51 protein-coding genes and 3 pseudogenes (1 of these 54 running past the window's edge) are annotated in these 57,671 nt (G+C 43.4%); 28 read left to right on the forward strand and 26 right to left on the reverse strand.

Annotated elements, in window-relative coordinates; genetic code table 11:
- Window positions 1-122: 122 nt before the first annotated feature.
- The gene (locus ACED53_RS09605) at window positions 123-932 is read right to left on the reverse strand and encodes an SH3 domain-containing protein (RefSeq protein ID WP_017101503.1); all 810 of its coding nucleotides are present in this window, start codon (window positions 930-932) and stop codon (window positions 123-125) included.
- Between the two features lie 341 nt (window positions 933-1,273).
- Between ACED53_RS09605 and ACED53_RS09610 the strand changes: the two are divergent.
- Window positions 1,274-1,531, forward strand: a pseudogene (locus ACED53_RS09610) (carboxypeptidase M32); the annotation flags it as partial.
- A gap of 102 nt (window positions 1,532-1,633) precedes the next feature.
- Here the strand turns inward: ACED53_RS09610 and ACED53_RS09615 are convergent.
- From ACED53_RS09615 to ACED53_RS09625, 3 genes are all read right to left on the reverse strand, one after another.
- Window positions 1,634-2,638, reverse strand: coding sequence for a metal-dependent hydrolase (locus ACED53_RS09615; protein ID WP_017101267.1), 1,005 nt, complete (start codon window positions 2,636-2,638; stop codon window positions 1,634-1,636).
- Between the two features lie 143 nt (window positions 2,639-2,781).
- Window positions 2,782-3,210, reverse strand: a complete 429-nt coding sequence (locus ACED53_RS09620; protein ID WP_017101266.1) for a hypothetical protein — start codon at window positions 3,208-3,210, stop codon at window positions 2,782-2,784.
- Window positions 3,211-3,383: 173 nt separating this feature from the next.
- The gene (locus tag ACED53_RS09625) at window positions 3,384-4,193 is read right to left on the reverse strand and encodes a sulfite exporter TauE/SafE family protein (RefSeq protein ID WP_009846561.1); all 810 of its coding nucleotides are present in this window, start codon (window positions 4,191-4,193) and stop codon (window positions 3,384-3,386) included.
- Window positions 4,194-4,521: 328 nt separating this feature from the next.
- Here ACED53_RS09625 and ACED53_RS09630 point away from each other — a divergent pair, with 328 nt between their 5' ends.
- The gene (locus ACED53_RS09630) at window positions 4,522-5,499 is read left to right on the forward strand and encodes a DUF1852 domain-containing protein (RefSeq protein ID WP_029225523.1); all 978 of its coding nucleotides are present in this window, start codon (window positions 4,522-4,524) and stop codon (window positions 5,497-5,499) included.
- Between the two features lie 46 nt (window positions 5,500-5,545).
- On the forward strand, window positions 5,546-6,574 hold the full coding sequence (locus ACED53_RS09635) for a methionine synthase (protein WP_009846559.1): 1,029 nt from the start codon (window positions 5,546-5,548) through the stop codon (window positions 6,572-6,574).
- A 103-nt stretch (window positions 6,575-6,677) separates the two neighbouring features.
- Here the strand turns inward: ACED53_RS09635 and ACED53_RS09640 are convergent, their stop codons facing one another.
- The 7 genes and pseudogenes from ACED53_RS09640 to ACED53_RS09670 all read right to left on the reverse strand — a co-directional run bounded on the left by ACED53_RS09640 (window position 6,678) and on the right by ACED53_RS09670 (window position 10,528).
- Window positions 6,678-7,160, reverse strand: a complete 483-nt coding sequence (locus tag ACED53_RS09640) for a tetratricopeptide repeat protein (protein ID WP_029225524.1) — start codon at window positions 7,158-7,160, stop codon at window positions 6,678-6,680.
- Window positions 7,158-7,589, reverse strand: a pseudogene (locus tag ACED53_RS09645) (GNAT family N-acetyltransferase); the annotation flags it as partial. The gene ACED53_RS09640 and the pseudogene ACED53_RS09645, both read right to left, overlap by 3 nt.
- A gap of 85 nt (window positions 7,590-7,674) precedes the next feature.
- Window positions 7,675-8,181, reverse strand: a complete 507-nt coding sequence (locus tag ACED53_RS09650) for a GNAT family N-acetyltransferase (RefSeq protein ID WP_017101262.1) — start codon at window positions 8,179-8,181, stop codon at window positions 7,675-7,677.
- A gap of 46 nt (window positions 8,182-8,227) precedes the next feature.
- A complete protein-coding gene (locus ACED53_RS09655) occupies window positions 8,228-8,695 on the reverse strand; it encodes a cold shock domain-containing protein (RefSeq protein WP_012603768.1) in 468 nt (155 codons plus the stop codon).
- Window positions 8,696-8,781: 86 nt separating this feature from the next.
- Window positions 8,782-8,994 (reverse strand): hypothetical protein, encoded by a 213-nt coding sequence (locus tag ACED53_RS09660; protein WP_017099097.1) that lies wholly within the window; start codon window positions 8,992-8,994, stop codon window positions 8,782-8,784.
- 90 nt (window positions 8,995-9,084) lie between these two features.
- Window positions 9,085-9,525, reverse strand: a complete 441-nt coding sequence (locus ACED53_RS09665) for a hypothetical protein (RefSeq protein ID WP_017101261.1) — start codon at window positions 9,523-9,525, stop codon at window positions 9,085-9,087.
- Between the two features lie 295 nt (window positions 9,526-9,820).
- On the reverse strand, window positions 9,821-10,528 hold the full coding sequence (locus ACED53_RS09670) for a KilA-N domain-containing protein (RefSeq protein WP_017082636.1): 708 nt from the start codon (window positions 10,526-10,528) through the stop codon (window positions 9,821-9,823).
- A gap of 518 nt (window positions 10,529-11,046) precedes the next feature.
- Here ACED53_RS09670 and ACED53_RS09675 point away from each other — a divergent pair.
- The 21 genes from ACED53_RS09675 (at window position 11,047) to ACED53_RS09775 (ending at window position 32,274) form a co-directional block, all read left to right on the forward strand.
- Window positions 11,047-12,327: a hypothetical protein gene (locus tag ACED53_RS09675; RefSeq protein WP_016800282.1), complete on the forward strand. Its 1,281-nt coding sequence runs from the start codon at window positions 11,047-11,049 to the stop codon at window positions 12,325-12,327.
- 178 nt (window positions 12,328-12,505) lie between these two features.
- Entirely contained in the window at window positions 12,506-14,080 is a 1,575-nt protein-coding gene (locus ACED53_RS09680) for an EAL domain-containing protein (protein ID WP_017082638.1), read from the forward strand.
- 716 nt (window positions 14,081-14,796) lie between these two features.
- The gene (locus ACED53_RS09685; RefSeq protein WP_016800280.1) at window positions 14,797-15,168 is read left to right on the forward strand and encodes a hypothetical protein; all 372 of its coding nucleotides are present in this window, start codon (window positions 14,797-14,799) and stop codon (window positions 15,166-15,168) included.
- 174 nt (window positions 15,169-15,342) lie between these two features.
- Window positions 15,343-15,645 carry a type IV conjugative transfer system pilin TraA gene (locus ACED53_RS09690; RefSeq protein ID WP_016800279.1) on the forward strand — a complete coding sequence of 101 codons (303 nt, stop codon included), beginning with the start codon at window positions 15,343-15,345 and terminating at the stop codon, window positions 15,643-15,645.
- A 41-nt stretch (window positions 15,646-15,686) separates the two neighbouring features.
- Window positions 15,687-15,992: a type IV conjugative transfer system protein TraL gene (gene traL / locus ACED53_RS09695; RefSeq protein WP_016800278.1), complete on the forward strand. Its 306-nt coding sequence runs from the start codon at window positions 15,687-15,689 to the stop codon at window positions 15,990-15,992.
- Entirely contained in the window at window positions 15,992-16,552 is a 561-nt protein-coding gene (gene traE / locus ACED53_RS09700) for a type IV conjugative transfer system protein TraE (protein ID WP_016800277.1), read from the forward strand. Before traL ends, traE begins: the two co-directional genes overlap by 1 nt.
- The gene (traK, locus tag ACED53_RS09705; RefSeq protein ID WP_016800276.1) at window positions 16,549-17,274 is read left to right on the forward strand and encodes a type-F conjugative transfer system secretin TraK; all 726 of its coding nucleotides are present in this window, start codon (window positions 16,549-16,551) and stop codon (window positions 17,272-17,274) included. Before traE ends, traK begins: the two co-directional genes overlap by 4 nt.
- On the forward strand, window positions 17,271-18,683 hold the full coding sequence (locus tag ACED53_RS09710; protein WP_017061841.1) for a TraB/VirB10 family protein: 1,413 nt from the start codon (window positions 17,271-17,273) through the stop codon (window positions 18,681-18,683). Before traK ends, ACED53_RS09710 begins: the two co-directional genes overlap by 4 nt.
- Window positions 18,684-18,694: 11 nt before the next feature.
- Entirely contained in the window at window positions 18,695-19,075 is a 381-nt protein-coding gene (gene traV, locus ACED53_RS09715) for a type IV conjugative transfer system lipoprotein TraV (RefSeq protein WP_016800273.1), read from the forward strand.
- A 4-nt stretch (window positions 19,076-19,079) separates the two neighbouring features.
- Window positions 19,080-21,623, forward strand: coding sequence for a type IV secretion system protein TraC (gene traC / locus ACED53_RS09720; RefSeq protein ID WP_102579842.1), 2,544 nt, complete (start codon window positions 19,080-19,082; stop codon window positions 21,621-21,623).
- Window positions 21,620-21,967 carry a TrbI F-type domain-containing protein gene (locus ACED53_RS09725; RefSeq protein WP_016800271.1) on the forward strand — a complete coding sequence of 116 codons (348 nt, stop codon included), beginning with the start codon at window positions 21,620-21,622 and terminating at the stop codon, window positions 21,965-21,967. The genes traC and ACED53_RS09725 overlap by 4 nt, the downstream gene beginning before the upstream one ends.
- Before the next feature lie 4 nt (window positions 21,968-21,971).
- Window positions 21,972-22,694 (forward strand): type-F conjugative transfer system protein TraW, encoded by a 723-nt coding sequence (traW, locus tag ACED53_RS09730; protein WP_016800270.1) that lies wholly within the window; start codon window positions 21,972-21,974, stop codon window positions 22,692-22,694.
- 11 nt (window positions 22,695-22,705) lie between these two features.
- Entirely contained in the window at window positions 22,706-23,707 is a 1,002-nt protein-coding gene (gene traU / locus ACED53_RS09735) for a conjugal transfer pilus assembly protein TraU (protein ID WP_220503519.1), read from the forward strand.
- 12 nt (window positions 23,708-23,719) lie between these two features.
- A complete protein-coding gene (trbC, locus tag ACED53_RS09740; RefSeq protein WP_016800267.1) occupies window positions 23,720-24,406 on the forward strand; it encodes a type-F conjugative transfer system pilin assembly protein TrbC in 687 nt (228 codons plus the stop codon).
- Window positions 24,403-26,163, forward strand: coding sequence for a type-F conjugative transfer system mating-pair stabilization protein TraN (gene traN / locus ACED53_RS09745; RefSeq protein WP_017061844.1), 1,761 nt, complete (start codon window positions 24,403-24,405; stop codon window positions 26,161-26,163). Before trbC ends, traN begins: the two co-directional genes overlap by 4 nt.
- A gap of 24 nt (window positions 26,164-26,187) precedes the next feature.
- Complete coding sequence (locus tag ACED53_RS09750; RefSeq protein ID WP_016799995.1) at window positions 26,188-26,391, forward strand: hypothetical protein; 204 nt, start codon at window positions 26,188-26,190, stop codon at window positions 26,389-26,391.
- An 81-nt stretch (window positions 26,392-26,472) separates the two neighbouring features.
- Window positions 26,473-27,213 (forward strand): type-F conjugative transfer system pilin assembly protein TraF, encoded by a 741-nt coding sequence (gene traF, locus ACED53_RS09755; RefSeq protein WP_080582247.1) that lies wholly within the window; start codon window positions 26,473-26,475, stop codon window positions 27,211-27,213.
- Between the two features lie 15 nt (window positions 27,214-27,228).
- Window positions 27,229-27,666 (forward strand): conjugal transfer protein TraF, encoded by a 438-nt coding sequence (traF, locus tag ACED53_RS09760; protein WP_016799993.1) that lies wholly within the window; start codon window positions 27,229-27,231, stop codon window positions 27,664-27,666.
- The gene (locus ACED53_RS09765; RefSeq protein WP_102579843.1) at window positions 27,663-29,024 is read left to right on the forward strand and encodes a conjugal transfer protein TraH; all 1,362 of its coding nucleotides are present in this window, start codon (window positions 27,663-27,665) and stop codon (window positions 29,022-29,024) included. The genes traF (ACED53_RS09760) and ACED53_RS09765 overlap by 4 nt, the downstream gene beginning before the upstream one ends.
- A 12-nt stretch (window positions 29,025-29,036) precedes the next feature.
- Window positions 29,037-31,721, forward strand: a complete 2,685-nt coding sequence (locus ACED53_RS09770) for a conjugal transfer protein TraG N-terminal domain-containing protein (RefSeq protein WP_102579844.1) — start codon at window positions 29,037-29,039, stop codon at window positions 31,719-31,721.
- A 106-nt stretch (window positions 31,722-31,827) separates the two neighbouring features.
- Entirely contained in the window at window positions 31,828-32,274 is a 447-nt protein-coding gene (locus ACED53_RS09775; RefSeq protein ID WP_017102791.1) for a hypothetical protein, read from the forward strand.
- Window positions 32,275-32,426: 152 nt separating this feature from the next.
- On the opposite strand, the gene ACED53_RS09780 is transcribed toward ACED53_RS09775, so the two are convergent.
- The 5 genes from ACED53_RS09780 to ACED53_RS09800 all read right to left on the reverse strand — a co-directional run bounded on the left by ACED53_RS09780 (window position 32,427) and on the right by ACED53_RS09800 (window position 37,962).
- Complete coding sequence (locus tag ACED53_RS09780; protein WP_102420946.1) at window positions 32,427-33,383, reverse strand: NYN domain-containing protein; 957 nt, start codon at window positions 33,381-33,383, stop codon at window positions 32,427-32,429.
- Window positions 33,384-33,591: 208 nt separating this feature from the next.
- Window positions 33,592-34,743, reverse strand: a complete 1,152-nt coding sequence (locus ACED53_RS09785) for an HNH endonuclease (RefSeq protein WP_017102789.1) — start codon at window positions 34,741-34,743, stop codon at window positions 33,592-33,594.
- Window positions 34,743-35,444, reverse strand: a complete 702-nt coding sequence (locus ACED53_RS09790) for a flagellar motor protein MotB (protein ID WP_371708850.1) — start codon at window positions 35,442-35,444, stop codon at window positions 34,743-34,745. The genes ACED53_RS09785 and ACED53_RS09790 overlap by 1 nt, the downstream gene beginning before the upstream one ends.
- The gene (locus ACED53_RS09795; RefSeq protein ID WP_371715245.1) at window positions 35,444-37,147 is read right to left on the reverse strand and encodes a hypothetical protein; all 1,704 of its coding nucleotides are present in this window, start codon (window positions 37,145-37,147) and stop codon (window positions 35,444-35,446) included. Before ACED53_RS09795 ends, ACED53_RS09790 begins: the two co-directional genes overlap by 1 nt.
- Before the next feature lie 599 nt (window positions 37,148-37,746).
- Complete coding sequence (locus tag ACED53_RS09800; protein WP_029236513.1) at window positions 37,747-37,962, reverse strand: hypothetical protein; 216 nt, start codon at window positions 37,960-37,962, stop codon at window positions 37,747-37,749.
- A gap of 425 nt (window positions 37,963-38,387) precedes the next feature.
- Here ACED53_RS09800 and ACED53_RS09805 point away from each other — a divergent pair, with 425 nt between their 5' ends.
- Together ACED53_RS09805 and ACED53_RS09810 are read left to right on the forward strand one after the other, a co-directional pair.
- Window positions 38,388-39,269 (forward strand): FRG domain-containing protein, encoded by an 882-nt coding sequence (locus ACED53_RS09805; RefSeq protein WP_017061853.1) that lies wholly within the window; start codon window positions 38,388-38,390, stop codon window positions 39,267-39,269.
- A 423-nt stretch (window positions 39,270-39,692) separates the two neighbouring features.
- A complete protein-coding gene (locus tag ACED53_RS09810) occupies window positions 39,693-40,403 on the forward strand; it encodes a phospholipase D family protein (RefSeq protein WP_017061854.1) in 711 nt (236 codons plus the stop codon).
- A 65-nt stretch (window positions 40,404-40,468) separates the two neighbouring features.
- Here ACED53_RS09810 and ACED53_RS09815 read toward each other — a convergent pair whose 3' ends face one another.
- A complete protein-coding gene (locus ACED53_RS09815; protein ID WP_133152788.1) occupies window positions 40,469-40,768 on the reverse strand; it encodes a hypothetical protein in 300 nt (99 codons plus the stop codon).
- A gap of 83 nt (window positions 40,769-40,851) precedes the next feature.
- Window positions 40,852-41,083: pseudogene (locus tag ACED53_RS09820) on the reverse strand (regulator).
- Between the two features lie 410 nt (window positions 41,084-41,493).
- On the opposite strand from ACED53_RS09820, the gene traD reads away from it, so the two are divergent.
- Window positions 41,494-43,533, forward strand: coding sequence for a type IV conjugative transfer system coupling protein TraD (gene traD, locus ACED53_RS09825; protein ID WP_017102203.1), 2,040 nt, complete (start codon window positions 41,494-41,496; stop codon window positions 43,531-43,533).
- Between the two features lie 187 nt (window positions 43,534-43,720).
- Window positions 43,721-49,501: a conjugative transfer relaxase/helicase TraI gene (traI, locus tag ACED53_RS09830; RefSeq protein ID WP_102579846.1), complete on the forward strand. Its 5,781-nt coding sequence runs from the start codon at window positions 43,721-43,723 to the stop codon at window positions 49,499-49,501.
- 21 nt (window positions 49,502-49,522) lie between these two features.
- Here traI and ACED53_RS09835 read toward each other — a convergent pair whose 3' ends face one another.
- From ACED53_RS09835 to ACED53_RS09870, 8 genes are all read right to left on the reverse strand, one after another.
- Window positions 49,523-49,882 (reverse strand): hypothetical protein, encoded by a 360-nt coding sequence (locus tag ACED53_RS09835; protein WP_029222784.1) that lies wholly within the window; start codon window positions 49,880-49,882, stop codon window positions 49,523-49,525.
- 668 nt (window positions 49,883-50,550) lie between these two features.
- Window positions 50,551-51,042, reverse strand: a complete 492-nt coding sequence (locus tag ACED53_RS09840; RefSeq protein WP_017101647.1) for a DUF695 domain-containing protein — start codon at window positions 51,040-51,042, stop codon at window positions 50,551-50,553.
- A 309-nt stretch (window positions 51,043-51,351) separates the two neighbouring features.
- Window positions 51,352-52,494 (reverse strand): PIN domain-containing protein, encoded by a 1,143-nt coding sequence (locus ACED53_RS09845; RefSeq protein ID WP_371715246.1) that lies wholly within the window; start codon window positions 52,492-52,494, stop codon window positions 51,352-51,354.
- 147 nt (window positions 52,495-52,641) lie between these two features.
- Window positions 52,642-53,274, reverse strand: coding sequence for a hypothetical protein (locus ACED53_RS09850; protein WP_371715247.1), 633 nt, complete (start codon window positions 53,272-53,274; stop codon window positions 52,642-52,644).
- 153 nt (window positions 53,275-53,427) lie between these two features.
- Window positions 53,428-54,261 carry a hypothetical protein gene (locus ACED53_RS09855; protein ID WP_371715248.1) on the reverse strand — a complete coding sequence of 278 codons (834 nt, stop codon included), beginning with the start codon at window positions 54,259-54,261 and terminating at the stop codon, window positions 53,428-53,430.
- 163 nt (window positions 54,262-54,424) lie between these two features.
- Window positions 54,425-55,168 (reverse strand): hypothetical protein, encoded by a 744-nt coding sequence (locus tag ACED53_RS09860; RefSeq protein WP_371715249.1) that lies wholly within the window; start codon window positions 55,166-55,168, stop codon window positions 54,425-54,427.
- Window positions 55,165-55,992, reverse strand: coding sequence for a hypothetical protein (locus ACED53_RS09865; protein WP_371715250.1), 828 nt, complete (start codon window positions 55,990-55,992; stop codon window positions 55,165-55,167). The genes ACED53_RS09860 and ACED53_RS09865 overlap by 4 nt, the downstream gene beginning before the upstream one ends.
- Before the next feature lie 548 nt (window positions 55,993-56,540).
- Window positions 56,541-57,671: the 3' portion of an MFS transporter gene (locus ACED53_RS09870; protein ID WP_171388279.1), read on the reverse strand. It continues 60 nt past the right edge of the window; only the last 1,131 of its 1,191 coding nucleotides appear in the window; its start codon lies beyond the right edge, outside the window — the gene reads right to left on this strand; the stop codon is at window positions 56,541-56,543.

Raw genomic sequence — 57,671 nt, forward strand, 5'->3', positions numbered from 1 at the left:
CCGCATCTTAACTTTTATTACCAAAATCACTTTGTAAATACGTGGATTCCATATACAGAATGGGGAAGTTTCGAGTTATGTCATGCTAGCTAAGGTGGTTTTTTGTTACTCAATACTCAAGTTTATTTAAAAACATTGCCAGATGATGGCTCATAATAAACTCTTCCAGAAGTGTTACTATGATTACCACAATAGGTAAAATACACTCTTCTTGGCTTGTAGTTAACTGAACGTACCCAACCACCTTGGTGCTCAAAATCCTCCACTGAACAGACTCCTGTGTTTATGAGATCCTTCGATACTTTGATGAACTTTGCCTTGTAAGATATGTAGTCATCAGAACTATCTAACGCAGCTTCTAACCTGTTAGATGACATAACTCTCAATTCAGTTGGTTTATGTTTTGACAGATACTTAGAAGAAACCCACCTCGCTACTTCCCCATCAACACCTTCTATAGTGCCATCATAGTACTTGGAAATTCTTGACCAACCATTAGTCGTCTCAAAGACCTGCACCAATTGTCGTCGATATATTACATTGGTTTTCTTGCCTGTCTTAGCCGGAGACAGTCTAACGTTTAATTCACTTGCGGTTACGTAAAAATCACTAATTGTAATAGTTGTATCAGATGCAGTTACTGTTTTGGATTGAACGGAAGCTTGATTATTACGACTCTTTTTATCCTCGACATAGGTATTATCGTTATCAGACATTCCTATATATCCTAAAAATCCTCCCAAAAAAGCAGCAAATGTTAAGTATGACCATTTATTCTGCTGACTTGGGGTTGGTAACAGTACAATGATTGCTCCAAAAATTGGACTAAGAATAAAGGAAAAAAAGAAAAAACCTATACCAGATCTTCCTTTACGCTTTGCATAAGCACCAACAGCTACAGACAACCCAATCCAAATAATATAACTAAACATATTAACTCACCTGTTGGGAACCGTTTTGGATCGGCCTAAGCACTTTACTTCACTACCTTATATAAACTTTAAGGCAAAGGTTGGATAACGCAAACTTTCACAAAAAAATATTTCTTAGTTTTATCCGAAAAGTTATTTAATTGCGTGACGAGTAGTTTCCTTGCTCAACAATGGAACAGCTTAGTCGATAATGAATTAATGATCTATTTGACAATCCCTGCCAATGGAAAGAACGAGCCTAGATTAGATGAGAAGAAAAACTGAAACTCACAATAGGGCAAAACGAGTTAAACTAGGATCTACCTAATCTAAAGATTTGCAGGTTACATTACACCATAGATCGCGGCGCATTTGGTTATTTCCCATCGTACACACTAGGTGCGATATACGCGGCTCAGTTCATGGCTTCAATGAAGAAAACAGTGGATGTGAACGCTGTGATTGAAAGTGGCGACCTATCACCTATCTTCACTTGGTTAGAATCGAATATTTGGAGTAAAGGCAGCCAGCTTAACACCGATGACTTGGTGAAAGGCGCAACCGGTGAAACCTTGAATGCGCAATACTTCAAAGACCACCTAAGAAGCCGTTACCTTTAATGTTTTATTAAAGAGTTTTCGAACAAAGAAAACTAGGTAATAGACGAATAAAAAAGGCTGAGCAGATTATCTGACTCAGCCTTTTTACTGTTTAAAACTAGCTCATTTATCTCCAGTAAGCATATCGAAGAAGATCTGTCTCGACTCTGGGGTGTTGTCTCGATGAGTTTCGTATTTTACATGTGTATTTGCATCAACTGCTTTTGATAGCTTGATGCTCCAAAGTGCTTTCATTTGATTCGGTACAATTGAGTATCGGACATCGATAATACGCAGCTCGTCCGTTGGGTCCTGAGCAATATAACCATTAGAGAACCAGCGAAAACGTTCAATATCTTTGGCTTGTTGTGAATTAGGGGCAAGCCACGGGAAATCCTGACTCACATTCAGCTTAGCGATCGACTCTCCGGGGTATATATTTACCGATGTACCAACCCGCACTGCGTCTACATGATAATGAGCCTCTGTTTCGTACACCACTTTCCAAACTAAGATATTCGCAAAGCTTGGTTTTGCCTCTAATCGAATCGGCGTATGTTGTCTTTGTTCCGCTAATTGCCACCCAATAGCCTCTGCCCTATCTCTTTGTATCATCCCTAATGTTGGATAAATTAGAGCCCAAGCAAACGCAACACGTGCTAGCCAAGGTGCTCGTTTCAACGTTGCAAACACAAGCAAAACTAAGATGGGCAGCGTATAAACAGGATCGATGATTGATATGGTATTCCAAGCAAAACGCGCATTAGTCAAAGGCCAAAGTAACTGCGTGCCATAAGTGGTACAAGCGTCTAACAGTGCATGAGTGCCATAGCCCAGAGCGCAAAACAGCCAGCTTTGTTTGAAAGAAAGCCCACGCCTTTTTGCAATCAGGTGATGCAGAACCAAGGCACATATCAAACTGCCAATGGGGATAAAGAAGAGTGAATGGGTAAATTGTCGATGAAATTCCAACGCCAACAAAGGGTCACTTTGAGACTTAATCAGTGCATCTAGATCTGGTGCCAATCCAGAAAGCAGCCCTAATACCCCAGCAACAACCAAATGTTGTTTTTTGCTTGCCAATTGTGACAAAGAAGCGCCTAACACGCCCTGCGTTAAAGGATCCATAAATCACTCATTGATAGCATTCCGTTGAATCAAATAAGATACATTTAGCTATAGCAGTGAATTGGGTTAAATAACAATGTTTTATCAAGATAATAATGTTGATAAAACACCCTGACATTAATGGATTCCATGAAGAGTTAGCGTTAAACGTTTTGCTGTGTGGCCTTGCTTAACAGCATTTCCCAATCAGATTTATCAACCTGTCCTTTGTGAACATTCACTTTGTAATAGCCATTTTTAGTCAGTGATTTAACTTGAATATACTGACGAGAAAAGACAGAGTTTTTGATCAATAAGTTCGCTTTAACGTCATGTAGATGTATCTCTTCACCGACTAAAGATAAATGTCTTCGGGTGAACTTGGAGACCAAAGCATAGACAGTGATCATGATTAAGATAGAAGTAACGAAAGGGAAAAACTGGAGCTCAGTCTGATAAAATAAGTTGATAGCTAAAGATGCGATCACGTAACTTATTGTCATTGATAGAGCCACGTTCCAACGTGGGCCGTTGCCCTTAAATGAAATTTCTCGTGCCATCGCTCGCTCCTTTAGATAAGTATTTGACCACATTTGAATATTTATTAAACGCGAACAATCTTGTTATGAACCATGGTGCATTAAAAGGAGTAACTCATGTTATTGGAGGGCTCAGATCGCAATTAGACATTTACATGCATTTTTTCGCACCTAAATGTCTAATGAATAAAGAAACTGAATCAGTTACAGGTTACTGAATTCTTTAATTAACGAGCAACCATACTTGCTGCGATAACCACCAACAGTACTGAGAAGATCTTCTTAATCGTTGGAACAGGTAAATGGTTAGTTGCTTTTGCGCCTAGCGGAGCTGTAAACCAAGATGTGCACACGATGCCTAGCAGCGCAGGCAAATAAACAAAGCCAGCAAAACCTTCTGTTAGAGCAAAGTGGCTGCTGCCCGAGGTGATATAACCGATAGACCCAAATAATGCGATCACAATGCCACAAGCCGACGCACAACCAATGGCCTTTTTCATATCGACAGAGAAGAACGTCAATAGTGGAACCAGCAATGCCCCACCACCAATGCCTATCATGGCTGACAAGCCGCCCGTAATAGTTGTAAGAACCGTTAGTACGCCCTTGTTCGGTAGCTTTCGTTCTTTAGGCGCGTCATTTTTGCTGCTTAAGAACATCTTGATCGCAATAAGAACCACACTTACGGCAAACACAATACGAACAACTTTTTCCGGTAAAAGAGCCGCCATAAAGCCACTAATCAATGCACCCAGAGCAACACCCAACATGATCCAAGGTGCCAAATCCCAAGGCACGTTTCCATTTTTGTGGTGAGCAAGCGCAGAGGAAGTTGAGGTAAACAAAATTGATGCCAAGGAAGTCGCAATCGCTGCAACGACCACTTGGTCAGCAGGTAAAACTTCTAAGTGAAGTAAAATGCTGCTTAACACAGGTACAATGATAAGCCCTCCGCCAATCCCCAAAAGTCCGGCAAGAAAACCAACACCACTGCCTAATAATGCACAGTATAAAATCAACAACAGCAACTCACTCATTTCGTCCATCTCTTAATTAAATTAATTGTCTTAAATAACGCACTATTAATGTGGTTATATTTCCATCAAGCCAATTAATATAACTGACACCACCTAATATTTTCAAACATAATAGATCATGAATATTCCTCATGTTGAATGTGAAGGAATACCATTGTTAATCATTTATCGAACCAAGTATAAAAATACCAAGCGATTAACTTAATACCGTATTAATTTTTCATACAGTATTGCCTTCAACTATTAATCCGGTCACAAGCAAAAATAAAAGCAATTTTAATTCTAAAGACCGAGAAAGTCAGACTACAGATTGGGATATCAGATCAACATGAATACAGAATTTAATTTTACAATTAAGAGCATTAGCCTCGACGAGAACTATCAACCTGCGGACAGCACACGTATCACCACCAACTTCGCTAACTTGGCGCGTGGTGACAGCCGCCAAGCAAACTTGCGCAATGCACTGCAGATGATTGACAACAGTTTCAACGCATTAGCACACTGGGACAACCCAAAGGGCGATCGTTACTCTGTAGAGCTTGAAATCATTTCTGTTGATATGGACATTGAAAGCAACGGCGAAGCATTCCCTTCCATTGAAGTACTGAAAACCAATATTCTAGACCGTAAAACCAACGAGCATATTGAAGGCATTATCGGAAATAACTTCTCTTCTTATGTTCGAGATTATGACTTTAGCGTACGTCTATTGGATCATAATAAAGGCCAAGAGAAATTCAGCATTCCAGAAGATTTTGGGGATTTACACGGCAAGCTTTTTAAATATTTCGTTAACTCTGACGCTTACAAAAAGAACTTTAATAAACCACCTGTTATTTGCTTAAGCGTGTCAGATAATAAAACCTATTACCGAACCGAGAACCAACATCCTGTGTTAGGTTTTGAATACCAACCGAATGAGTCTTCTTTAACTGAACAATACTTTAAGAAGATGGGGTTACAGGTTCGTTACTTCATGCCGCCAAACAGTGTTGCACCTCTAGCTTTCTATTTCTTTGGTGATCTACTGAACGATTACTCAAACCTAGAGCTTATCAGCACCATCAGCACCATGGGTACATTCCAAAAAATCTACCGCCCTGAGATTTACAACGCGAATGCGGTTGCAGGTAACTGCTACCAACCAAACTTGAAAAACTTGGATCACTCGCTAACTCAAATCGTGTATGACCGAGAAGAACGAAGCAAATTAGCTATCGAACAAGGTAAATTCGCAGAAGAGACTTTCATTAAGCCATACCAGTCAGTTCTAGAGAACTGGTCTGCCAACTACGCGCTTTAATCGAGCAATTACGCTCTTAAATCACCAAGGATAGGCAGTATAAATTATGAAAACATTATTACCGACTTCAACAGCAGGCAGCTTACCTAAGCCATCTTGGCTAGCACAGCCAGAGACACTTTGGTCTCCATGGAAACTGGAAGGTGACGAATTAACCGACGGCAAACAAGACGCGCTACGTGTCTCTCTTCAAGACCAGCAACAAGCCGGTATTGATATTGTGAGTGACGGCGAACAGACACGTCAGCACTTTGTAACAACCTTCATTGAACACTTGAATGGCGTGGATTTTGAGAAGCGTGAAACCGTTAAAATTCGCGACCGTTACGATGCGAGTGTACCAACAGTCGTTGGCCCTGTTTCTCGTCAAAAATCGGTTTTTGTCGAAGATGCTAAGTTCTTACGCCAGCAAACGGATCAACCAATTAAGTGGGCTCTACCGGGGCCAATGACCATGATAGATACGCTTTACGACGCGCATTACCAAAGCCGTGAAAAGCTAGCATGGGAGTTCGCAAAAATCCTTAACGAAGAAGCAAAAGAGTTAGAAGCTGCTGGTGTTGATATTATTCAGTTCGATGAGCCTGCGTTTAACGTATTTTTTGATGACGTGAATGATTGGGGTATTGCTTGTTTAGAAAGAGCCATTGAAGGGCTTAAGTGTGAAACTGCAGTCCATATTTGTTATGGCTACGGCATCAAAGCAAATACGGATTGGAAAAAGACACTAGGTACCGAATGGCGCCAATACGAAGAGGTATTTCCTAAGCTTCAGCAGTCGAATATCGATATCATCTCATTAGAGTGTCATAACTCTCATGTGCCGGTTGAATTGCTTGAGCTCGTTCGAGGTAAGAAAGTGATGGTCGGTGCTATCGATGTTGCAACCAATTCAATTGAAACACCAGAAGAAGTTGCCGACACTCTACGAGAAACACTGAAGTATGTTGATGCCGATAAGCTCTACCCGTGCACCAACTGCGGCATGGCTCCCCTTCCTCGTGAAATTGCCTCAGCTAAGCTCAATGCGCTAAGCGCTGGCGCAGAGATCGTTCGTAAAGAACTTTCAGAGTAACGGTTTAAACTCAAACCAAAACTAAAACCGAATTCTTGAAGCCTAAGTATCCTATTGATGCTTAGGCTTTTTTCTCTATTAGTACATAATCTTTATACGCTGCTTACCAGGTTTTATCTAAGTCTTGAGCATATAAAGAGATCGCGCGTTGGTACTCTTTAATCGCCTCGCTATTAGTCGTAGATACCAAAAGCTCAAGTAACAGCGACGTCGCCTCTTTATGGCGACCCAAATTGTACAAACACATTGCGTAGAAAGGTTTCACCTCTATCGAGTCAGGATACTCAGCCCTAGTCTGTTCGAAATAGCCTAAAGCCTCTGCATAAAGACCAAGGCTTCGATAAGTACTCGCCAAACCGAACAGCGCATCAAAACGCTCTACTGAAGAAAGCACGCCAGACAGAGATAGCACATAGTGCTCAATCGCCTGTCGCTCTTTACCTTGATTATCGTAAGACCACGCGATCTGCAAGTGCGCTTTCGCGGCATAATTTTCATCAGTGAGTAGCGTTGCCAACAAGTCACGTGACTCTGGGTACTTCTCTTCTTTTCGCAATTCGATTGCTTGTTTGATAATGGTGTCCATAGTTCTTCCTAAAATCAGTTCCATTTCAACGAGTCCTTTCACTTCAGACAACTGAGTAAAACCTTTTGATTGATAAAGCTTAATAGCGGGATTCTCACTGAACACACGCAACACTAACTGAGCTGATGATTGATTGTTCGCATGTTTAATAACTAAATCGAGACACTTAGAACCAAAGCCTCTACCTTGATATTCAGCTAATATCTGCAAGTCCCTAAGAAACGTTGTATCACTGTTGTAACTGAAGCGGACAACACCAATACGGCTATCCCCTACATAAACTTCATAGTTATCCAGTTCATCCCAGCTGCGTAAAAACTGACTATGACCCCAAGCGATGCCACGAGCTTGGTAGTAACTCGCCATATTCGTTTTAGTGATCGATTCAGCGAACTTAGGATCGGAACCTTTGACTAACCTTACTTCCATATTGTGTCCTTTGTTTCTAAATCAAACATTGAGCAATACGTAATTTAAGTACCAAGAGTATTGCATCGTGTTTAAACCATCCTAATCAATCTGGTTCCTTGGTTAACGCCTTCTCTAACCACATTGAACTGATGTATTGACCGTTTTTCTTCGCATATTCATTGAACACTCCGACTTCTCGAAATCCAAAACGTTTATGAAGTGCTATTGTAGCCTCATTAGGTAAAGCAAAACCTGAGAGTACGCGGTGAACACCATAATCACTAATCGATACAAATAGCTGAGAATAAAGCTTAGAGCCTAAGCCTTTACCTTGAGCTTCTGTCGCAAGATAAATAGTGACCTCTGCGGTATCTTCAAATGCCGACATAACCCGGTATTGCTGAGAACACGCGAAGCCTAATAACGCATCACCTTCTGTCGCGACATAAAGTTGATATTTACTTTGACTAGAAAATTGAGAAAACCACTGCTGGCGATTTTCCAACGACAACTTCTCTTCTTCAAAGCGCGCATTGGTATGTTCAATATAAAAGTTGAAGATATCGGTGATGCCTGCAATATCAGGTAATGTCCCTACTCTGATTTCCATGTAATGTCCTTTTAGCTGTCTATTTTGAATGACTAGTAAACAGGCATCAATAGTGACTGCAGAACTGACTCTCGCAAGGAATACCATCACGATCACCATCTATTTTCACATTGGGACAGTTTGCCAAATAAAACTTTGCTTCATCACAAGATAACATCTCACTGCAGTACATTTTTCCTTGGCAGCTAAAACCCATACTCTCATATGCCGGATTTAACTTTGGCTCTAACAAAAAAAGATAAAAAGCTGCCCCTATAAGACCAACGATAAGTGCAGACAAAATAAGTGATAAAGGATTGGATTTGAGTGGTTCTATACCAACTAACTGAGCACTCGAAGCGCTGAGTTTAGAAGAACTATGTGATAGTTGAAATTCAACGCTATCTCCCACTTTTGGAGAACGATAACCCTTTCGAAATTTGGATATATGAACAAAAATATCGCCCTTTAATTCATCTGAGTTGATGAATCCAAACCCCCTCTCATCAACCCATCGAACAATTTTTCCATTCATAACTATTCCTCTCCAAACCGTCTCTTGGTCTTAGTTCAAATCACTAACAATATTCCGTTACGCTTAATAGGGTTCAAGTTTTCCCATTAAGGACTCTTAACTTTACCCATTTTAGTCAGGATGCCTTTGCCCTTCTCATAAACAAAAGATAAACCAAAGTAGACTGAAACCCACAAGACAAAATCAAGAGCGGCTAACTTGATATCAAGTGGATCTGAAAAGATGTTATAGGTGTGTCCAAACTTTGCTTCAATTGATTTAACTAAAATCACTGTAGCGATAAAAATCACAATCCTCATGGGTTTCCCTATCTATACGTTTAAACTAAATCGTACACATGCGCGTGGATATTGTTTAAGTTATTCCAAGTATATAATGCGTTTATAGCCCTACATGTCGTTGGCTTTTTCTATAAACCAAGTGCCTTTACACGGGCCATTGGTTAAATGCCAACGACCATCAAATCTATTGCTACTGCCACGTGCGGAAAAACGATAATCCCATTGGCGATGTTTAGCATATAAACGTAAGTCGCCGCTTTCCGTAACCCAGCCCTCTAACTGTGTTCCGTTGTAGGTAAGCCTTAGAGTAGCCTTACCCCCACGAATGCTTCCGGTGATGGTTGTGCGTTCACACATATTATTGCTAGTGGTGTTAATACGGCGGCCTAGCCACTCACCGTCGAAATCGGTAGAAGGAACAAATTGGGGACTATCAGGAAGTTTAGGAAACGACTCGGAATTACTGGACCCGAACCACTGGAGTTCACGACCAACAAAGAAGAAGACAACAAAGCCGATTGATATCGCTATCACAAATCCCTTTTTCATGAGCCTCTTCCTAATCCACTGACCTTAAGAAAAGAACCCTAACATAATGAAAAGTAATAACTTACTATCAATTTAATTAATTTTGATATATTCCACAAATTGCATTCAAATGTTGAATATAGAGAAAGCGGCATCGTACGAAGTTCTGCTGTAGAACTTGGAAAAAACGAATGCAATGCATTACAAATCAATAGGTTAATTAAAATAAAATGTATATAAAAACAGTGGTAATTGACGTTTTATCTCCATAAATAACGCTGTTTTACAATGAATGCCGCCATTTTTGCCGCCACTTTTACATAACCCTGTTTATCAACGAATTATGATTTCGGCTTAACGCCATTACATCATCTACCAACTTCTCGAGTTGCTTTTGCTGCATTTGCATTCGGCCTTGGAAGCTTTGGTATTCACTTTCATCCACTAATGCTAGCCCGTGTTCTCTCGCTTGCTGCTTGAGTAACTGCAGTTCTGGGATTTGACTACGCAATTCATTTTCTAAGTCTTGTTTAAGTACTCTTTTTGCCAATGCGTGTTCAAAACCATGCTCTTGTGACCAAGTATTGGTATTGAATACGGCATTGTAGTGCACATGAACATTTTGGCTTGTTACGTTTTTCGCCTTCGCCAATTCAAAGATTAAGTCGTTTAAGGATAGGTCTTGCGGAACAGTTGGAGTAGGAAGTGCTAGAGCTGTGGGCATAGTGTCGAACGCACGAATGACATTTAGGTGGAACTTTGGGCTAATCCACATTGCGTATGAGTAGACCAATTCTTTGCATACCCAAGTCCCCGCATCACTACCGCCACGTTTGGTATTTATAGCAAAGCAGGAATTACTGCTTTGCTCAATTTCATTAACCAGTTCTTGAGTTTGCTGATTCTTGATAAAAATACTTGGACGATGTCGATTGTGTCCACCACTCGCTTTATGCAGATCGTTTAGCGAATACAAATTATCGAGTGTGCGAATGTCTTTAGAAAAGATTGTTAAATTTGGCATGGTTGCCTCCTTGGGGATGATCTTTAAATCACCACACAAAGGGACTAATCTTCGGGTGGTGAGCTGAACAAGGTTAGTCCTACCGCTCCCAAGGTTACGGCCAGCCGAAGCTGCCTCGCCCAGCCCACCATAATGCTGATAGTACGTTTTATAAGTAAAACGACTATGTTCAGGTGTGCTGAAGCTGCACATAAAAAACCAGCAAAAGCTAGCGTCTATGCGCCTTGGGTGTATATTGCGGGGGACTAATCCCGACACTGGATTTTGCCAGTGCCGTTACAGATTAACGATGTGGAAGATCGGTGTCAAACGTTTAATAACGTTGCATATTGTATAGAGCGCGGTTCTTACAATCAGCTTGCCTCACCCATGAACGTAGACAGAATCGAGACAAAAACAACTCCAGAGCACACACGCAGTTCCAGAGTCACACTAAATTATTAACTAATTTAGATTCGTTTTATTTGTAACTATTGTAATTTTAGCCACCCATACAAATACGAATGATAATAATTATCATGAATTGTTTAAAGAAAATAATAGTTTCCTCATTTTTCCTCTCACCAATACATTGTTATTCTACAGAAATTATAGGGGAAGCTTTTCAATCGAATGACTCTTACGAAAATAAGATTAGAGATAAAAAATCGTTAGAGTTAGAAGCCCCTGACTGTACTGGCAACTCCTCTTGGATTGATTACCCTTCCTTACCTCAAGAGCCTACAGAAACGAGTAAATCCGATATTAATTGCAGTTTTATGCAGTTTGCATGGCAATCTTTTGCTTATTATACCAGTGACAAGACACCGGATTTATTCTTGAATATGATGCCGAAAGACAGAATATTTAAAGAGATACCCGATAGTTGGGACAATAAAGGTGATCAAGGATTAGTACAAAGTGAGATCCTTCAAGCCGGCTCTAATTTCCCATTGAACGATCAAGAAGGCAATCCGGTCTTCTATCAACAAAGTGTCAATAAAAAATTCTACAATGACATCGTCAAACACGGATTAAACAATAGCCAATGTGTCGCCGATATTGACAGTGGGAAAACACCGTTTGAAATATCCCCAGGCTCCACTGAAGTAAAAACCTCATGGAAATTAATATCTAATAACGACAACCCTGAAAAATTTTTCACTATTCATAGAGATGTTGAGATCGACGGGGCAGTAAGGAGTAATGTTCTAATGGGCTTGGTCGGGATTCATGTAGTGCGAAAAACAAGGAATCATCCTGAATTCATTTGGACCACATTTGAACACAAGGAAAACGCTCCTGATTGTGCTGATGTTCCTAACCTATCAAATTTTGAAAAATCAGGTAAATGGACATTTTTCAACCCAATGTCCTTTCAGAAAGTGAATACTTACTTCCCTGGTAAACCTACTCAAGTCTGTAGAGAAACACCCTATGGGGTTGGTGTTTTAACGAAAACTGAAGTAGCTAAAGATATAAAAGCGCTTAACGAGGCAATGTCAGATTATTACCAATCACGTAAATCTGTTTGGTCTAACTACTTCCTTGTGGGCACATCTTGGACAGTCTCAAACGAGAGTGATTTAAATAAAGGAGAGGTGCCTCCCTCTTGGAAAAATGAAATAGGGGGTTCGAAGTTATTATCAAACAGTACAATGGAGACCTATGTCCAAAACCCTCAATGGTTTGCTTTAGTGCATCCTAAAGAAGATAGGGGCTGTTTTGCTTGTCATAAATATGACCCTTTAACAAAGAAAGCCTTACATTTAAGCCATATGTTTAATGCGGCCCAAGATTACGGTCAGTGTTTTCTTTAAGGCTTGATTTAGAACCTAAAAATTGAAACTTCCTAACAAAGAGTGATCGGCTTTCCACTTTTATGATCTTACCCTTTCAGATTAAAAGGTTTTATAGAAATTAACATTAATTAAACCGCATAATAACATTTCACAGCTCAACACAATTCGTTGGATTTATAATTATAAAGAGTTAAGTATGCGCTCCAGACACCCTTGGTTAGACCGCTTATTCAGTCCCCACCCTCAATGGGTCTATAAGACTGGTGTTATGTTATTGGCCCTGTTGTTTAGCTTATTGGCTTCATTAGCAACCAGTCTTTATCAAGTTCATAATGAAATTAAGCATGACGTCGACTACCTCGATCAAATCGTTTCTGTTGCGATTAAATATGGGCTTGAAAAACCCATTCTTTCTGAAGCCAGCGTCGCTAGCGGTGAATGCTCCACTGACACTATAGAGCAGTTAGAGAAGCTTTATGTGTCGCATCTACTTATGTCGATACCCATCGTTAATCTTGATAAGCAGAAACCTTATACCTATTGCTCTCCTTTCGGCGTTGAGCAATTTGAACAACGTAATTTTAAGAACTTACTCAGTACACAATTAAAAGGGGAAATGTGGCGTTTAGCGATTTATTCTCTCTCCACAACCCCAAAACATCCCCCCTATTTATACGGTTCGAATGGACAATATGGCTTCCTCTTTCCATTACGCACGGAATACCTTTTTCTTGAAAATGATTTAGACCATCAACGCTCTATTCGTTTATCTTTACCAAAAGAAAATTACACTATCCTTGAAATAGGCAGTTTGCCCAATGCTGATCGCCTGTACTCGAACTCAGTTGCTTCAAACTATCTTCCTCTTACCTTTGAATCCTCCGTCTCTGCCTCACGAGTGCTTTCGAAGTTTAAGCAAAACTTGTGGCCGGTCACCACTTTACTCTTTATGATTTCACTCACCATTCTTTGGTTATGTGTTTCCTATTGGCACGCAAAAAAAGAAATTGCTCTTCAAAAAGCGGTTCGAGACGCCCAGTTTTTCCCCTATTATCAACCCATTGTAGACGCACAAACAGGTAAAATGCTCGGTGTCGAAGCTTTACTCCGATGGATTCCCTCTGATGGCCGCGTCATAGAACCAAGCAAGTTCATCCATTATCTAGAGCAAAGTGGGGATATCATTCCAACAACAGAAAATCTCATTACAACCATTTACCGCGACTTATCGTCTTTGATGAGTCAAAACGCTGAGTTTTATTGCAGTGTCAACATCACTCCTCTGCACCTACAAAATGACGATTTTTACCACTATTTAAAGCGGTTTCAGCACGACTACTCAAAACTGACGCTTGAATTGACAGAACGCCAACCGATTGAAAATTTGGCGTTTGCCAGTCAGCGCCTCGCCTTACTCAAAACATTAGGACTTAAAATAAGCCTTGATGATGCAGGTACCGGTTATGGCGGAAACTCCTATTTGCATTATTTCGATATTGACACTATCAAAATAGACAAAATGTTTACACGCTCCATTGATGAAGGAAAATCCGCTGTTCTCGATGGGTATATTAAAATGGCTAAGCAGTTAGAAATGAATCTAGTAGCGGAAGGGGTTGAAAATAAGCTTGAAGCTAACGGGCTTTTATTAAGAGGCGTCTTTCAACATCAAGGTTACTATTACGCTAAACCTATGTCGATTGAAGATCTCCATCGCTGGGCTTTAGATTATGGTTATACTCACGAGCGGGTTAGTGAGGCGCTCAGCTAAAAACATCACGGAGCTTACCTTAGTCAACAACGAAAAGATGCTCTTACTAATACTCGTGGTTTAGCCTATTTGAGTCCATAAAACGAACACGTCGGGAGTAAAGAAGATAACCACACTCTTTACTCATTTGTGGCCTCACTTACTTAAAGTGGTCCACCAAGGTCCCCTTGTGGGATAACGAACCATTCCCGCCTTACACATCAGAACATGTACGTCAGAAAACCCTTTTGGCCCGTTCTTTCACGATAGGTCGAAAACCAAGTCCCTTGTGCGTTGCTGATGCTTTCAAACATTGTCATCCCCATTGATGTTGATTCATACTGACTACGTTGATATCGCAGTCTTTGAAATCAAAGTCGAAAAACACATTCGTCGGCTTATTATTCCATCTGCATACCAACACCTGCATCACCGTAAGAGTGGCTGCCTTCACTATTGCAAAAAGCGCCGCAGATGGGCGCAGGCCTGCGTAATATGCCTAAAAAGTTCAGGAGCCTTATCTGGGGCGACGTCCAAGGCTGTTTTTCTACTCAATTAAGCATGCTGGTTGAGTGGTTAAACAGAGTTACTTGGGAATACCAGACACCACACCCTTTGGGTGTGCGTATTCTACTACAAGAATACACAAGCCAGTTTGTAGCACGGCTCTTGAGAGAGAGCCCATTGTTTTGTTCTTTTAAAAGAGCAAAACAATGTCCTTAAAAGGAGTTTGAATAATGCAAATTGTATACGGATATTGTCGTGAAGATGAGGCGGGGAGTTTATTGGACCGCTTTGTTGAACAAGGGGATTTTGTCAGCTTCAAAGAACTGGGCTCAGTCGGGCGTGAATACATGGCATTTGCTGCTTTGTTGCCTTTTACTGACCGCCTCCCCTTTCCTTTCTATTGGAAGGGTGTTCATTTCGTTTCGGTTCAAAAACACACTCAATCGGTCCGTCAACTCACGCCACCACCATCAAAAAATGCTCGCAAAAAACATTATCGTAAACTCAAGAACACGATCATGACCCCTCAAAATTGGAAACAACACGTCTGTCGCAATCGCGGTTTGAAGTCTGTAAACGCTTCCTTGTTGCCTTTAATGTAATCGAGAAGAACCATGGGGCTCAACGGCAACACCTTCACTCATGCGGCCCAAAGCCTTCCCCAAAATATGGGGAACTAACAACGTCCATTTTTCAACCCACCAGATGCACGACACCCCTTTTGATAAAAGCGGTGCGATGTCGTGCCTCTTTTATTTACATTTAAAGGTAACCACATGAAAGATAAAACCTCACGCTTCAACCTTCCTCTTACGTATTGGCGTCACTTTTGTACGCTACTGGCCGTCTACTTTGCCTGTGCGTCACCCGCTTACGCCGATGACCTTTTTGCCAGTGGTAAAGATACCGTGACCAACACGGTAGGGACGGGGTCTTCTGGCGAGTTCTACATTCTGGTGGCAGGCCTGATTGGCGGCATCATCGTGGGCATCATGCAAAAGAACTGGGTGGGTGGCATCATCGGCTTTTTCGTTGGCGTGGTGTTCTGGGAAGTTGGTAAAGGGTTTGTAGGCTTATAAACCACATAAGGAGAGCGCGAAACTATTCGCCCTATTTCACTATGGATCATCAAGACAAACAAACCCTCTTCGCTTTTCCAAACTACTTACAAACCGACGTCAAAATAGTCGGATTTCCAATCGATGAAATACTCCCTTCTATCTTGTTGTTTTTGATGTTGTTCAACATCAATCGGTTGGTCGCGGTCGCCGTGTGTATCGGCTTTTTCCTCACCATTCGCAGCTTAAAAGTCCGACACGGCCCCAAATTCATCATTCACTTCATCCACTGGTATGGGGATGACACAGCGAATAAAACCATTTTTAAACGCACGCCCCCAGCCACAAAAAAATATTGGATTTACTGATGCTCAATGAACATAACGGCGAGGCGCTTAAAGCGGCTCGCTTTATCAATTACGTCCTCACCGCGGTGGTGTTGATCACCGCCTTAGGAACCGCTGGGTTGAGTTTTGCTTTATTAAGCCAAAACCAAGCGGAAAAGCGCACCTTCGTGCCACCTCATATCGACCGAGCGTTTACGATCTCAAGCGATGCGGTTGATGAAGCGTATCTTTCTATGATGGCCGATTGGTGGATACACCTAAAATTTAATGTCACGCCCTCTAACGTTAAACGTCAATTCAACTTACTCATTACCTACGTGCCGCCTAAATACTGGAGTGGCTTACAAGACAAGTTGATGCGAGAAGCCGAATTTATCATCGAGAACGACGTCACCAGTTTTTTTGAAGTTGACACGCTGTCTATCAACCTGAATGAAATGAAAATACGGGTCAAAGGCACGCTCAACAAAACCATCGCGGGGCGCACACTTGACCCTGAGCCCGTGACGTATCTACTCCAAGCCGATTACTCAAGTGGCTTGATTGAACTTCACACCATCGCCCAAGAGATACCGTTATGAAAATACGCTTGATTTATGCTTTTTTTGGTTTGTTGTTACCCATCATGAGCCACGCCCATACGATTGACGCAAAGACCTACTATTTTGAGCAAAATGATACCATTGTGTTGCCCTTATCCTCGGTCAACACCAACCGTTTAGTAGTGAAAGACGACAAGATATTAAACCTTCATTGCCCTAGAGGGTTTTGTCTCGCTAAAGCCAATCAACGAGACCAATCGGGCTCTATTACCGTCAAACTCAACATCGCCTTGCCTTTTACCGCGCACGTCACCACAGAGAAAGGTCAAAATTTCTCGCTTTTTATCAACCCTAAAGCCGTCCCTGCGGTGGTGAATGAGTTTATTCCGCTTCGCTCTACTGCAGAGAAAAGTGTCTTTGAAAAAGATCTCGAATACCCTTTGGCCTTGGGGCAACTCACCAAACAAATGATACATTGGCAGCGTTCAAAGACGCCTATCCCAGGGTTTCGTGTCCATCCGATTGACCCCGAAACCCTCCCCAAAGACACGTCGCCACTGGCCATTATTCCGCAGACCCTTTTTGTAGGCCGCCCCTTCTCAGGGCTTATTTATCAAGTTAAAAACCAATCCAATGACACCGTCACTCTGACCGAAGCGCAATTTTACAGTTACGCCAGTCGGAGCGCCTCACTTGACCGTTATACCTTACCCCCAGGTGAATCTACACATCTGTACATCATCACAGGAGGTCGCGAATGAAACGATTGAAACAGTGGCTTTTTAGAGAGTCAGACTTAGAGGATGGAGTGCTCGCCAATGACCAAAGTAAGCAGCGTAACCAAATACTCAGCCTGTTAGCCGTTGCGCTCTTAGTCGCAGTTTTTTTTGCGTTTAAAGCCTTTAAACAACCTCGAACCTCGCTAGATACTGCGAAAGAAGTCGTTGAGTCAGCCCCCAATTTTGGGGAAATCATTACTGATGATTTTACCGACAAAGACAACCGCTCAGCCTTGACCTTACAAGGTCAAGACATTGAAGACGTCAAAGAAAAGATGGAAAACCTCAATCGAGACGTCGATCGTTTGATGACGAGCAACGAAAATACGATTTCGCAAATGAAGAAAGAGAACGAGATCTTACGCGAGGAATTACGCCAACATCAAGAAGCGCAGCGCACCATCGCCTTGCCATCAACCCAATCGCTATCCTCAAAGGAAGCCGGTCACCTCACCGTCATGGGAGAGCCTGCGCCGTTTGGCTCGCGCCCACTTCCTCCCAAACCTTTACCCTCTTACGCCACCAATGATCTGCAAAAAGAGAGCTTTCAATACAGCAAAGCCGATAAGGCCTCGTTTGATGACCAAGGGCAAGCGTTTGACTCGTTTGATTTTTTTTGGACAGCCTCCTCAGAGTCAGCGTACCAACGAACCGTCGACAATTACGTCCCGTCGGGCACCTTTGTGACCGCCAAAATCACCGGTGGCGCCGATGCCAATGCCGGGGCGTTCGGCCAAAGTGATACCGCCCCCATCGTGTTTCAAACCGTGCATGAAGGCGTGTTGCCCAATGGAGAAAAGAGCCACCTCAAAGACTGCACCATCATTGGGAGCGTGTACGGTGACCTTTCTTCCAATCGCGGCGTGGCGCGCACTCACACCCTCAGCTGCATTCGGGACGGTCGAATTTTAGATATCCCCGTTCAAGGCACCGTCTTTAACTTTGGGCGCAATGGCATCCGTGGCACCTCGATTTTACGTAACGGCAAAATCGTCCAAATGGCGGGGATCTCAGGCATCTTAACAGGACTGGGTGAGACCGGGGCGGGCTTGGCCAGCACCACCTCAACCTCAGCGCTTGGCTCAACGTCGAGCCTCAACAGCAAGGATGTGGGATTAAGTTTATTGGGCAATGCCACCTCGGACGTGGGGAGTAAGCTTTCGGATTACTACATTGCCTTAGCCGAGTTATATCACCCCTTCATCGAAATCAATCCAGGGGGCATCGTGAATATCGTCTTTACGAAAGGGTTCCCTCTGGATGATGAGGAAGCGATCAAACGCTATGTTGATCATCAGACAAAAGAGCAAGAGCAAGCAAAACCAGACACCCTTTTAGAAACCATCACACTCAACCCTCTCGCGGCAGAAGTTAACCAACAATTAAATTAAGGTCGGCTTTTATGACTATCAAACTTTTCACAGCGCTGCTTATTAGCCTACTAGCAGGTTGCTCTGCGGGCTTTCAAGATGAATTTAGTTGCCAAAAAATCGGCGGTATACCCGGCTGCGCCAGCATGGATGACATTCGCAACATCTCGACACACCCAACAACACAACAAGTCGCCGAGGCTAACGTCCTGGCTTCCCACCCTTTTGCCTTACTGCCAAGACGCACCCGTGAAGGCCATCCTATTCGAACCCAAGACACGGTTAGGAAGGTGGTGATTTTTCCCTTTACTTCGGATGACACCACCACTTACCTCGACACAATGGATATTTACATTGTGTTAGACGAGTCTACCTGGACAGGTCGCCCTGTTCAGGCTATCAAGAAGGATTAACGCCATGGGCGTCTCAAAAGATTTAAAGGGTTTTTATCAAGAAGCCAAACGTGAATATAACCACCTTCATTCTGAACTGCCTTACCGCACTTTTGATGCGCAGCACAGCCTCTTTCATAACAAAAAGGGCGTAGGATTTGGATTCAAATTGAGCGTCTTAACGGGGGCGAATGACGACATGGTGGAGGCATTTAACCGTCTCATCATGGATTTACCGCCTGGCCATAAATGGGATTACCATTTTTCCATGATGGGCCACAACCACGTGAGTCATTTGATTGAGCAAAATACCGCCTTGAAATCCGCTCGTGCGGGTATTTGCAGTGAATTAGCAAAACAAGAAGCCGATTACGCCAACTTTGCGGCTCACCACGGCTTTTTTCATCGTCAGAAGCATTACTTTGACATCAAAGATTACAGCGCGTGGTTGTTTGTCTCCAGTACGGACGATGTTGATAGTGTGTTGGATTGCAAAGAGGCGCTCACCACGACTTTATCCCAAATTGGACTGGAGCTCACGCCGCTTACCCCCGAAGGCTTAATCAACTACGTCGAAGGCATTCTCAATTTTGACCCCACACAAACCGCCCCTCGCGGATCTGACTACGCACCAGAAGCGTTGATCTACAAACAAGTCCTCTCTCCTGATACCGAGTTTTTAACTCGCCGACATTACACCGACGTTCGCTTTAGTAACCGCCAACATCAAACGGTGACCTCGCGGATCATTTCATTGGGTTTACGCAGTACACCTCGAACTTTCCGCCTTTACGCCTTGCCCGATTGTTTTGCGTCCTTAAAGAGCGTGGCCAAAAATGTGCAATGTCCACACCTCATGACCCTCAATTTTCGCCATCAAGAATCGGGCAGTTTTGCGACCAAAAATGGCGGACGCCTTGGAGAGCTGGAAAAAACACTCAAGTCCCCGATGGCATTTTTCTTCCCTCAAGCGAAGAAAGAGCAGAGCGAACGCGAGCAAATTCGAGATGAAATGTCGGATGGCATCAACAGCATGGCATACATGCACCTGACGCTGACGTTATTTACCAACAAAAAATCCGAGCGACTGCATCGCACTACTGCCATTAACGCCTTTCGCTCTGGCGGGATTGATTTACAAACCGTCTCGATGCTGCAAAGCCAAGCGCTCATGACGACCTTACCGTTCATGATGACCGATGGGTTTTGGGCCGATTGCGACCGTGCTGGACGCATTCAAACCGTAAAAACCGGCAATGTGGCCAACCTCTTGCCTCTTGTGATGGACGTAAAGAATTTCAGTGGCGGCATGATGCTTCCCACCATGCGCCAACAAGCCTTTTGGTTTAATCCGTTTAATTGTGGCTCAGATAACTACAACATCGCCCTGACCGGAGGCTCCGGGGCAGGAAAATCCTTCTTTGTGCAAAAGCTCGCCGAAACCCTCTTTGCCATGAACGGTAAAATCTGGGCGTTAGATAAAGGAAAGAGCTTTAAAAAGCTCACCTTGATGCTTGGCGGCCGCTACATGACGGCTGAGAAGATTTACCTCAATCCATTCACTCATCTGGAACGCATTGCCATGGGGGATGACTATACCGATGAAAAAGGCGAACAGGTCAACCCTCTCAAGGAAACGCTGCACACCATCACCGGACTCTTTGCGACCATGGCCTGCCCCACACACGAAATGGGAGATTTTGAAAAATCGGTCCTCGGTGATTGCATCATTGCGGCTTGGCAGGCACACAAAAGCGAGACGTTGGTTGACCATGTGCAAGAAGCGCTGTTTGCGGCGGCCGAAAAACAAGGCGGTGATCGCCGCCTTTCTGATATCGCCATGCAACTGAATAAATACCGCTCAGAGGGGATCTACGGTGACACCTTCAATAAACCGTCCATGCTGGATCCCAATGTCCACTTTACCACCATTGAACTCGACGGATTTCCCTCGGACATCATGCGACCGGTGATTTTTGCGCTGATGTCGAGCATCACTCAGCAGATGTACCTTTCAGGCTCTCGTTCAACGCCGAAGATGTGCATCATTGAAGAGGCGTGGTCTCTGATGGCTGGCTCTAATGCACAGGCACAAGAATTCATCAATACCGGTTATCGCACCGCCCGAAAATTTGGGGGTTCGTTTTGCACCGTGACGCAAGGGATTGAGGATTTTTACAGCACACCTGAAGCGCTCGCTGCGTTCAATAACTCCGACATTCACATCACTCTGCGTCAAGGCAGTGGATTGGCGAAATTCATCAAAGACAATCCTTCACACTTTTCACCCTATGAGCAATTTGTCATCAAGAGTTTTGAAAAGTCCTCCATCGCCGGTTACAGCTCTGTCATGCTAAAAACCGGTGATGTAACGACCTTTCATCGCTTGTTTGCCGATCCTTTTACTCGTGCGTGCCTTTCGACAGAGCCGCATGAGTTTGAGTACTGTGAAACCTTGATGAACCAAGGCGTCCCACTCATGGATGCGGTCAATCAAACCGCAGAGCATTTTTACGGACCAGAAATTGAGATCTTCAACACCCTCATCTATGGTAAGGAGGCCAAATGAAATCCATCCGTCACACACGTCTTGTCGGTGCCCTGTTTGCCATAGTGTTGATGATGTTCACGCTGATGGCCGTCAAGCTCAACACCGCCCCTCAAATCGTGGTCTTCGATATCGAACAAACGTTAGCGCAATATCAAGACCAACTCATTGAAGCCAACCTCAGCGATCAGGAGCACAGCGCGCAATTGGCGACCTTTGATACGGAACTCAGGCGGCTCTTGAAAGAATACGCGCAAGCGCACCATCTCGTGATTATCGTGCCAGGCGCGCTCATCAGCGGCGCACCGGATAGAACCACCGAGATCCAACATTACGTTATTGAGGCGCTTAAAAAGGAGTCATGATCTTATGATTGTTCACGGGCATTCATTCATCAAACCAACAGCACTCTCAAAGGTGCTCGGTCTCACTTTACTTGCCATCGCCCCCACCGCTCTTAGTCAACAATTTGGGCGTCAAGGCGAACTTTTCCCTATTGCAGAGGTAGACATGTTGCAATGGATTAACAGCAGATTGACACACTTAGAAGCCACGGGAGAAACCGCAAAGATGCAACAGCAGTTTGTGGAGAACGTAGAAAATAACGTGCGAAGACCCCCTCCCGTTAAAGGGTTGACCGCCACCACCGCGCCCAACACCTTTTACATCGACCCATCATTAAAGCTGGCCACCGATATCAAAGATGCACAAGGTAACCTCCTTTATGCTAAAGGCCTCGTCATCAACCCTTTTGATACCGACACTTGGCCAGTCGACATTCCCAAACAATCATTCGATTACTCGTATGTGATTGTCTTTCTTGATGGTGACGACCCAAGCCAGCGCGCTTGGGCTAAACAATACCGCGCAGATAAGCCGATAAAATGGACCCTCACCAACGGCAGTCCAGAAGACGTCGCCACGGAGTTTGACGCCCGAATTTATTTTGACCAACAAGGTCACTACAGCCGTCAATTTCAACTCTCACACATTCCCGCTCTGATTGAACAAGACGGAGCGCGGTGGAAGATCACAGAGATCGATGTGACGCCGTTCACCACCATAAACAAGAGTGCGACGAACACAAAATAAGGAGAAAGACCTTGAGATCCCATGGGTTATTACTGCTTGGTTTGTTCCTATTTCCTTGGCAAACCCAAGCTCAATCCGCCGCTTGTACGGGGCATTTCTTAAATCCATTGTCTGATATTTGTTGGGACTGCCTATTTCCTATGACACTGGGCAGTGTGCCTCTCATTAGCTCGACATACCCTGACACCGCCAACCCAAGCATGCCGATCTCCTATTGTCCTAAACCCCCGCCCATTTTTATGCAAATTGGCTTAAATATTGGGTATTGGGAGCCGTATTCCTTGGTGGACGTGACGCGAGTCCCTTATTGCATGGTCAACATGGGGATGCAGTTGAGTAATGACAATAGCCAACAAATAGGAGGCTCGCAGCACGACTCAAGCAGCAAAACCAGCGGCAATGCTTTTTATCACGTGCATTGGTACAAATATCCGGTGATTTACTGGCTACAACTGATGCAGTCGGCCGCCTGCATGGCCACGGATAATTTCGATGTGGCCTACCTCACCGAGCTTGACCCGTTTTGGGATGATGATGAGATGTCGTTCATTCTTAACCCCGAAGCCATTTTGTTTGGCCACCCCATCACGCAGCTCTCTTGCATCACCGAAGCCATGGCGACCACCACCGGGCGCGTTTTGCCTTTTGATGCGCTTTTTTGGTGTTTAGGCTCACAAGGCAGCGTCTACCCATTAACCGGTAATAGCGCTTACTCTCATACCGGCCCTCAAGTTGGCACACTGATGTTAGAGCGTTTTAATTTTAAAATGCACAGGCAAGGCATTGTGTGGGAAACCCGGGGCGAAGATGGCGCAATCTGTTACCAATGGCCAGAGCCTATCTTGCCGAAAAGTCGCTATCGCTATCAATTGTCGGCACCGATTGGTGATGCCGCTCATTGTTATCCCTATGGCACCACCTCGTCACTTTGGGAGCAAGGTAAAGACAACCCAACCACCGGCGGTAACTTTGGTTTTGTGAACTGGCGAAAACGTAATTGCGTATTTTTATAAGGAAATGAGACGATGTCATTTAGCCCAAGAGCCTCATGGCTGTTACTTATTCTGCTGGTTAGCCCTCTCTCAACAGCCGAGAAGGGTTACTCTCAAGAAGAGCTCAAAGCGCTTGCCAAGCAAGAGCAGACCATTGCAGCGCCAACCAATCACAGTGAACTGACCACCTTTCTTGAACGAGGTCAGCAACATAAGCAAGAAGCGTTGTCGATGAATCAACACCTCGATAACGTGTTGCAAGACTCGCCACTGGCGAGTGTTCTTGGGGTGCCTCAGGAAAATCCAAACAAAAAGGCGCAAGGTGTGATGGTGTTTGTGTCGCTTTCCATGCCAGATAACGCGCTTAGACAGCTACTCAAACAAAGTCAGCAATATCAGGTTCCTCTCGTGATACGTGGGGTACTGCCAGAAGGCATGGTACCGACAGCCTCTCGAATACTGAGTTTGTTAGAAGCGGACGACGAAGAAATGGCCATTGATAGCGGTTTTGCCATCAGTCCACAGTGGTTTCGTCAATTTAACATCACCCACGTCCCCGTGTTTGTGGCCATTGGAGAAGCGTGCAATGAAGCGTCTTGCCCGCAAAGTGATTACGACATGGTTCACGGCAACCTCTCCCTTCCTAACGCATTAACGATTTTAAGCCAAGGCGATGTAGGACACATCGCCAAACAAGTGCTCAATAGGAGTTCCCCTTGAATTCGCCCTTTTCACTACTTTTTGTTTTTCTCTCTTTCAGCGCTGCTCTCTTACTCTCCCTTCATACCCTTGCCGCCCCTCAAGAAAACACATTCTACGACAACGTGGAGTGGGCGAAAAACACCCCGAACGAGGCTTACAATGACTCAGAAATGACGCTTAACCTGTCAGACTTCTGCAGCGACAATAATCCAGGGTGTGAAAGCAAAATCCGACAGCCTGATGAAGCCGGGATGACTGATGCACAAATCACAAACCAATCCACGTCGGAGTTTGGCAACAACGAACACGCTCAAGCGATACAAGAGGGGTTTGACAATAATAGTGCCACCATTAACCCCAATGATGACACGTATCGATTCGCCACCCTTGGCATTGAGAACGCCTATGAAATCAGTCATGGTCAGTCTAATCAGTACGTGGATTGTGACAACGCCACGCAATGCGTCATTGATAACATCGCAAAGCAATGCTACCGACCAACTCACAACCCGGTCCCGTGTGACAAAGTCCCCGTCGCCTCCGTGAGCCTTAGTGAAGTGATCTACCGCTGCCCATCCGGCTGGACAAAGCAAGGGGATAATTGCCAACGCCCTCTCTCACAATGCCGACACGATAATCACAATTACGTGAGGCAAACGGGGGGAACAAGAGGGTTTACAGGGTCAGATACCACGTATTTCTGGGATGGGAAGGTTGTCTCTCCCAACCAAGGCTACACGCTTGGCGATTTAAAACAGACCGACCACATTGTCTGGAAAAGTAACGAATCCTGGTATAAACGCTACCAGATTTGTCGCCCCACCACACAAACGAAAAAAGTCACCTTGAGCTGCTCAAACGGATTCTCCTTATCCGGAGGGAACTGCATCAAGAACAACATTACTTGGCGAACAGAATGCAACCTGATGAACTCATGCAAGATCACTCGCCAGCAATGCATTGAAGGTCGAGCCACCCGCATCATTAATGGCATACCGACCACGCTTGATTGCTGGAAGTATCGGGTTGAGCACCAATGCACTCGACCCAATACGTGCAACGTCCTGCCCGCCGATTGCACCACGACGTCAACCCATTGCAGCCTCCAGCAAAACGGTGTGTGCATTGAGGAGAAAGTCAATAAATCCTGCCCACAGCGGCGCTGCAGTGCCACCCAATTAATCTGTGGAGAAGAGAGCTTTTGTCTGGATGGCGATTGCTTTGAAGCCATGGCGACCACTTCAAACCGCTTTAATGAAAGCACCTCAGCCTTAGCCGCGCTCGCAGAAGCCGCTGACGGTATGGGTAACCCACCGAAGATATTTACAGGCAAAGGCATGAAGTGCACAGACGCCGCTTTTGGTTTTGCCGACTGCTGTAAAGACGGCGGTTGGGGCACGAGTATTGGCATAGCCCAATGCAATGATGAAGAGAAAGCGCTCGGTCAAGCCAAAGAGCAAGGCATTACGATAGCCCTTGGCCGTTATTGCGCAGAAAAGGTCTTAGGCGCGTGTATCCGGGAAAAGAAGACCTACTGCGTCTTTGATAGCAAATTGGCGCGCATCATCCAAGAGCAAGGCTCGAAAGGTCAACTTGGCATCAGTCTGGGAACCGCCAAACACCCCATTTGCGGCGCCCTTACCCCCGAGCAGCTTCAAGACATAGATTTTGAACGCCTCGACTTTTCGGACTTCTACGACGACATGCACGGCAACACCAACCTGCCTTCGGCCACAGAAATCCAAGAGCGATTACACAGCGCTTATCGCCATTAACTTAATCAATGATGAGGACATGATATGGATCCCCTACTCCCTTTACTTGTGGCCACCCTGTCGACAACCGGGTTTGCCATCACCCTTATTCGGCATCTTCTGTTCAAACGAAAACTCCATCAGCTCAAGCAAGAAATGATGAGGCACCAACAACAGCGTGGCATTGATGAAGCACTTTGGACGTTATTTCACACGCGCACCCACAAGATGCTGAGTTTCTGGCAATAATGAGGTCACACCATGAAGGACTTATCCACAAAAACGGTGAACAACTCAATTAACCGATTAACAATCAAATCCCTACCGTTAATGTTGTTGGCTTTATTGGCCTTTCACAGTATCGCCGATGAGCCCCCCAAGGGGTGGCGCTGGTATAACGAGACCAAAGCGCCCAAAGTCCCTCCCAAAGAGGAGGAGAGCCTCCCCCCCAACAGCGTCTCTACCGTGATGAGCGCCACCGAGCAGATGCAATGGTTCCACCGCGCGTTTGATGAAGCGTTAAACGATGCCACCATTAACCCAACCGATGAAGAGAAAAATCTAAAATTGATGAAGCTGAAAAAATTCATCGATGGCAAGACCACGCAAACGGGCATGACCTTCAAAAAGCTCATCAACGAACACCCCGAATACTCGTACACCAAAGACCGCCCCACAGAGCAAGCCGCAAGAGCGACGTACTATCAAGGTATCCAACTCAAAAACGAAGCCACTGTGCGTCAATTGGTACAAGAAGGTTGGGGCCTCTACTTCATCTACGAAGGGCAAGACGCCTTATCTCAAACCCTAGCACCCTCAATCCAAGACTTTGCCCACCGGTACCACATCGAACTGGTCGGGATCAGCAAAGACGGTCAGACCTTTGAGACGATTAATGAAAACCGTATTGATAAGACAGGGCGTGTACAGGTGCGCTACACACCGGCTTTAATGCTGGCCAATATCCACACCAAAGCACTCAAGCCCCTCGCCTACGGCTTCATTTCACAAAAAGACTTGCTCTCTCGCTTTCACAACGTCGCGACCAATTACCAAGACAGCGACTTTTAACTTAAGGACGCCCCGATGAACGCTTTTATCCGCACGTTATTGTTGAGTACGCTGATGACGCTCGCCTCAACCTCCCTCACTCAAGCGCAACCCCCTCATGCGATGACAGGCCAATACGCCTTGGTGTTCTTCCATTTTAGTCAGTGCGCTGAGTGTCACCACTTTGCCCCAACCATGAAGCGGCTAGAGCAAACTACTCAACTACCTGTGTACGATTTCTCCTTTGACGGACAACCCATCCCCGGTTACGCGACGCCTATCCCGACCAACTCTGACATCACCGCTGCGTTTTTTGGGGATCTCAAAAACGCCATTACGCCCGCCACGTTCTTAATCAACGTCAGCAATGGTAAGTACGTGCGTTTGAGTGAAGGCAATGTTCCATACACTGAGCTGCTTAAGAGCTACCAAGCCTTGCGCGCCGATGTGGCCATCATGGAGAGTTTACAATGACGCGACCTACCCTCCTGGCTCTCTTAATGAGTCTTTCATGTTCACTTCATGCCGGCGGCTTGGGCGACGCCATGAACAGCTTTTGGGATGACAGCAGTTTTAACAGCAACATCACGAACCCAAGTGCCTATCAGGGTCAATCCGCCACCTACTATAATGCGGGCAGTTTGTTTGCTCGCACCAACATCAAAAACATTCAACTGGCCGCCATCACCTTGCCTTCTGTCAGCGCAGGGTGCGGTGGCATTGACGCCTTTATGGGCGGCTTTTCTCATATTAACTCTGACCAACTGGTGGCTTTTGGTAAAGCCGTCATTGCCAACGCCGTGCCTTTCGCGGTGGATTTAGCGCTGCAAACTTGGGCGCCGAGCATCAAAGAGAATCGGGACAAACTGCAAGCCATTGCTGATCAGTTCCTCACCACCTCGATGAACTCTTGCCAAGTAGCGCAATCGGCGGTCTCTGGTTTAGCGGCCTTTACCGATGGGGAAGCCAAGCGACATGCCTGCGCCACCCTAGGCACGCAAAGCAACGCTTTCGCTGATTGGTTAGAAGCGCAACACGAATGTCGCAACGTCCGTACCAACCAGAGCACACTGGCTAGCAACACCGATGACGCCACGGCGCACGCAGTGAAAGTGAACTTAAATGTGGTGTGGGATGCGCTCATGAAAAGCGCTTACCTTCAAGACAATCAAGAGGTCGCCGAGTTTATCGTAAGCCTCACTGGCACCGTCATTTACGACGCGCAGGGGACGCCAAGCTACATTCCGGCCATGTTAGTGGGTAACGACACCGCCATTAACGCCCTTTTGACCGGAGGGGATTTGGAGGTGTATCGATGCGACAACACCGAGACCTGCCTTTCGATGAGCCTAAGCGCCATCAGCCTAAATGAAAGCCAAGCCTTTAACGCCAAAGTGCGCCACACCGTCGATACGCTCTATGCCTACTTACAATCTGACCAACCTATCACCGACTCAGAGAAGAGCTTTGTTGAACTCAGTGACATTCCTATCTTAGCAATGCTCATTGATGATGCGCACCTCAACCTACAACCAGAAAGCCATTTATACGCTCAAAATATTGCCGCCGATCTCTTGCATGCCTATCTCAACAACATGCTGATGATCGTCAATCAATCCATGACCAACCTCGCTTCGGTTAACCCAACCGACGTCAATCGCACTCTCGAAGGCATCAACAGTGCAAGGGATTACTTACAAACCATTCGAGACCGTCACAAAACAAAATTGAACGCGTACTTAGCCCTCACTGAGCGCTTAAAACGCAAACGAAAGCTCCTTAGCCAATCGGCAAGTGACGCTACCCTATCGAACCTCACCTTTGGCCATTAAAGGAGATCCCCAATGACCTTAGACTTTTATCTCTATGGCGCAGGCCCTCAATTACAACGAGCCTTGAACGCCGTCGCCACTTTTTTTACCACCAACACCTTTGGCTCGTTAATCGAAATCGCCTTACAACTGGCCTTTATCATCAGTGCCACCCTATTTTTTGTGTCTCGAGACGCGAAACATGTGATGCGTTTTATGTTCATTTACTTGGCTATCCCCACTTTTCTTATCAGCATGAAAGCCACCGTCCATATCAATGACGCGCAAAATCCTATGCGCATTTATTACGTGAATAACGTGCCTTACATCGTCGCAATACCCGGTTGGGCGGCCACCACGTTCATGCACGGCTTAACCGAAGGCATTGAAATCGTCTTTAGCAGTACAGAGGATGAAAGCTACAGCTCCTCAGGCATGGTGTTTGGTTCGAATTTATACACGTTGCTTCGTAGCGCCAACGCCGAAACCATTGATCTGCAACGCTATTGGAAAGACTTTTATCACAACTGCATCGTCGGAGACATTCGAATTAACAAAAAATACACCATGCAAAACATCCTGCAAGCACCGGATTTGCTGGGTTTTCTCGCCACAAAATCGATGTCCCCCATTCGTGGGCTCTATAACCCCCAGGGTCAATACAGAACCTGCCGCGACGCGTTTCCTGAACTCACTCAACAATTTGATGAAGAGGCCAATCAAACCATGAATAAACTGGGCGCGTATATCTTGGGACGAGAGAGCAACATCCAATCAACGTTCTTAAGAAACGCCATCGAGAATAGTCACCAAGATTTAATTGGGGTCAGTAACAACGCGGTCGATATTTTAAAACAGAACATGGTCATCAACATGACGCGATGGAACATCGAAAACACGCACCGAGGTATCGCGGCCAACTACGCCTACACCGCCAACCAAATGCAAACCACCACCATGTGGGCCAACATTGGGCTGCAAGCCAAAGAGTTCATTCCAATGATGCACTCGATAGGAGTGATTTTGTTTGTCTGCTTTGGGGCGATCATTGCCATCATTGCCTTGCTGCCACATATGGCGCTGCCTGTCCTTAAAAACTACGTTGGCAGTTTTTTCTATCTGGCCACTTGGCCTATGATATTCACCATCCTCAACGCTATAATGATGTGGTTCTTAGAAGGGGCGACCCAGGGCGCGACACAAGGGTTACGCGGCATTACCCTCTCGAACATGAGCGGCATTGATTACGTCAACACGCGTTACGCCTCCATTACCGGATACTTGATGATGTCCACCCCCGCGATTGCTTTGGCGTTAACCAAGGGCGCAGCGGCCATGATGAGCAGCTTAAACTACCAACTGGCGGGGATGATAAACCAAACCAATGCCCGTACGTCGGCAGCGGCCTCAAGCGGTGACATCAGCCACGGTAATACGCAAATGCAGACCCACACGTTTAATAACGTCAATGGCAATAAGTTTGATACGTCGACATTGCTGAAACAACACGGCAGTACCACTCAAAGCGAAGACGGTATGCTTTCAACGCAATACGGTGATAGAACGGTGTATGACACTAGCCCTACCGCGTCGAATTTCCAGTGGAATGTCGCCAGCTCTAGTCAATACAGTGAAGCGGTGCAAGACTTGCACACTAGCGCTCAATCCAACCTCTCGACACAACAAACGGCCTTGTCACAAAGCACACAAAGTGGCTCTCAATTGATGGCCGATTGGAAAGAGAGTTATTCTTCAACCCAAGGTTACGGTTTAACTCATGGACACGGTGCAACTGCTGCAGCATCAAAAGGCTTAGAGCAGGTCAGCTCCGCCACTGAGCAAGTCAGTGCGGCAACCGGATGGAGCCATGAGAAAGCGAATGCCTTCTTACACTCTGCGTACGGCGGTTATGACGTGAATGCAGGACTGTCAAGCGGCGCTCTCGGTGACGCCGTAGGGTTTAATGGGAGTGTGAACGCGTCCACGGGACAAAAATGGACACAGGAAGACCGCGAAACGCTCAGCAGCATGAGCAACGAGCAACAAAGCCAAATGCAAGCCGCTATCGAATCCTACCGCTCTGGTGCCAACCAAACCATCGATGCGAGCAACCGCCTCACGGCCGACGAACGTAATACGGAGATGGGCACTTACGCCACTGGCTTTACGGCGAACTTTAGTGAGACACAAGGCTTGATAACGTCCACGACACAATCTCAACAAGAGGTCGATACGCTCAGCCAAGTCAACAGCCAAGAGCAACGTCATCTGGCCAGCCTGACTGAGAAACTGGAAAAACCATTCCAAGCGTTTGTTGAAAACGGGCGTACGAAAGACGAATCAGGACTCATACTAACGGGACAGGGCGACGATGCTCGTCAAGATCGCGCTGACTTATGGGAAAAATTTAAAACAACCGACACGTTTAAAGATTTTGTGCTCGCCAGCGTACCCACTCAAGAAGAGCACGAACAAGCCTTTAACCCTGAGCCGACCCAAGCCGAGTGGCAAACGATGGTGGGGGAACAATTTAAAGGCCAGGCTCTAGGTAATACCGGTCAAACGGTGCTGGAGCAGCATCAGAAACGCGGCGGCACAGAGCGTTATTACAACCCCGACAACCACTCACAAATCGTGGATGAAACACGTGAACAATTTGAGGGCACCAGCAAGCGTGTTGAGCCACCATCAACCTTGCAGCCAACAAAGAAGGAGTAGGATCAAACCCATTCTTAATCTATAAATAATGGTTAATTATTGAGCAATCCAAGTGAGATATCAAAACAACCTAGTATTATACACAGTATAAAATGGAGGATTAGTAATGAATAAATGGACCATATTAGGCTTAATCACATGGTGCTCTTTTTCGAGTTTAGCCAATAATCAAATTCCAGAAATTGATCGCCCCATCAGCAGCAAGAACCCTGCTAGTATGGGTTACTACGTTGAGCACTATCAAGATCCCGATAGCCCTGAGTATCGAGATTTATTGATCGGCGTTCGTGTCGCCGCGGATACCATAAATCTTTATACCACGCGCTTAGACGCTCACAATCAACGTATCGATTATTGCTTGCCAATGAAAAGCCAGGTAAACCGCGAAACATTACGGAATTGGAAAACCGAAGAGTTAATGGAGCTGATTAATAACCAAATTGAACGTAATATTAAAAAATACGGTAAACCAGGCATTAACGGGTCTATCGGTTATTACTTAACAATGGGGCTCAAAGAGCAATACCCTTGCCCGGTACAAAAGCAATTTTAAGCTGTTGGTTTACCCTACCAAAGGTTATGTTTGAGTTGACGACAGATATGCTCTTGAGCAATTTAAAGAACTAGAACAAAGAAACTTTCAAGCCAAAAATAGATTTATATAACAAGTCAATTCTGGTCAAATAAAACCTACTTTCTTAACATCTATTCATTAGATTGATTTCGTTTGAACTCAGCAAAGGCTCTAGCGTGAATCAGAACATCTTCGATCCCTTGTTCGTCATTTAACAAGTCAGCAAAAGAACAATTGTAGTCTGGTAATCCCTGAGCCTTATAGTGTGGTTCCGTAATAAGATACTGTTTCCAAGCTTTAGGTACTGAACCTAGCACTTTCTTTTCTGATAACAGAGTTAATATTTCATCTACTTTAACAGGATACTTAAACCATGATATCGGTTTAATTGCAGGTCCTCGCTTATTTGCCACGTAAGGAGGGAGTTGAGATGAAATCAACTCAGATTCTTGAATGAATCGTACTGTCCAATCTGCAATATTTACCAATTCACCATTCGGAGTACGATTGGGGTGATTTTCAATAATCGGCGCAATGTAACCAATCTTAACTTTACGCTCAGAGATATCATTGAAAGCTTTTATTTTTTCTAAAGCTGGCAAAATATCGGTATCGTTAGTTACAAACACAATTTGCTCAAGCTCAGGATCGGTCAGAGCATCAAAAACAGCTTCAACAGCAACATTGACATCACTTTTCTTCTCTTCAAGCTTCCAAACTTTAACTCGACTAGAATCTTTAGGTAATATCTCTTTACCATTTTTATCCAATTCAAAAGCTGGGTATGTAACAGGACCACACTGATACTTTCCTGGAATCTTCTTGATATTAGAACCACAAACAATTTTCAAAGCTTTATGATAAGAACGTTGATCGTTGATCGAATTTGGATCAGAAGCTACATTAGGAAGGATTTCTGCGGTGAAAAACTTTATGGGGTCAATCTCATGTAAGGTAAAATTGTTGCCATGAGAACGAGGTAGAACATACTTTTCAAGTAACTCATGAATATTAAGCCATTTAAAGTGTGTCCCTTTCAGGCAATTGTAGTAAAAACTATAACCATCAATATAAACTCTGGTTTTCATTATTATTTTTCTTAGCTGCAGAAATGAAAAAACCACTCTAAAGAGTGGCAATTTCTCCCAGTATCTGGGGTCAAGCCACACGAGATAATGGGTAGGTAGTAAAGCTATGTTAGTTCTAACGAACAGAAAAATCAACTCATATTGATAGTTTAAATCAAAGGGCAAAACCAATGGTCTGGCTCGAGTGAAAATATGAAAAAGGAATTGGCTATCTAACCTCGCCTTGAAACAAATCAAATCTATCTAATGCGTCTTGAACTGTATATACCGACCATCCTGCGCCTTTAAGCTCTCTAGAGCTCTTGTGATTAATCACCACCGCCACTTTCTGATTATCCCAACACAAGTCAATAGAGACTTCATTTCCCTTTATGTTCTTACTTACGCCAACCTTGCCACAGGGAAGTCGATTCTTTTGACACTTTGATATTAAGCCAACAAGAGCAGGATCGGCATAAAGCATTAGATCTTGGTAGCTGTCAAACGGAGTTACAACGCCCTGCTCTTCCCTTAGCTTGTTGATGGTCAAAGTTGTCTCGTTGCTCACGCACAAGTGACCATGATGAGGCTGTTTCCTGTGACAGTCAGCACACAAGGCTCTAAGGTTCGCCCTCTTGTTGTCTGCCTTGTTCCCGTTAACATGGTGAGTGTGAAGTAGCTTTTTGTGATCTTTTAGGCAAACACTGCAATGTTGACAGGTGTAATTCAGTTCGCTTCTGAAGCTCGATGATATCGATGCCCAATCAGGAGAGTACCCACCACTGTAGTAATCGGCAGTAGAGGTTGGTATTGTCTCGAAGTGGGAACTGTATGACTCAAACAACCTCACGAACGAGAAATTGATAATGAACGATTTCTGCTCCTCGTATGTCTTCTCGGTATAGCCCTCTACATTCAGTTCCTTCATACACATAATGCATGGTGATAAATCAGATTCACCCTTTGAGTCCTGACCTGAGTGAAAAGAACGACCAAAGACCGGAAACTTGCCATCGCTTCGACTTGTCACCACATATCTATTGTGAAAACGCCCTTTTTCGCGCATATCAATTATTGTTTTACACTCTGCGACATGAACACGCCTTGCAGACTTACACTTACCGTTACTAATAACTTCGCTTATGCTTGGCCCCTGGTCGGGTATGTAGAGCATTACCTGATGACCGTCGTAACTTAGTACACCATTTGAGCCGTCAATCTCATCTAACTGAATGTCTTTACCTAGTACCTTGCCTTGAACTAGACCACGAGTAACGCTCTCTAGATTGTCTGAGCGCCTTGTTAAGGTAAAATCAGATCTCACTGCCCCCAACGGGGCAATAGCTTTATACAGGGCGCCAAAGTCGATATTTAACTTCATCAGTTCTCACCAAGAATTTGTTTTATCTGTATGTCAGCGTTTGTAACGGCTCTAAACGAGACTCGACGTGATTTCTCTGGGTCTTCTAACCCGTCTACTTTGACCAACCTCGAGGAAGAGAACCCAACCGCAGCTACTCTGGAAGTTATCCAATCTGACTCTTCCGGCATTAAGCTGTAGCCGTATTGCAAAACGGAGCGCGTTCTACCTTGTGACAACCTCATATTGTAAAAATAAGCCTGCTCTTTGGTTGAGCCTCTAAGACCTGCGCTAGATGTGTGCCCCTCAATTCTCACTTCATCAATCGAGTCGCGAAACGGCTTAAGAACCTCGATATAGCGTGGGAAGAACTGATTTAAGATCCTCTTGTAAGCAGGCTTAATCTTTGTCTGGTTGTTTGCGAACAGTACGTCAGGTGACTTGAAGTTGAATGACAGAGTTTCCTTATCAATCTCTGCTCCCCATAAATCCAAATCGCCTTTGAATTCATTCACTAAAGCATCGTAAATGGCAACTTGGTTCTCTTGATAGGCAACTGCTACATCTTTTATCTTCTGGCTTTCTTTCTGAGTCTTGAGCATGAATACGATGGCGATAAATAAAAACACCATCCTTAAGCCGGCCATTAGGTCTGAGATGGAAAGCCAATGCTCTCCATTCTCCTCTTCGGCGGCATTGCTTTTACCGAATATCTTGTCCATTAGGCAACTCGCTCGTTAACGATCTCATTCATTGCCTGAGTCAGCTTCACATAATCCTCTACAAACTTGCCTGTCACCTGAGTAAGAGCTCGTCCCATCTCAGTAATGACACGGTTAATCTCTTGCTGCATAGACTCATCAATCAACTTGAGCTGAGAATCTACCGCCTCGCCAGTTAACCCGACTTGGTTTCGAATACTCTCTTCCATCGCCTCGAACGTGCGTCTAGCTTGATTAATTTGCTGAGTTGATGCCTCGTCGATAACGTCAGACAACCTTTGTTGTAACTTATCTGCCGAATTAACAATCGCCTCAGACACTTTGTTGGTATCGGTAACTAGGTTCTGGTTAGCGGTGGTCATCGTTTCTGACATCTGCTTGGCATCAGTAACTAGCATTTCAATCATGCCGCGCATAGTGTTATTCAGATCAGAAACAGCGTCTTCTAGGTGCTGCTTGATAATTCCAGTTTGGTCTTGAAGGTAGTCGGAGCTTGTTTTGAGGCTTTCGTTCGTTCTAGCTGCATTATCTGTAAATTCAGTTGCAGCCAAATCTATAGACTTGCCGATAGTTTCAGAGCTCTCTATTAGCTTTTCGCTGACATTGTTTATGCCTTTCTCGGCTTCAGTGAGCATATCGGCATAGTGGGTATTAGCAGTCTCGACTGATTTAGATATACTACTCACCACATTCTCTATCTGGTTTTGAATCTCCGGCACGGCTTCAACCGCTTTGTCTCTCATATCCCTGAATGCACCAAGATGACTCTCAAGCTCAGATATTTGGTGATTGCAGACCTCCATGATTTCTTTAAGTTGAATCATAGCTTCAGGTAACACTTTACTGTGCTCGCTGATTGTCGCGACCGAAGACTCGGTAGAGGCAATTGATTTTACGCCCAGCTCATACTGGCTCTGCATTTTCTCGAGTTGGTTTTTGTAATCTTCTTGCCACCTAACGAGAAGCAACACTGCCTCGTTTAGCTGTTTGAAGTTGTCGCCAAACTGCTCTGTCAGATTGCTATTGAAGTCAGTAATAACCTGCTTAAGCGCCTCTATAACCTGCTCTGTCGCAGATTTCGACAAGACATCGGCAAACTCCTGCATCTTGAGCCACAAATTCGTGGAAAACTCTTTAAATCTCTCTTCTTCAGTTTCGGCCCTTTCATCAAGCGTCTTTCGGGATAGCTTAGCATTGTCGTTTATGTCGCTGCGAATCATCTTGAATTGACCAAGCAACGTAGACTCTTCGTTACCGACTAGAGCATCTTTCAAAGCCTTTGTTTCTGTGGATTGAGACTGTATTGCAGAAAGAATATCTTCCGGTGTCGCGCCAAGTTTTTGCTCTTTCGCTTTTTTGGGTTTGAAGAGAGGAATAGTGCTGAGCGTCTTAAGTAATAGAGATGCGAAGATCCCCATCAGACTCGTTATGAACGCTGTCTTAAGACCAGCTAGAAGTGGAGGTATGCTTGTTTCGATATTGCTTTGATCGAACTCTAACAAGCCAAGCACAATCCCGAAGAACGTACCGAATATACCCAATGTGGTTAAAAGAGTTGGTGCGTAGTTAACGAAATCTCTGTTTCTGCCTTTCTTTCCTAGCCAGATTGCTACAAAGAATACACCGATGATTAGCACTGCTACTAGGGTGCTTACAACCCCAGCACTTAGGCTTAAAAGAATCATCTCTAATTGTTCTAACATTATATATTCTCGTTGATTTAATAGTGGTTCGGCTTTATCTCCAACTTTGAAAGTGAAAGAGGAGATTAAGGATTATTTTTATAACATGGTTCACAGTCATAAGGTGCTGTCGAGTTGCCCTTATCTACATTGTTTATCTGATCCGTTTTTGTGTTCATTCATAATCGAGATGAGGAACCAACATTTACTGATCTGTATAAATCAACAATGGTTCAAGTTAGAGATAAATAGAGCCAGATTTAACGTAACCTCATGTAATATTAGCCAAAAATAAGACATTTTAGTTAGCGCTAATTTTACTTATCGCGTTAGCTTCCCACAACTTACTTTGCAATCCCTTTAGTTATTGATATTTCGCCAAATAGCAAAGACAATAGCTAATAAACATCAAGAATCTTGATAGGTAGAATGTTTACCGTGACAATTTCTAGTTCGAAAGTGTCCAGAGGCGTTAAAGCTGGGCTAACTCAGATTATAAGACTCAAAGTGGTATTTATGGGGGGATATAACTGAATAGAACCAAAACGCTTAACAAGTAGTGCTGTGTTGTCACGAAGAACGCCTCCTCATGGGAGACGTCTTTATCTACAATTCCCGCGTTAAGCTGGATCTTGCAAATACGGCTTATCGGCTACAACAAAGGGTTTAAACTCAGTGTGTGTAATGCGTGTTTTGTCCAACTTGTTCTTTGCTGTCCATTGAGTGTTATCTCTTAGGTACTTTCTGTTGTCTTCAGATTTCGATTTACCAACTAGCCCTAAATGATAATTCATTTCATGAACTTCGCTAAAATTCACGTAATCCCAATCGTTCATCGGAAAAACCTCCTTTAAATTATGCAACATTGCATATATGCATATATAGGCACCAAGAAAGGTTTTCAAGGGGAACGAAAGAAAGATATGTCGTCCACCCAACCATTGTTGGGTAGAATTTGAACTCATTCACATCCTATTTATGTACGTTTGCCCTTCTAGAAAGTTATCCATCCTTATAATATTCTTCACGGTGACTCCCCGTGATGTATCACGGAGGTAAATTCGACCTATCTATCAGCACTCACATAGCCCTGCTCTAGTTGCAAGCTTGCGCGCTAGTTTTTACACGCCTAGAGATAAGTGATTGTTAGTCAATAGAAAACTCTAGTAGACTTACCATGTTAGTTTAAGTTCGGAACTTCTAAAACTGAAGACTCTCGCTAGAAACTATTTTAATGGCTTATACTTTAAGAGTTTTACTCATGTACGACATAGATATTACTTACGAATCAGCAAAAGAGCTTATTGATGAACTCTTAGGTGATAACATTTTCAACCCAAAAAGCTTATTTGATGTGAGTGAAAAATATGTTTGTAACTATATTTTTCGTGGACAAGGTAACAAGTCCTGGTCTCTATTGCCAACTGCTCACCGTGACGAAAGTAGCTTGAAGGATTTCACGCCTCAATCTCCAGTAAATCGAAGTGATGTTGGCCAATACTTGAAACTTCATAATCATGCAGAAATTCGCTCTGTATATCTATTTCTAGAAGCTGCTGATCATATCGGTTTACAGACTCCTATTGATTACAACCTTTTCAAAGGAGTAGTAACTGAAGACGATGATACATTCGATCACCAACTTCTCCCTAGTATTGCTTTGGCACAACACCATGGTGTACCGACTCGTTTATTAGATTGGACTGAGTCTCCTTTTGTAGCTGCCTATTTCGCCGCTAATTCAGCGTTAAACAATGCACCGGATACTCATTTTTCCATTCTTTGTATTAATACCAACATAATCAAAAATATTGAAAGTATAAACTTAATCTCGACGCCCAAAGTTAATAACAATTTTTTACGCGCGCAACGAGGTTTATTCACCCTAGTGAACACGTCTAATCATTTTTATAAAGCAAAAAAACGGTGGCCGACTTTGGAAGAAACTGTGATCAGTGAACGCTCGAAGTCATTAAATTACGCACGTCCTCCAACCGTTCGTCTATCATTACCGTCGTCAGAAGCTAAAGAATTATTGAAGCTTCTATATAGGTTAGATATATCTAAATTAACTCTCATGCCTTCCTTAGAAAATGCCGCAACGTCATTCAAGAACAAAAGGATGCTATGGGGAAATAGTTAGTTTGTAGTCTTTTTTGTTGTTAAAAAACCGAACTCAATGAGTCCGGCTTCTTTCTCCTTGATATGACCAAAAAGGAGGACTGGCTAATCCACAAACAAGACACCTCTTTGCACCAGTCATGGTCACCTTATCAACAAGAGTCACGTCGTGTTAGTTAATGTAATTTATACTTTGAATTCGCATTGATAAACCATACTTTTCTCATCCTAGTTTTTGATTTTGCCTATCGCCTTAACAAGACCAAACCAGTGCATCGACGTCTAATAGCATTGATAAAATCAGAATAAACAATAGGTTGTGCCTTTCATACCAAACATAATCAGATATTGTGCGTCATGTTTGATGTATCAAATGACCAACTTGCTTTAACTGTGTTCTCGTCGTAATTTGTATGCGTTAGATTTTATATGTCAAGGATATGAAATGGCTAAGTTTTTAAACACAAGTGCTACAAACTACTATTTAGAAGAACTTATTAAGAATGCATCTGAAAGGTTGATACTCATCAGCCCTTTTTTGAAACTTAATGACCGAATCAGAGAGCTACTAGAAGATAAAGATCGATTAAAAATCGACATCAGAATTGTTTATGGAAAAAGCGAACTACAACCAGATGAGATTAACTGGCTTAAAGGTTTATCTTACATCCGTACTAGTTTCTGTAAAAACCTTCACGCTAAGTGCTACATTAACGAAAGCTCTTGTATCATCACTAGCTTAAACCTATATGAGTTCAGTCAAGTAAATAATAATGAAATGGGTATCTTCATCGACAGAGATGAAGACTCAGAGATTTACAAAGACTCTTATGAAGAAGCTCAACGTATTATTCGTATTAGTGATGAAGTTAGGATTTCACTAGAAAAGGTTTCATCTGACGCAGCTGAACCTGCAATTAGTGATGAATCAAATGCAGTTTTTGAAGAAACGAAAGTTACGTCTTCTAAACTCGCAAAGAAACATAAGCTAAAAACTGACGATTTTCTTCAAGCCTGTGTGTCGAAAGGGTATCTCTCGTTAGAAGATGGGAAACACACTTTAACTGAATCAGGCAAAGAACAAGGTGCTGAATTCAAATACAGCAAACGATTTGGTCCTTACTTTATTTGGCCTGAAGCTATCGATGTAGTTTAAGCCATGAAAAAGCCGAACTCAATGAGTCCGGCTTATTAAAATCAACAGTACGTGCAAGTGCTTTGCTACATATCGTCAGCTTTTACTGCTGTTGATATGAATGTTGTCCATACATCATCATGCTTTATAGTTACAAACTGCCCATCGTCGTCGCTATGCTTTTTTACTATCTCAGAACTTTCCAGATCTTTATTAGTAGGTTCAGCATGAACGTGACAATGTCTTGACCCCGTAGGAACACCCCAAGCTGAACAGTTTGTTCGACAATAATGACAACCGTCAGAAGCTGTACGTCCGGGATGACTCAATGTCGGCATTGAAACTGTAGAAATAGTTAAACCAACGAGTAATAACAACTTTTTCATAATAGTACTCATCTTTTTATAAGGAGAGTTAATCTATCACTTTCATATGGCATAAACTGCGACTTAGATCATTCACCTAATGTTCAACAATATACGTATTCTATGGCCTGATCTTTGATAATGCTTCTAGCAAGTTTTAGTAGGTGCGTTGAGGTTTTAATCTCTAGATCCGATTGAATCCCCAAAAGAGCAATTCCTGCTAATATTTGTTGTGGCCTAACCACTTGGCCAGTTGGTAGCTCCATTCTATCGTATAACATTTTGAACTGTACCCAGTCCTCACAGTTTTGAAACACAGTTCAGCTACCTCGTCATTTGGCACTCTAACTCTCGAAAAATGTAATTCTTACTCATTTCGCGATACTTAAATGATAAAAGCTCTAAATACAAGAGGTTGAACTGATTTTATAAGATATGCATCATTAAACATAATCAGACAAAGTGCGCACTGTACGAAGAAGTACTAATTGGCAAATTTGCCTTATAAAAAGTTATTCATTAATCGCTAATGTTAGAATTCCTGAAACACATTTATGTCCAAAAACGTTTTTGAAACGGCTCAATCTTAATTGTGATCACCAAGCTATTCTGTCGTATCTTAGCCTTGGCAGTCGTAATACACCTCTTTTGCAGCTTGTAGCCCTATTTCAGATTTCATCAAACCGAACAAAAGCGCCTCACTCAGTGTGGGCGCTTTTTTGTTTTCCTTCACAAGGAGTTTTTCTATGTCTACGACTCGTGGTGGTCAAATCACTTTTCACAACATTCGAATGTGGTGGCAAGTGAACGTGACCACAATCAAGTACCTCAATATCTTCGCGGCCTTGCTCGGCCTTCTCACCACTTACCTCCTCACCTCGGCCAACACATTAACGGGTGCCTACTACTACAGTATCTTTTGGCTGTTCAACAAATTAGGTTTTAGCCTAAAGCGCAACGTGGTGATCGAATGGGAAGAGCAACGCTACAGCAGCACCCTTGGCCAACAACTGCAAAACCCCATATTGTCACAGTGCTACCAAGAATTACTGCAAGCCCTGTTCGTTGGCCTAGTAGTCTCTGTGGTCACTTCCACCGTGCTGTTTGTGATTATCAACCACTGGTTTAAGAGAAAAGGGCAAGAGCAAAGCGAAGATAACCACATTCGCGGCTTTCAATTGGCTGAGCCTAAAGCCGTCACCGCAGAACTAAAAAAGAAGAAAAAACTCTCTCCTTTTGCGCTCGATGGTCACAAGCTTTTTGTTGATAGGTTTGAGGTCAAGCACTTAATGATTGACGGTACCACAGGCGCAGGTAAATCCGTTGCGATTCGCAAGCTATTGCGCTGGATACGGGCACGAGGCGATAAAGCCATCATCTACGATAAAGGCTGCGATTTTGTCAGTAAATTCTATGACCCGCATAAAGACGTGATTTTAAATCCCTTCGATGAGCGTTGCGCTGCCTGGGATATTTGGAGTGATGCCAAAGAAGCCCCTGACTTTGAATCGCTCGCGGCCGCGCTTATTCCACAACACGGCGAAGGCGATCCGTTTTGGGTGGATTCCGCACGAACCATTTTCGCAGCAACCACCTATCAAATGATGCTCGATGACAAACACGAATGTACCATTGAAAATTTGCTGCACATTATCTTAACATCTGAGCTTTCAACGTTAGGTGAACACTTAAAAGGCACCGAAGCCAGCTCCCTAGTCTCGAAAAGTATCGAGAAGACGGCGATATCCATCAAATCGGTCCTGGCGACTTACATTAAGTCTTTGCGTTACTTACATGGTTTGGATGAAAAAGACGCCCAAGGTCACCGTAAACATGCGCCATTTTCGATCACAGATTGGGTGCAAGATGAATCCCAGCAAGGGTTTTTATTCCTATCGAGCAATGCAAGACAACACACCGCACTCAGACCACTGATCTCTATGTGGCTCGCGATTGCCTCCAACGCCATTCTAGGGATGGAGCCCGATGACGACCGCCGAATTTGGGTGGTCATCGATGAAATGCCTACATTACATAAACTGCCTGAACTCACGCACATTATTTCTGAAGTGCGTAAATTTGGAGGGTGTTATTTACTGGGTTTGCAATCTTACGCTCAATTAGAAACCACTTACGGGCGCAACGCGGCGAGAGTCATTTTTGATTTGCTCAACACGCGTTTTTTCTTCCGCGCCCCTTCAAAAGCGATGGCCACCATTTCCTCGGATGATCTTGGTGAGCAAGAAATCGATATCTCACGAGAAAATATCTCTTACGGGGCGAACGCATTGCGTGACGGTGTCTCACTCGGCCATCAAAACAAAACGCGTCCTGTGGTTTCTCCTGCCGAAATCCAAGGTTTGGATGATTTAGAGTGTTACTTACGCACCCCTAACTCTATGCTCATCACTAAGCTGCAACTGAAGTACGACCGCATGAGCAATCTCCAACCCTCCTTCATCAAACGCAGCCTACCAGGCGGGAAAGCAATGGAGAGTATCGACCAAGCCTTGATTTTTCATGAGTTAATTGCGTTGCATGAGCTCGATGAAACCCAAAGAAACCGATTACTTGCCATTCAACAAAGTACCTATGAAGACGAAGAAGAGCAGCAGCAAACCAGAACCCATCAAAAACAAACCCTTACCAAAGCACCGAAAAAGGAAAACCCGACCAATAACGCAGCCCAAAACCAACAGCTCGCTGAAAACACACAAAATGAACTACAACAAGAGACCGAAGAGGCGTCCATGACACAAGCAGAAACGGGCGAGATGTACGATTAACCACACGAAATGAAACATCAAGGAACATTTAGAGACCGAACACAATCTTGCCCTCCCCTGTAAAAAGCCTTTACCACCCTTTCATTCACATCAACGCCGTCCGCTACCCCATTCGTACCACACCCAAATCACCGGCATTGCGCTGACGTGGCGGCTTTGCTGCGCCCCAACAAAAGGAAAACACCTTATGATGTCCATTAGCCCTCTTAAATCCGCCTCTGGCGCCGCCAAGTATTACTTAAACGAAGAAAACACCCAAGAGACCCCTGACATTTCTCTCGAAAAAGACAGCAACGACAACTACTACCTTAAAGAAAACAGTCCCAATGAAAACACCTTTTGGCATGGTCAGTTAGCCGAAGAAGCAGGCCTACTCGGTAAACCGGTTGACCAAAAAACGTTAGAGTCCGTTTTATCTGGACACCTAGGCCATGAAACCATCAAAGGCAAACGCGACGATCATAAATCGGGGTTTGACCTAACCTTTTCTGCGCCAAAATCGGTCAGTGTACTTGCTCTCGTCGGGGGTGACACACGTTTAGTCGATGCGCATAACACGGCGGTCAAATTCGCGCTATCGCAATTAGAAAAAGACGTAGCACAAGCCACGCACATCAATGACGAAGGCGCTCGTGAGTTCATCAATACCGAATCCATGGCCTTTGCGGTCGTGCGCCATAAAACCAGTCGTGAAAACGACCCACAACTCCATTCCCACGCTTTGACGGCAAACATGACACGCGACAAAGAAGGGCAACTGCGTACACTCGCCTCTTCTCTCAAACAAAAAGGCGGCGTCATCAATGGGACAGGCGAGCGCATTTACAACTTCCAAAAGTACTACACCGCTCTTTACCAGAGTCAGCTTGCCAAAGAGAGCGAACAAATGGGTTATCAAATGCAAGGCGTGGGTAACGGCCAATTTGAAGCCAAAGGCCTCCCTCAAATCCTCCTTGATACGTTTTCTACTCGCAAACAACAGCTCGACCAACAAGCCTTAGTTTTTGGGGGGACGCAAGCGGCAAAAGATGTAGCCGCACTCGATACTCGCAAAGCCAAAACCTACGAAAGTGAGGCAACGCTCAATGCTCGCTGGCAACAAACGGTGTGCAATAAAGGCTATCAGCCCGAAGACTTGGTTAAAAACGCCCTCGGCATAGCTCAACAAGAGCATCACCCTGAACAAATCGCTAAAGACGCGTTTAGTCGCGCCGTTGAACACTTAGGGCAATACAACACGGCATTAAAACTGGAAAAGATTATAGAATTAGCCACGGCCGAGTTTACCAAAGGCGGCGTACAAGCCAATGCAATTGACCTTAAAGTGGTCGCAGACCAATGGGTGAAAGACGGGCCGCTTATCCCCCTTTCCATGAAAGGTCAATACACCACTCAAACCATGCTGAAAACCGAACAAGTGTTAATGGCGGCCAGCAAAGGGCGTACGCACCATATGCGTACTCCCGTCAATGACGCTACGTTAGATAAACTGAACCTCACTCAAGGCAACCGCCAAAAGGTGGCGGACATTTACCAGTCCACCAAACAGTTTCATGTGGTCAATGTGTTTGGTAACAGTGAGCAAATCGCGCAAAACCTATTGAACGTCGGCAACCATGTCGGTAAACGTGTCCACTTAGTGTCACAAAACGCCAAAGACAAACACCGTCATAGCCAAACCATCCAACGTGAAAGTCATACGATCGCAGCCTGGGTAAAACACCGATTTCAAGAAGAGCAGCGTCACTCTGTCCATAGTTTATTGCACTCAGACGTCCCTATGACCAACAAAGACATCCTTCTCGTCGACAGCGCCCACAAAATGAGCGCCAATGAGTTGATGGCTTTAAATACAAAAGCTAAGGGCTCGGGGAGCAAAGTCATCTTGCTGAACAACACGTCCAGTCGCCAAGGTTTTAAAGCCTATAACGCCATCGAGCTTTACCGCAAAGGCAACGTCGTCTCGCACTCTTGGGTAGACAGCAAACAGATAGACAGTAAGGTTGCCTTGCACAACAGCGATACGCGCACCCTCGCCAGAGCTTATACCTACTTATCAAACAAAGAAGACACACAAGTGCTGGCGACTTCTCACGTTGAACAACGAAGATTGACGGACGCGATCCGGACCTCTCTGCAGAACGAGGGTCAACTTGCCCGCAGTGGCATCACCTTGTTTACTCAGCAGCCTCATTATTTGTCTAAACCCCAACAGGAGTTAGCGCAACACTACAAGCCGGGCATGACCCTTCGCCATTGGGAAGAGGGAAAACCTCAAGAATTAGTGGTTTCAACATCGGATAAGGCAAACAATCGAGTCCATGTCCTCAGCAAAACCGATGGCCAAGAATACACCCTCGATCCCGCTTCCGCCGGATTCAAAGCCCTCAACATGCAGCTCTTTAAACCTGAATCGTTACAAGTCAACCAAGGTGAACGCCTCATAACCACCGGTAAGCACTTTCCATCCGGGTTGAACGCCAATGAACATTACGTGGTCACGGATATCTCTAAAGAAGCCCTAACGTTAACCGACACGCAAGGCGAATCAAAAACCTTATCCGTTGCAGCGCTGAAAGACGCACCACTAAAATACGACTATGTGCATTCCACCAGTCATATCGAACCAAGGCCGCACACTCTCATTTCAGGCAAAGCCTTTACGCTATCCAAAGCGCTCTTCCATGATCTGACCGAGAAAAGCGCGCGCATCGATGTGTTTACCGACAACCCCGATAAAGCCCAGGCCGCGCTTGAGAAAAGCGAAGTGAAGCTTTCTGCTATCGAGCGAGTGATGCACACTCAAAGTGTCAACGACCGCTACCTGACTGACACCACCGCCCTCACCGTCAAAAGCGACATCAAGCAAGCCCTCAACCTCTTAAACAAAGAGCAAAATTCACCACTGCAAGAGAAAGCGTTGAACTTTGCCCTGAGTCATCTTTCTGAAAAAGAAGCGGCGTTTACACAAAAAGCGTTAGTCGTCGAAGCGATCCGTTACGCTTTTGAAGAGGCCAATCAACCGATAATCAAAGAGCAAATTGAAACAGAGCTCGCCAAACGAAGTGATGTCCTCTCTGCCGAATACAACGATGGCACACGCTGGACCACCCAAGCGGCGCTCGATACCGAAAAGCACATTTTACGGAACATTGATCAAGGGAAAAATCAACACAAGCCGTTTGCCACCCACAAACAAGTCAGAGATTATCTCGATGCACAGCCTCGCCTTACCCAAGGGCAAAAGGACGGCATCACCCTTATCTCAACGACCAAAGACAGTTTTGTGGCCGTGCAAGGTTTGGCAGGCACAGGTAAATCCACCCTGCTCGAATCCAACATTGAATTGATTCAACACGCTAGCCAAGCCAGTACACACTCACCTTCGCAAGTGATCGGTCTGGCGCCAACTCACGCCGCCGTCAGCGAACTGGAAAGCAAAGGGATACAAGCGCAAACGCTGGAAAGCTTACTGACCGACCTAAGACGTGGCATCACCTTACCAGAGGACTACAAAAACACCCTATTCTTCCTCGATGAAAGCTCGATGGTCAGCAACCAACAAGCCAAAGAGCTCACCGACCTTGTATTACAAAGCGGCTCCAAAGCCACCTTGCTTGGGGATAAAGAGCAGCTGCTTTCTCTTAATGCCGGTAAACCGTTTGAATTGAGCATGAGCCAAGGACTCCTCGATACGGCTTTTATGACCGACATCATTCGTCAGAAGAATGAAATACTGCTTGGCGCCGTGCACAACATTGTTGATAAACAGCCAGACAGCGCCCTCAGTAAACTCTCTCAGCAAGGCCCTGATACGCTCGGTAGCACGCAACATATCATTTCCACCCTCGATGAGAGTGCGAAAGACCAAAGCAAAGCACAGCTAATCGCCACCGAAAAGCTGCCTTACGCTGTAGCGCAGGACTACCTTGCCCGTACGCCCGAAACGCGAGAAAACACGCTTATCATTGCTTACACGAATAATGAGCGTGACCACATCACTGAGCACATTCGTGTCGGACTGATGAAAACACGGGAGATAGGCCAAGAGAACATCACCACCACCCGATTGCGCTCTACAGGTGATAGCAAAGAAGAGTTAGCCACTATGATGCCTTATCAGAAAGGGCTCATTTTAAGCACCAAACCAGGAGAGTACGACCTCATTACCCACGTTGATTCGGAGCACGGTGTGGTGACACTTCAAGACGTGAATACAGGTAAGACAAAACCGTTTTTGCCACGCAACAAAGACCACAAATACACGTCACTCTTCGCTCAATCAGAAAAGCCGCTTTCAACCGGTGATAAAATCATGACCCGCTTTACCGACAAAGCGCGAGGCATTAAAGCCAATGTGGAATACACCATCAGCCATGCCACCAAGGAAGAAATCACCGCGCTTTCGAAAGAGGGGCAAACGTTAAACCTCAACCCAAACCAACTCAAAGATGGGCATTGGGATTACGCTTACACCAGAACCGCAGATATGGCGCAAGGAGCGACGTATCAGTCCGTCATTACCACCCTCAAAGGCAAAGGCGCACTGACGAACTTAAGACGCGCTTACATCGATTTGAGCCGGGCGAGTACTCATGTAAAACTCTTTACCGACAACCCAAAACAGATGATGAAGAGCTGGTTATCGAAAGAGGTCAATAAACACAGTGCCATTGAAACCATTGATAACATTGCACCACAAAGTACCCCTTACTTTAATGACAAAGCCCTACCTCATGAAGACGTGCGTTATCAAAATAGAAACGGAGATTTTGACTACAACCAATTTAAAGAGCACATCAACCAAGCATTACCTAAATACACCGAAAGCTTAGCCATCAACCTATTGGGACAACCAAACCCATCTAAATCAGACCGTGATTATCTCACCTTTGGCATTGGGAAATCGGCTATAAAAGTATCGTTAACGGGTGAGTATCGAGGGTATTTCAAAGACTATACAACCGGTGAAAAAGGCTCACTAATCAATTTAATGATGAATAGTAAGAAAATAGATTATAAGGAGGCAATGAAAGAAGCCCACAAAATGCTCAATGAGCCAGAAAGATACCAACTGGAAGAAAACAGCAAACATGAAAAATTGCTCAACACTACCCCAAGACATATTGCGCAGTTTGAAGAAAGGGCAAAAGAGTATATACAAACCAGTCAACCACTCACGGGCACATTGGCAGAGATCTACCTAAATAAATTCGGGATTGAACACCCTAAAAATGACCATGTTCACTTTCATCAAGCGGTATATTCCTCAGAGGACAAAACATTTCACCCGGCGATGATAACCAACATTCACGATAAAAAAGGAGAAACAAAAGCGATCGAAGTCACTTATTTAGACGGGCAAGGAAATAAAGATCCGGCACTCGAGATCAATCCAAGGACATTAGGCACTAAATCCAAACAAATGACGCAATTTCATCAAGGCAGTGATTTGCACACTACCATCATCAGTACCTCAATAGAAAATGCTTTTATTATCAATCAAGCTCACCAAGGTCAATACGACATTATCAATGTCAATCATAAGAATGACATCCAGAATATTTCCACCGATGAACTCAGACAGAATATAGTGATTGTACTGAGTCAAGGCAATACTGAGTTGAACCCCAACAACATTGAAAAAATCATGGCGAACTTTTCAGATAGAGATATTCATTTTGTTTCACCTGACAACATGCTTGAGGAAATTAAACAGGGTATTGAACAATACCATCAACAAGCGCATCAACAAAAAGAGGAATTCGACACACCCACTCAAGACCATGATTCATTAACCGACAAGCCGGACACTGATATTAATCAACACAAAAAAGAAATCAAAGATAAAGAGCTTGATCACTTCGACAGTAAAGAAACCTCCCCTCAAAAATCGTTTGATTTTAATCATGAGCGTGACAACAACAATGACCAATATAATAAACCAGATAAAGAGTTAGAGCGGTAGAAAAAGGGTATGTCCAATGGACTACCCTTTTTTTTCGCCTGCCAGAAACTCATCAACTTTATTATCAATATCAGATTTAACCTGTTGCCTAAAGGGTTTGGATTCTTTTTGATCTCGGAATAATTTTTCACCATCAAAGGTTTGTCCATGAACCACATCAGTGATCGCAGATGAGCCGCGAACGACACGATAAATCTCTTCCATCAACGCACGGTTCGATGGACTATCATCCTCACTGTCATTGAGTTTGATGCGCAGTGCCAACATCAAAAGTTGCCGTGTAGCCTCTGCATCACTTAACGCTTCCTTATCCCTAAACGTCTTAAAATCTTGCGCTAACTTTCCACGTAAAGAACTTTGTAGCGGATAAGAACGTGTCATATTGCCCTCCTCAAGCTCAATTAAAAGCATTATTATTTCAATGAAATTTCAATCAACTAATTTTATAAAATACTCCTCAGTACTTGTCAATAAAGGGATCAATCAACATTCAATGATTTCAAATTGTAAATACATTGAAAATGCTCTCATCGCTTTATCTATAAGGGATCAATCAATATTCATTGAAAATATATATTTATCCATTGAAATTTAATCGGCTAATTAGTGTAATTTTTGAAAATTTTCTGACTTTACTTTAAGCGACTATTATCTTTTTAAGTTTTTGTTTTTATTGTCTTTATGTTTATCACAGACAACCATTTGCATTGATTTCAATGCGCCGTAGGGTGTGGTGAATAATTGAAAATACAGGGGCATTTTTGGAACGCTTTCCAATTAGTCTTTGTTTTCGCTAAGAGGCTAAATTATCGATGAAAAACGCCCCTATTGGAAGGGGTTGGGGTGTAGATTTGACCACACTGTTTTTACATTAACGCCAAGTTCCTCATATACAGGGGCACTTTAACCCCCAAAGTACAGGCTAAAAATGACGAGATTACAGTTAGCGGCAATTAGCGCTAGAACGTCTCTGGACATAAACGATTTAGGCGTATTGCGCTAAACCACTTAAATATCAGATTAGAAATAATATCTTAAAACCTTAAACGCTACGTTTTTATTTGCTCGAAATACCACTTCGCTTGCTCCCATTCCATATCTTGTTCCATATGGTAATCAAATTCTCTGGGGTATTTGTAATGCTCTAAAAGGTATTGTAAGTGCTGATTCGCTATTTCAGGATCGTAAACTCTCCAAACCATCCGTCTCGTGCCATTCCAAGTTTCACGAACTAAGAAAAGAGCATTGCCCCCAGCTTTGATCTCTTCATCTAACTGGTCACAGAAAGGATCAACTATATCTCGTTCTTCTTGAGACGGCATACCGTTATCAACAAGCTCTTTATAATCAATTATAAGGGAAAGATGCCAACTAAATATTTTTTTAGGTTCAAAGTTCTTTAAAGCAGAATTGAGTACCCCTATACAAGGTAGCCCTTCTTCTTTCCATTCTAATATCCCATACTCTTCTTCGGGGATGACAACACGAATTTCATTTTCCTTTAATGCGGACTCTTTCTTCTTGAATAGATTTTTAAGCACTAACCCTCCTTAAAAACATAACGCTTAGTAGACGGAATAACTCCGCTTTTTCTTTCCGTCTATCTTGCTCAACGCTTCTATGCAACGCAAGATATATCAGTGTTTTACTTGATAAATTTTGAGTAACAAAAACGTGCCAGATCTAGCACTCTAAGAAGCTTTGGGGCATTTCTGAGGTAGAACGTGCCACGGGTAAAAATTCAGCCTGTGATGGTTTTGGACAAAAACGTGTCAGTTATATCGCTCTATTCGACTTGCGCCAGATTAGAAAAAGTACCTTGAAATCTTAAACGCTTTTATTAGGCGAATTCAGTAGATATCCTGCACCTCTATCTTTTCTAAGCTTACATCGCAACTGATATGACTTTTGTCGGCACCAAGATACGACAAATGTACTTGAAGTTGACTTGTTTCGATGTCGGTTTCGATACCACTTAGCTCTATAACCCCCTTAAAGACGACCTCAATACTACCAGTAACTCTAACTTTGCTTAAATCTTCAATTTCTGATTTTGAGAGCGCTTTTCGATATTCATATGAGAGTGATTCATATGCATCATTTTCACAATAAAATGACAGTTGTGCTTCACATTCAGCAGCAAGCGTGTAAGCAAATTTTCCATTACCCAAATAGCGAGGAGAATCGACTGAAATTTCCTTTAAATTTCGAACATGCACTTCATGTTCTGCTAACTCAATATTGCTAAGATCATATGGTAGTTCGACAAAGTCTTCATCATAAAAACCTTCGACTTCTACTAGATAATTGTCCGTCAGATACTGAGAAATCTCATAGCAAGAATCGAATGTTGAGAGAGTTTCTATAATAGACGTAACTTTTCTTTCACTTGCGTTCAATTCAACAAGAGTTGCTTTCAACTGCGGAATTTCGATTACTTCAGTGAGGTCTTTAAAAAGCACTACATTGTCAATGTCTTTTATTGCTTCAATTAATGCGCCGTCTTTGGCAACAACAAACAACTCATCTTCTTTCGCCAGTTTGCCTATAGCATCTAAAATCACTGCATCTGGGATATCTTCTCTTTGCTTCTTATTACGGAACGCCCCTGTCCCAGAAAAATAGGATTTAAAGAGATCATCAATTGAAGTATCCGAGATTAATGGCACCACGACCTTATTCTCTTCTACCCATGCATCTACGAATCGATCTGCTTCTTTTATTGACGATGACACGAAATTTGTAAATTGTCTTACGACAAACTTATCTTTTTCTAAGATGGATTTTCTATCTAGGTTGTCCAGTGCTGAGTTTAGTTTCTTTAATTCACCTTCAGCTTGGTCTTGCCTTTTACTTTTATATTCTTTCAACACCATTTCGGGAATAACTAAGCAAATTGCATTACTTTTAATCAGCCTCTGTAATACTTGGAATCGAGATGATTGCAAACCTTCCTGATGCAGAATGTTGGTATCTAAAAGAATTTTAATCATTTTACTACTGGATACTCCAAAATATGGATTCGTATAAAGCCCAATTAAGTAGTGAGCAACGCTATCACTAACCTAGTTTGCTGTAGACACTAAAGCTGATTCAAACCAAAGAATGCCAAGTGTTATAAATCATACTTAAACTAACTTTTATGTTTTGTTTATCACTGTTTTTACATGCTGTTTATGTCTATTGAAGACCGACTTCAAATCTTGAAACTCTCTATTGACGTTCTTCTCATATTCGGCCTGATCAACCTCATGTGGGCGATATACATATTGCACAGCGCGATATTTACCAATTTGCTCTCGTAGTGATATTGGATTAAGAGGAGCAACATCATCCACTTGATATAACAATTCTAATTTTGCATATTCACTAATGATTGAAGACATCAATTCATCAAACGTACGGCTAAGGTGCGACATCCTCTCGCGCTCATAGTTACTAAACTCAAGATCATGCGGATAATCCTCTATCACTCGATTCATCAAAATCGTGCCCTGTTCTACAGTGCAATCTAGCAACTTAAGTAGTGTTTCGTAATAGGCTGTAAATGAACTAACTTTATTTTGCTTGCGCCACTGCCCACCAACATAAAACGCGACAAAAACACCGATGATAGTACCTACACCAGCTAGAATAGAGCCAACAGCTGCAATAATATCTGTCCATTTAATACCTGAAAAGCTCTGACTTAAGGCTGTAGTTCCCAGTAAAAAACCAAAACAGGTCAATACTATAGAGAACAATGCAATTACACCCGTTGCTGTAACTTTCACTCAGTACTCCCATACTCTAATTTTAAAACATAACGCCCAATTCAGGCGTGCAGCACGCGACCACAACACTCAAATTTAACACCGTAATCACTAAACTAGACTAAACCAAAAGGCCAAGCATTCTGAATCAATCATAAATTGTTTCTTGAGTTGCTATTCGTAGAACGAACTATTATCCAGATACATACCTTGCTCAAAAAAATCTAGCTTCGTGATATCACTTATAGGAGCACTGACCTTGAAAGTAAATGACACACTTTGCCCAATAGATAACGGGTCACTTTTAGGTCCATAGTTTAGAGTGCAATCGACATCACCATACCCATTAAAGATGACCTTGTCTGGCTCAACACTTTCAATACTAAAAGATTCAACGTTAATAGCATCTACCACTGTGTGAGATGATATTTCAATTAAAGCTTCATGTGATTCAAAGACTAGCTTATCAAAGACTATATCGTGTACTTCTTGTTCAACTTCATCAATGATATAGCTCTTTATGTCATGAATAGCGTCTAAAATACTAGTGAATGAGGACAGTAAATCTTTCAGGAAAGCAAACGCCTCTTTCGGGCTTTTACCTAATGCCTGCTCATTAATATGAGTGTATTTATTAAGTTTTTGATATAAATCTAGGTAATCTTTTGTAACCTCTTTGACTTCTTCTTTCACCCCATCTGGCACAAGGTCATCGGGGAAATAGCTTTGCGTACAAAATTTTAATTGCTGTCTTCTATTTACTTCTCGTTCTTCAGACGCACGTACGTGCCAACACGCTAACTTTACGCTCTCAACAGGAGCGAGACGATCGGTGACGCGAGAAAGTAATTCTCGGATTACAAAAGCAAAGTTGTTAAAGCGTATCGGGTTACCCATTGAGCAGTAATTTCGCAGAGCCGATGTAAATACCTGCTGCTCAAAACCACCATCTAGGCGAATACTTAAGTTTTCTACTTCAGGAATTGTTTTTAATCTTTTTAGTTTCATATTTCCTCGATACTGACTTGCAATTTAACGCCGCATTGAGGCGTTAGCAACGCTACCACGAAACCCAACCACACAAGCGTAAACACAAAGCCCAACGATGGAATGAAAATACCAAGCGTTAGGAATCACTTTCAAATGCTTTATTATGCACCGAATGCCAGCATTAGATGTTGCTCAAATAACTATCTGCACCTACACAACTTAAAACGTCTTTAAAATCTTTTTTCGCAAGAACCTTTAGGTTGTCCTGATCTAAATATTTTGTACAAATAAGAACCAGCTTGAATAATGAGTAATCGGTAAAGTTGATTAAAGTTTCATAGAACTCTTTTTTATCAGTTAAAGTAAAACCATTCTCTTCCGACATTTTCCCATCAATAGTTTTTACAATAATACAGAATGTTCGGGTTACAGAGTAAATTGCATCATTATCATCAAACGATTCTATGGCACCTTTTATCTGAGGTACTGAGGCGTTTGCTCCTTTTAATTGAAGTATCAAGTCCTCCAATTCACTAACAGCTGCTGAGGAATACTTTACATCGACTTCACCATTATTTAAAAAACTAAGCTTAAAGCTTTCAAATAGTACTTTCTGGGAGTCAATCATATTAAAAAAACGAGATTCAAAAGCACGAATTTTCTCAAAGTGCTCACTCTTCTCGATTTCTGATTTCAAGTGATCATTAGATTCACGCTGTAAGCTTAAAGAGCTGACAAGTAACACAATCGTGAAAAAAGTCAGAATTGGGTTTAAAACCCCACCCAAGAAATCGCCCAAAACACCCCAATCTCCTGGGTTTTTAGAAATCTCGTAAGAGTGTAAATAGCTAAAATTATACCAATAAGACAACCATGCAAGTGCAATAGCTGCAACTGAAATTCCAACTATTCGTCTAAACATCATACATATATACCTGTTATCAAGTACTTGATTACTTTACCAGTAGGCAATGCAACTCTCTTAACTCTAACTTTTATAAACTCACCATTTTCTGGCGGTAACGTATTATTTTTATGCAAGTTTGAAGATATTGCTTTACGCATCTCGTCGTTAACCGCGCGAACCTTACTAGCAAACCCAAATGATTCTATTTCTTCTTGCGCCTTAATGTAAAAACGGCCGTTACCAGTAATTGAATGGAACCTTACTATAACAACGTCCATTTCTTCTTCTACATCAGACCGTTCAGCATCTGTTATGTTCTTCGCTGTACAATTGTTAAAAAGTAGTAACTCTTTAGGCTCTGGCCACCCTCGCTTTCTTTGACGCAATTTTATGTCATAGTTAAAGTAGTTAGCAATCTTGTGCGTATCCACCAAAGGCTCTTTCAACCTGTCTACTAGTTTATCTGTGATATCAGACAGTTCCTCTACTAAAGCTTCTGCATCAGGGCTCAATTGACCCGTATCCAAATATAATGCTTCTAATACAAAGTAGCTTAATACCTCTAAGAAAGTATCGGTTCCAATTTTTCTCAAGCGACTTTGCAACTCTTTATCAACTATTTCAATAGAGAACTTATGCCCATATGAGCCTGTAAATGACTGTTTCAGTTTTGTCCTAGCGTCACTTTTATGGGTTCTCTTTTCAGGAACTCTTGCTCTAAGTATAGCTTCAGCAGCGATACTAACGACATCAGACGTTCCTTTGAGTGTTTCCAGTCCATATTGCATATCAATTTCATTATCAGGACTACCGATAACTATGTCCAAATTTACTTTCATCATACAGCTAAACCCTTAATTTTTAGGTTGACATTATAATGCAATTAATTGCTATGCATATATTTTTATTGTTAATTGAGAGGTATAACAAGGAGATGCAGAACAGCTATTAGATAGAATTTTTTCTCTACAAACAGTGAGCTATCAGTATGATTCATATAATTATTCTGTTTAGATCGAAGTAAAGAACTAACGCGTAAGCTTGCAACTAGATCTAAGCAAGGTGAGTGATGATAGCTAGTTCGAATTTATCCTCGTGATACAAAACGGGGATTCACAATGAACAGAACTAAAAAATAGATAACTCTTGGTAGAGAAAAAGCCCATGAAGGTACTGGAGAGAAATTGCTTCTTAGGGTTGCTCTAAAAGACCTGCACCCGCACAGTAGGAAAGATGATCGTGACCCTAGATTCGATGCTCAAAGACTATGAAAAATATCAGCAACAATTAAATATTGAGACGATAATCGCTGTTTAGGCCAAATAGAATTCGTCCGCTTGCTTGTCCTGTTACCAAAGCGAGGAGGTATGATGTCTTGTACACACTCCAATCACTCTCTACGTATCAAAAATATCATGCTTGAGAATGTAGTAACTGAAATGACTATTAAGGTAAGATCAATTAACTCAACTAGTGATGCAAAAGCAAACAGCAACATTCCCATAGGTATTGCGGTATTCATCCAAAGTTGTTCCTTAGCAGCAAAAATCGATAGTTGATTAGGGGATAGCTCATTTTGAACTTTCGTATCCCACTTCACACCACTCATAGTGGTAAATAGAGCTCCAATAAGGCCAAACATCGCGATTATGTAAATGTTCATTTGGCTATTGAAAGCCAACAATTGAATAGTAAGGAATAATAAACATAGGAAGTGGACACCTTTCCATTTTACGTTGGTAAGCTTTCCTGTCATAACGGAGGCCGACCCTAACAGAGAACCCACTGAAACTATAGTCGCAACAAGTGCCCATGAATATTCTGAATGATTTTGTATAATTAAGAATGGCCCCGCACTACCCATAAACCCAATACAAACTGAGGCAAAGAACCAACTTCTTATACCATTCTCAGACCAAACTGGAATCATAGACATCTTATTTGAGTTTGTATCAGGTTTGGGTGTTTCTGACTCGCCAACTGAATTGACTTGCTTTTCAAGATCCATTAAGGAAAACATAAGTAAGGCGAAGCCAAAAGTAATAACATCAACCAATAGAACTAGTTCGAAGCCAAGAAATATAACTATCGTAGCGCCAACTAATGGCCCAAGGATCCCAAAAACGTCACCCATAGCCGATAGGATTGAATTACATCTCTCCCTTTCCTTTTCTAAAGTAATTACTGGTATCAACCTGTATGAGGAAGGGGCGAAAAAAGATGAAGCTATACCGTATATAAAAGAAGATACTGCCATTGCTACGATATCATTACTATAAATGTAGATATAAAGAAGTAAACCAAGCTGCGTCAATAGCTTAAAAAAATCCGAGACAAGGATTACTCTCTTAAGGTTAACAAAACTTGTTCTTCGATATTGTAAAGTCCCTAAATATCTCCCTAACCATAAAGATATAAGCACGATGCTAATACCTACGCCTGACGGAGATATTTTTACAGATTCGATGGCAAAGGCTATTGGTATTATAGAATTCCCTATAGAAGAAACAAACGAGGCGAT

The sequence above is a fragment of the Vibrio sp. 1F169 genome, assembly GCF_041439605.1.
GTDB classification, from domain to species: Bacteria; Pseudomonadota; Gammaproteobacteria; order Enterobacterales; family Vibrionaceae; genus Vibrio; species Vibrio tasmaniensis_A.

What these genes read in the sequence shown, in the direction of transcription:
- ACED53_RS09635 (WP_009846559.1), top strand. Translation starts at nt 5,546, where the DNA reads ATGAAAACATTATTACCGACTTCAACAGCAGGCAGCTTACCTAAGCCA.
- ACED53_RS09655 (WP_012603768.1), bottom strand. Translation starts at nt 8,695, where the DNA reads ATGAATGGAAAAATTGTTCGATGGGTTGATGAGAGGGGGTTTGGATTC.
- ACED53_RS09675 (WP_016800282.1), top strand. Translation starts at nt 11,047, where the DNA reads ATGAATTGTTTAAAGAAAATAATAGTTTCCTCATTTTTCCTCTCACCA.
- traF (WP_016799993.1), top strand. Translation starts at nt 27,229, where the DNA reads ATGAACGCTTTTATCCGCACGTTATTGTTGAGTACGCTGATGACGCTC.
- traK (WP_016800276.1), top strand. Translation starts at nt 16,549, where the DNA reads ATGAAAATACGCTTGATTTATGCTTTTTTTGGTTTGTTGTTACCCATC.
- ACED53_RS09630 (WP_029225523.1), top strand. Translation starts at nt 4,522, where the DNA reads ATGAATACAGAATTTAATTTTACAATTAAGAGCATTAGCCTCGACGAG.
- ACED53_RS09845 (WP_371715246.1), bottom strand. Translation starts at nt 52,494, where the DNA reads ATGATTAAAATTCTTTTAGATACCAACATTCTGCATCAGGAAGGTTTG.
- ACED53_RS09810 (WP_017061854.1), top strand. Translation starts at nt 39,693, where the DNA reads ATGGCTAAGTTTTTAAACACAAGTGCTACAAACTACTATTTAGAAGAA.
- ACED53_RS09800 (WP_029236513.1), bottom strand. Translation starts at nt 37,962, where the DNA reads ATGAACGATTGGGATTACGTGAATTTTAGCGAAGTTCATGAAATGAAT.
- ACED53_RS09805 (WP_017061853.1), top strand. Translation starts at nt 38,388, where the DNA reads ATGTACGACATAGATATTACTTACGAATCAGCAAAAGAGCTTATTGAT.
- ACED53_RS09660 (WP_017099097.1), bottom strand. Translation starts at nt 8,994, where the DNA reads ATGAGGATTGTGATTTTTATCGCTACAGTGATTTTAGTTAAATCAATT.
- traE (WP_016800277.1), top strand. Translation starts at nt 15,992, where the DNA reads ATGCTCAATGAACATAACGGCGAGGCGCTTAAAGCGGCTCGCTTTATC.
- traD (WP_017102203.1), top strand. Translation starts at nt 41,494, where the DNA reads ATGTCTACGACTCGTGGTGGTCAAATCACTTTTCACAACATTCGAATG.
- traC (WP_102579842.1), top strand. Translation starts at nt 19,080, where the DNA reads ATGGGCGTCTCAAAAGATTTAAAGGGTTTTTATCAAGAAGCCAAACGT.
- ACED53_RS09775 (WP_017102791.1), top strand. Translation starts at nt 31,828, where the DNA reads ATGAATAAATGGACCATATTAGGCTTAATCACATGGTGCTCTTTTTCG.
- ACED53_RS09640 (WP_029225524.1), bottom strand. Translation starts at nt 7,160, where the DNA reads ATGGACACCATTATCAAACAAGCAATCGAATTGCGAAAAGAAGAGAAG.
- ACED53_RS09615 (WP_017101267.1), bottom strand. Translation starts at nt 2,638, where the DNA reads ATGGATCCTTTAACGCAGGGCGTGTTAGGCGCTTCTTTGTCACAATTG.
- ACED53_RS09865 (WP_371715250.1), bottom strand. Translation starts at nt 55,992, where the DNA reads ATGATGAAAGTAAATTTGGACATAGTTATCGGTAGTCCTGATAATGAA.
- ACED53_RS09780 (WP_102420946.1), bottom strand. Translation starts at nt 33,383, where the DNA reads ATGAAAACCAGAGTTTATATTGATGGTTATAGTTTTTACTACAATTGC.
- ACED53_RS09690 (WP_016800279.1), top strand. Translation starts at nt 15,343, where the DNA reads ATGAAAGATAAAACCTCACGCTTCAACCTTCCTCTTACGTATTGGCGT.
- traF (WP_080582247.1), top strand. Translation starts at nt 26,473, where the DNA reads ATGTTGTTGGCTTTATTGGCCTTTCACAGTATCGCCGATGAGCCCCCC.
- ACED53_RS09725 (WP_016800271.1), top strand. Translation starts at nt 21,620, where the DNA reads ATGAAATCCATCCGTCACACACGTCTTGTCGGTGCCCTGTTTGCCATA.
- ACED53_RS09670 (WP_017082636.1), bottom strand. Translation starts at nt 10,528, where the DNA reads ATGCCAAATTTAACAATCTTTTCTAAAGACATTCGCACACTCGATAAT.
- ACED53_RS09795 (WP_371715245.1), bottom strand. Translation starts at nt 37,147, where the DNA reads ATGTTAGAACAATTAGAGATGATTCTTTTAAGCCTAAGTGCTGGGGTT.
- ACED53_RS09855 (WP_371715248.1), bottom strand. Translation starts at nt 54,261, where the DNA reads ATGAAACTAAAAAGATTAAAAACAATTCCTGAAGTAGAAAACTTAAGT.
- traI (WP_102579846.1), top strand. Translation starts at nt 43,721, where the DNA reads ATGATGTCCATTAGCCCTCTTAAATCCGCCTCTGGCGCCGCCAAGTAT.
- ACED53_RS09815 (WP_133152788.1), bottom strand. Translation starts at nt 40,768, where the DNA reads ATGAAAAAGTTGTTATTACTCGTTGGTTTAACTATTTCTACAGTTTCA.
- ACED53_RS09710 (WP_017061841.1), top strand. Translation starts at nt 17,271, where the DNA reads ATGAAACGATTGAAACAGTGGCTTTTTAGAGAGTCAGACTTAGAGGAT.
- ACED53_RS09605 (WP_017101503.1), bottom strand. Translation starts at nt 932, where the DNA reads ATGTTTAGTTATATTATTTGGATTGGGTTGTCTGTAGCTGTTGGTGCT.
- traW (WP_016800270.1), top strand. Translation starts at nt 21,972, where the DNA reads ATGATTGTTCACGGGCATTCATTCATCAAACCAACAGCACTCTCAAAG.
- ACED53_RS09680 (WP_017082638.1), top strand. Translation starts at nt 12,506, where the DNA reads ATGCGCTCCAGACACCCTTGGTTAGACCGCTTATTCAGTCCCCACCCT.
- ACED53_RS09765 (WP_102579843.1), top strand. Translation starts at nt 27,663, where the DNA reads ATGACGCGACCTACCCTCCTGGCTCTCTTAATGAGTCTTTCATGTTCA.
- ACED53_RS09685 (WP_016800280.1), top strand. Translation starts at nt 14,797, where the DNA reads ATGCAAATTGTATACGGATATTGTCGTGAAGATGAGGCGGGGAGTTTA.
- ACED53_RS09625 (WP_009846561.1), bottom strand. Translation starts at nt 4,193, where the DNA reads ATGAGTGAGTTGCTGTTGTTGATTTTATACTGTGCATTATTAGGCAGT.
- traL (WP_016800278.1), top strand. Translation starts at nt 15,687, where the DNA reads ATGGATCATCAAGACAAACAAACCCTCTTCGCTTTTCCAAACTACTTA.
- ACED53_RS09860 (WP_371715249.1), bottom strand. Translation starts at nt 55,168, where the DNA reads ATGATGTTTAGACGAATAGTTGGAATTTCAGTTGCAGCTATTGCACTT.
- ACED53_RS09650 (WP_017101262.1), bottom strand. Translation starts at nt 8,181, where the DNA reads ATGGAAATCAGAGTAGGGACATTACCTGATATTGCAGGCATCACCGAT.
- ACED53_RS09665 (WP_017101261.1), bottom strand. Translation starts at nt 9,525, where the DNA reads ATGAAAAAGGGATTTGTGATAGCGATATCAATCGGCTTTGTTGTCTTC.
- traV (WP_016800273.1), top strand. Translation starts at nt 18,695, where the DNA reads ATGACTATCAAACTTTTCACAGCGCTGCTTATTAGCCTACTAGCAGGT.
- ACED53_RS09620 (WP_017101266.1), bottom strand. Translation starts at nt 3,210, where the DNA reads ATGTGGTCAAATACTTATCTAAAGGAGCGAGCGATGGCACGAGAAATT.
- ACED53_RS09770 (WP_102579844.1), top strand. Translation starts at nt 29,037, where the DNA reads ATGACCTTAGACTTTTATCTCTATGGCGCAGGCCCTCAATTACAACGA.
- ACED53_RS09790 (WP_371708850.1), bottom strand. Translation starts at nt 35,444, where the DNA reads ATGGACAAGATATTCGGTAAAAGCAATGCCGCCGAAGAGGAGAATGGA.
- ACED53_RS09750 (WP_016799995.1), top strand. Translation starts at nt 26,188, where the DNA reads ATGGATCCCCTACTCCCTTTACTTGTGGCCACCCTGTCGACAACCGGG.
- trbC (WP_016800267.1), top strand. Translation starts at nt 23,720, where the DNA reads ATGTCATTTAGCCCAAGAGCCTCATGGCTGTTACTTATTCTGCTGGTT.
- ACED53_RS09785 (WP_017102789.1), bottom strand. Translation starts at nt 34,743, where the DNA reads ATGAAGTTAAATATCGACTTTGGCGCCCTGTATAAAGCTATTGCCCCG.
- ACED53_RS09835 (WP_029222784.1), bottom strand. Translation starts at nt 49,882, where the DNA reads ATGACACGTTCTTATCCGCTACAAAGTTCTTTACGTGGAAAGTTAGCG.